34 protein-coding genes (1 of these 34 running past the window's edge) are annotated in these 41554 nt (G+C 36.8%); 12 read left to right on the top strand and 22 right to left on the bottom strand.

Translation table 11 applies throughout. From position 1 onward, the window contains the following. Positions 1 to 68: 68 nt before the first annotated feature. From GAB14E_RS23960 to GAB14E_RS23955, 3 genes are all read left to right on the top strand, one after another. A complete protein-coding gene (locus GAB14E_RS23960; RefSeq protein WP_052093542.1) occupies positions 69 to 1049 on the top strand; it encodes a porin in 981 nt (326 codons plus the stop codon). Between the two features lie 62 nt (positions 1050 to 1111). Beyond that, on the top strand, positions 1112 to 2152 hold the full coding sequence (locus GAB14E_RS15625; protein ID WP_033081536.1) for an ethylbenzene dehydrogenase-related protein: 1041 nt from the start codon (positions 1112 to 1114) through the stop codon (positions 2150 to 2152). 54 nt (positions 2153 to 2206) lie between these two features. Then, the gene (locus GAB14E_RS23955) at positions 2207 to 3985 is read left to right on the top strand and encodes a ferric reductase-like transmembrane domain-containing protein (RefSeq protein ID WP_052093541.1); all 1779 of its coding nucleotides are present in this window, start codon (positions 2207 to 2209) and stop codon (positions 3983 to 3985) included. Positions 3986 to 4086: 101 nt separating this feature from the next. On the opposite strand, the gene GAB14E_RS15630 is transcribed toward GAB14E_RS23955, so the two are convergent. The 5 genes from GAB14E_RS15630 to GAB14E_RS15645 form a co-directional block, all read right to left on the bottom strand. Continuing rightward, positions 4087 to 4836: a hypothetical protein gene (locus tag GAB14E_RS15630; RefSeq protein WP_033081535.1), complete on the bottom strand. Its 750-nt coding sequence runs from the start codon at positions 4834 to 4836 to the stop codon at positions 4087 to 4089. An 86-nt stretch (positions 4837 to 4922) separates the two neighbouring features. Then, on the bottom strand, positions 4923 to 5789 hold the full coding sequence (locus tag GAB14E_RS23950) for a sterol desaturase family protein (RefSeq protein WP_052093540.1): 867 nt from the start codon (positions 5787 to 5789) through the stop codon (positions 4923 to 4925). 107 nt (positions 5790 to 5896) lie between these two features. Further along, positions 5897 to 6265 (bottom strand): MerR family transcriptional regulator, encoded by a 369-nt coding sequence (locus GAB14E_RS15635; protein WP_052093539.1) that lies wholly within the window; start codon positions 6263 to 6265, stop codon positions 5897 to 5899. Positions 6266 to 6319: 54 nt separating this feature from the next. Further along, positions 6320 to 6664, bottom strand: a complete 345-nt coding sequence (locus GAB14E_RS15640; RefSeq protein ID WP_331386595.1) for a VOC family protein — start codon at positions 6662 to 6664, stop codon at positions 6320 to 6322. A 31-nt stretch (positions 6665 to 6695) separates the two neighbouring features. Then, complete coding sequence (locus tag GAB14E_RS15645) at positions 6696 to 7319, bottom strand: DUF998 domain-containing protein (RefSeq protein WP_033081547.1); 624 nt, start codon at positions 7317 to 7319, stop codon at positions 6696 to 6698. Positions 7320 to 7377: 58 nt separating this feature from the next. Here GAB14E_RS15645 and GAB14E_RS15650 point away from each other — a divergent pair, with 58 nt between their 5' ends. Beyond that, entirely contained in the window at positions 7378 to 7629 is a 252-nt protein-coding gene (locus GAB14E_RS15650) for a hypothetical protein (RefSeq protein WP_033081534.1), read from the top strand. Between the two features lie 320 nt (positions 7630 to 7949). Here GAB14E_RS15650 and GAB14E_RS15655 read toward each other — a convergent pair whose 3' ends face one another. The 3 genes from GAB14E_RS15655 to GAB14E_RS15665 are packed head-to-tail and all read right to left on the bottom strand — an operon-like array spanning position 7950 to position 9635. After that, positions 7950 to 8438, bottom strand: coding sequence for an anti-sigma factor family protein (locus GAB14E_RS15655; RefSeq protein WP_033081533.1), 489 nt, complete (start codon positions 8436 to 8438; stop codon positions 7950 to 7952). Then, positions 8428 to 9051, bottom strand: a complete 624-nt coding sequence (locus GAB14E_RS15660; protein ID WP_033081532.1) for an RNA polymerase sigma factor — start codon at positions 9049 to 9051, stop codon at positions 8428 to 8430. Before GAB14E_RS15660 ends, GAB14E_RS15655 begins: the two co-directional genes overlap by 11 nt. Continuing rightward, positions 9051 to 9635: a hypothetical protein gene (locus GAB14E_RS15665; protein ID WP_052093538.1), complete on the bottom strand. Its 585-nt coding sequence runs from the start codon at positions 9633 to 9635 to the stop codon at positions 9051 to 9053. The genes GAB14E_RS15660 and GAB14E_RS15665 overlap by 1 nt, the downstream gene beginning before the upstream one ends. A gap of 406 nt (positions 9636 to 10041) precedes the next feature. On the opposite strand from GAB14E_RS15665, the gene GAB14E_RS15670 reads away from it, so the two are divergent. Next, complete coding sequence (locus GAB14E_RS15670) at positions 10042 to 12141, top strand: S9 family peptidase (RefSeq protein ID WP_052093545.1); 2100 nt, start codon at positions 10042 to 10044, stop codon at positions 12139 to 12141. A gap of 125 nt (positions 12142 to 12266) precedes the next feature. Here GAB14E_RS15670 and GAB14E_RS15675 read toward each other — a convergent pair whose 3' ends face one another. From GAB14E_RS15675 to GAB14E_RS15715, 9 genes are all read right to left on the bottom strand, one after another. Then, positions 12267 to 13049 (bottom strand): substrate-binding periplasmic protein, encoded by a 783-nt coding sequence (locus GAB14E_RS15675; RefSeq protein WP_081967746.1) that lies wholly within the window; start codon positions 13047 to 13049, stop codon positions 12267 to 12269. Positions 13050 to 13209: 160 nt separating this feature from the next. Then, positions 13210 to 15111, bottom strand: coding sequence for a methyl-accepting chemotaxis protein (locus tag GAB14E_RS15680; RefSeq protein ID WP_033081530.1), 1902 nt, complete (start codon positions 15109 to 15111; stop codon positions 13210 to 13212). 332 nt (positions 15112 to 15443) lie between these two features. Beyond that, positions 15444 to 16400 (bottom strand): transcription termination factor Rho, encoded by a 957-nt coding sequence (gene rho, locus GAB14E_RS15685; RefSeq protein WP_052093537.1) that lies wholly within the window; start codon positions 16398 to 16400, stop codon positions 15444 to 15446. Between the two features lie 331 nt (positions 16401 to 16731). Further along, the gene (locus tag GAB14E_RS15690; RefSeq protein WP_033081529.1) at positions 16732 to 18390 is read right to left on the bottom strand and encodes an N-acyl-D-amino-acid deacylase family protein; all 1659 of its coding nucleotides are present in this window, start codon (positions 18388 to 18390) and stop codon (positions 16732 to 16734) included. An 8-nt stretch (positions 18391 to 18398) separates the two neighbouring features. Beyond that, a complete protein-coding gene (locus GAB14E_RS15695) occupies positions 18399 to 19688 on the bottom strand; it encodes a M14 family metallopeptidase (RefSeq protein WP_033081528.1) in 1290 nt (429 codons plus the stop codon). 127 nt (positions 19689 to 19815) lie between these two features. Next, positions 19816 to 22716: a TonB-dependent receptor domain-containing protein gene (locus tag GAB14E_RS15700; protein ID WP_033081527.1), complete on the bottom strand. Its 2901-nt coding sequence runs from the start codon at positions 22714 to 22716 to the stop codon at positions 19816 to 19818. Between the two features lie 363 nt (positions 22717 to 23079). After that, a complete protein-coding gene (locus tag GAB14E_RS15705) occupies positions 23080 to 27825 on the bottom strand; it encodes an NAD-glutamate dehydrogenase (protein ID WP_033081526.1) in 4746 nt (1581 codons plus the stop codon). Positions 27826 to 28303: 478 nt separating this feature from the next. After that, on the bottom strand, positions 28304 to 29758 hold the full coding sequence (locus tag GAB14E_RS15710; protein ID WP_033081525.1) for a sensor histidine kinase: 1455 nt from the start codon (positions 29756 to 29758) through the stop codon (positions 28304 to 28306). A 30-nt stretch (positions 29759 to 29788) separates the two neighbouring features. Further along, complete coding sequence (locus GAB14E_RS15715; RefSeq protein ID WP_033081524.1) at positions 29789 to 30460, bottom strand: response regulator transcription factor; 672 nt, start codon at positions 30458 to 30460, stop codon at positions 29789 to 29791. 190 nt (positions 30461 to 30650) lie between these two features. Here GAB14E_RS15715 and GAB14E_RS15720 point away from each other — a divergent pair, with 190 nt between their 5' ends. Then, positions 30651 to 32402 carry an amidohydrolase gene (locus tag GAB14E_RS15720; protein ID WP_081967745.1) on the top strand — a complete coding sequence of 584 codons (1752 nt, stop codon included), beginning with the start codon at positions 30651 to 30653 and terminating at the stop codon, positions 32400 to 32402. A gap of 126 nt (positions 32403 to 32528) precedes the next feature. Here GAB14E_RS15720 and GAB14E_RS15725 read toward each other — a convergent pair whose 3' ends face one another. Then, complete coding sequence (locus GAB14E_RS15725) at positions 32529 to 33389, bottom strand: LysR family transcriptional regulator (RefSeq protein WP_197061166.1); 861 nt, start codon at positions 33387 to 33389, stop codon at positions 32529 to 32531. A gap of 105 nt (positions 33390 to 33494) precedes the next feature. Between GAB14E_RS15725 and GAB14E_RS15730 the strand changes: the two genes are divergently transcribed. Then, the gene (locus GAB14E_RS15730; RefSeq protein ID WP_033081522.1) at positions 33495 to 34709 is read left to right on the top strand and encodes a multidrug effflux MFS transporter; all 1215 of its coding nucleotides are present in this window, start codon (positions 33495 to 33497) and stop codon (positions 34707 to 34709) included. A 548-nt stretch (positions 34710 to 35257) separates the two neighbouring features. Here GAB14E_RS15730 and GAB14E_RS15735 read toward each other — a convergent pair. The 3 genes from GAB14E_RS15735 to GAB14E_RS15745 all read right to left on the bottom strand — a co-directional run bounded on the left by GAB14E_RS15735 (position 35258) and on the right by GAB14E_RS15745 (position 37285). Continuing rightward, positions 35258 to 35485, bottom strand: coding sequence for a DUF350 domain-containing protein (locus GAB14E_RS15735; protein WP_033081521.1), 228 nt, complete (start codon positions 35483 to 35485; stop codon positions 35258 to 35260). A 2-nt stretch (positions 35486 to 35487) separates the two neighbouring features. Next, on the bottom strand, positions 35488 to 36558 hold the full coding sequence (locus GAB14E_RS15740) for a hypothetical protein (protein ID WP_033081520.1): 1071 nt from the start codon (positions 36556 to 36558) through the stop codon (positions 35488 to 35490). A 235-nt stretch (positions 36559 to 36793) separates the two neighbouring features. Beyond that, on the bottom strand, positions 36794 to 37285 hold the full coding sequence (locus tag GAB14E_RS15745) for an SEL1-like repeat protein (protein ID WP_156115684.1): 492 nt from the start codon (positions 37283 to 37285) through the stop codon (positions 36794 to 36796). Between the two features lie 450 nt (positions 37286 to 37735). Between GAB14E_RS15745 and GAB14E_RS24740 the strand changes: the two genes are divergently transcribed. The 4 genes from GAB14E_RS24740 (at position 37736) to GAB14E_RS15760 (ending at position 40191) form a co-directional block, all read left to right on the top strand. Further along, the gene (locus GAB14E_RS24740) at positions 37736 to 37903 is read left to right on the top strand and encodes a hypothetical protein (protein ID WP_156115683.1); all 168 of its coding nucleotides are present in this window, start codon (positions 37736 to 37738) and stop codon (positions 37901 to 37903) included. 119 nt (positions 37904 to 38022) lie between these two features. After that, positions 38023 to 38454 carry a DoxX family protein gene (locus tag GAB14E_RS15750; protein WP_033081517.1) on the top strand — a complete coding sequence of 144 codons (432 nt, stop codon included), beginning with the start codon at positions 38023 to 38025 and terminating at the stop codon, positions 38452 to 38454. A 68-nt stretch (positions 38455 to 38522) separates the two neighbouring features. Beyond that, entirely contained in the window at positions 38523 to 39452 is a 930-nt protein-coding gene (locus GAB14E_RS15755; RefSeq protein WP_033081516.1) for a LysR family transcriptional regulator, read from the top strand. Positions 39453 to 39582: 130 nt separating this feature from the next. Then, positions 39583 to 40191, top strand: coding sequence for a LysE family translocator (locus GAB14E_RS15760; protein WP_033081515.1), 609 nt, complete (start codon positions 39583 to 39585; stop codon positions 40189 to 40191). A gap of 103 nt (positions 40192 to 40294) precedes the next feature. Here the strand turns inward: GAB14E_RS15760 and GAB14E_RS15765 are convergent, their stop codons facing one another. Beyond that, positions 40295 to 40516: a hypothetical protein gene (locus GAB14E_RS15765; protein WP_033081514.1), complete on the bottom strand. Its 222-nt coding sequence runs from the start codon at positions 40514 to 40516 to the stop codon at positions 40295 to 40297. A 467-nt stretch (positions 40517 to 40983) separates the two neighbouring features. On the opposite strand from GAB14E_RS15765, the gene GAB14E_RS15770 reads away from it, so the two are divergent. Then, positions 40984 to 41554: the beginning of a type III PLP-dependent enzyme domain-containing protein gene (locus GAB14E_RS15770; RefSeq protein ID WP_081967744.1), read on the top strand. Its footprint extends 707 nt past the window's final position; 571 of the gene's 1278 nt are visible here — the first part of the coding sequence; the start codon lies at positions 40984 to 40986; the stop codon falls past the right edge of the window.

Below are 41554 nucleotides of genomic sequence, written 5' to 3'. Positions count from 1 at the left end.
TCGTTATTGTATACAATATAATTTGTGTTTAGACTATGCCACTTCTTTAATTTAGAAGTATAAAAATAATGCAAAAAAACATATATAAACTCGGAATTTTATTAACAAGTACTTGCCATATTTTGACGGTACAAGCTAATGAAACTGATTTATTCAATGTTGATGTTTATGGGAGATTAAATCTTTCTTACCAGCTAGAGAATAATAAACAAACAGGAAAAGTTTGGAAATTAGCCAATAATGCATCTCGCCTAGGTTTTAAAGGAGGAAGTGTTTTTGCGGAAAATATGTCAATCGTATACCAAATAGAATTTGGCGTTGAAGCTGACGATGGAGATAAAAAAGGTCGAACGTTATCACAACGAGATACTTTTTTAGGCGTGCAAGCCGACTGGGGTCGATTTATTGCCGGTAGAATCACCATTCCTTTTAAAGAGGCTAAAGGTAACTTTGATTACTTTAATGATTTACAAGGCGAATTAGGCAAAATAATTGACGGAGAGGAACGTTTAGATAACGTCTTGCAATACGACAGTCAAAAAATATTGGGTCCCATAAAAGCAACTATAGCTATTGTGCCCGGAGAAAACACCAATGATAGCAGTCAAGATGGTCCTGCCGATGGCATATCTTCATCTATTGAATACAAAAACAACGACCTGTTTTTTAGCGCGGCGATAAACTCCAATATTAAGCAGTTGGACCAATTACGTTTAGTGGCTACCTGGCCGGTTAGGAAATTGCGATTAGGGCTTTTATTCCAACATACTAAAACCAGTGAAAATACAGTGCTATTGGCTGATGGTAGTAATAGTGCCAACGCCTATGGAATAAGTACATCTTACGCTTTTAATAAAAACCGAATTAATGCCCAATTTATTCGTAGTGATAGCTCGATGAAATTATCTGACGCTACCCAGTTCTCTATCGCTTGGGAGCATAGCTTCAATTCACGTACCACATTTTTCACTTACTTTGCTGATCGCGATGCTGAGCAGGCTGATAAAACCGAAAGCTACTATGCATTAGGTCTTAAGTACAATTTTTAATATTCACATGTCATTAGATAACAACAATAACATCTCAAATATTTACTTTAGGTAATAACACCATGAAAAATTTATTATTATTCTCACTATTATTTTTATTGCTAAGTGAGCAAAGCTTTGCTGCTCGTATGGTTATTGAAGCCAAACATAGCCCAAATCCCATTAACATTGATGGAAAAAAAGATGCACACTGGAATTTGGTTAAGCCATTAACAGTGAAGCTTAATGAGCTGCCTTACGAACCAAATAATGGCTATCTAGGACTTAAAGAAACCTCAATAGAAATAAGTAGCTTATATGATAGCGAGTATGTCTATTTCCTGTTCCGTTGGTACGATCCGACAATCAGTTTAGCGCGTTTTCCTTGGGAAAAAAGCCAAAACGGCTCTTGGATTAAGCTGTCTAATTTAGACCATACCTTACATGAAAATACCTACTATGAAGATAAATTAGCTATTTATTGGGATATCAATGAGCGCGGTTTTATCAAAAAAGGTTGTGATAAATCCTGTCATATGCAGGAAGAAGGCATGTTAGAGGGTATCAAAGACACCTCTTCCGGTCGTCATTACACCAAAAATGATGGCGAAACTATCGATGAATGGCACTGGAAAGCTACCCGTACCAACTCGTTAAAGCAAATGGATGATGGTTACGTAGATAATGAACATGAAACTAATAATAAATGGGGTCGACATATAGACAACCCTCACTCAGGAGGTTATTACGCCAATAAAAATAAAACAAATATGCCTGCTTGGATGAATGGTCCTGAGGTAAAACCAAGTCCAGACTGGATATTGGACAGTAAAAAGGTGCCATTTGTCGATACCTTTAAAGCAGGAGATAGAATTGGTGGCATTGTCATTGCCCCATTTGAACAAGCCCGTGCAGACGTTACTGCCCGAGGCATTTGGTTTGATGATCACTGGCAGTTAGAGATCAAACGTAAACGTATTACTCATCACCAAGACAGTGCTACACAAGATGTACAATTTGATAATTTACATAAAGCTTATTACTTCGGAGTAACTGCTTTTGATAATAGCCAAATTAACCACCTTTATCATAAAAAGTCTATCAAACTCATATTTAAACAGTAACTGTGACAAATAATTATTGAACCAGCCTTTTAATAACTCGAGCCAGTATTAACCATGAAATCAACAGCCACAACATTTGAGCCACCTATTATTTCTAGGGGGTATGTTTTTTATCGCTGGCTCAAAAAACATTATTGTACTTGGCTAGCACTGCCATGGTTAATGTTATTAACCTTTGCTTTAGCAATGCAATTTTGGATTGGCTTTCAATATAACTCTAATGATACCACCACTATTTACCTGCAAGTAGCAAGAGCCTTTGCTTATGATCTTTTATTGATATTAAGCCTGCTCTGGTTACCCGTTATGCGCCACGGATTGGCCGCACTATGGCGTTCTCGCTGGACAAGCTGGTTACCTTTAACACATGCAAAAAATATACACCGTTGGTTAGGCCATGTATTGATCGTGGCCTCGCTTATTCATGGTAGTTGTTACCTGCTGTATTTTAACAGTTTAGAATCACCCTTCATGGCAACTTTATTAGGTGAGGAACCTGATTTAGTTCGCTCTATGAAAACCACCATGTATGAATTTGTTAGCGAAGATGAAAGTATTGAAGATGTCATCGATTGGATAGCGTTAGGCATGCCTGAATCGATGTATCACGATAAAATACGCCCTATCATGAAAGAAGATTGTACTAAATGTCATAGTTCCTCTTCCACCATGACTTATGCCATTCCGTCATTAGCCCTCAGTCATTATGATGAGGTAACTTCTCTGAGTCAGGCTGGGCTATGGTCTCGTCAATTTCGTATAAATATATGCGGCATTGTGATGTTACTGTTGGTGATTGCACTTTGGGTTACCTCCCTTGGGGTCATGCGTAAACGCTATCATCATGTTTTTCAACAGGTACATAAACTAGGCTATTTAATGATCTTATTAGCCTTACTTCATATCCCTCGTTACACTTGGTTGATCTTGCCTTGTATCATTTTAGCAATCGAATATGTCTTTTCGCACTATGTACGTATTTATTACAATCAAACAGCGACATTAATCAAAGTGAATGACTCTGTCATGACACTTACCTTACCTCGACCATCTAGGTTTAAAATACAGTCGGGACATTATTTACAATTACGCATCCCTGGAATAAAACGATACGAGTGGCACGATTTTTCTTTAACCGGGCAACGAAGTGATGAAGATGTAATCAGATTAAAAATCAAGGTTCAAGGCAATTGGACCCAAAAATTATATGACAGATTCGGTAGTGCAAAATATCCCTCCTCCACGCGTAATGATTTATACATGAATGAGTTACCTCAGACGGAAAGTCTGAATGAAGATCAGGCGAGACTTAAGGTTGATATCAGAGGACCTTTTGCCAGCCCTGCTGCTCATATGCCAAAAAATGATCGATGGGTTATGATAGCAGGAGGTATTGGCATCACCCCATTTATTGGTTTTATGCATGCATTTTTAAGTAACAAACATCAAGTTAAACAATTTCATTTAATATGGGTATTAAGAGATAGTGCATTACTCTCTTGGTTAAAACCTTTTATTACATCGCCAATTTTAGGTGGGCATATACATATTTATCTTACCCAGTCAGAAGAATCTTCTTTGCCTGATTGGTTGTATTTTAATAAACAAAAAAATATTTCAATTAATAAACAACGGCCTGATTGGTCAAAAATCTTCAGCCACTTAGATGAATTTAATCATAACAAAAATAGTACACAAAATAAGAGTCATAATAGATATTCACTAAAAATAAAGAAGCCGCACTGCTTTGTCTGTGGCCCATTAGGCCTAACTAAAGCAGTGACTAAACATTGCCAGAATATGGGATGGTCGGTCAGTGTTGAGCAGTTCTAAATTATCAAATTGATAGAATATGCTTGGGTTGTTTCTTAGTCATAGATGACCTTATTGTGAGTAGTAATCAAATTATAAAAGCTGCTATTTTCCCGTTATCCCTAGTTTAGAGTGATGTGATGAACGCCTTGATATAAATAATCTGAATAGCTATCTAGGGAGGTTTCGTTAATTTCGGTAAAGTAAGCAAAACTGCCTTTCATCTTCATGTCATTTTGCTTGAGTAGTACTGCGCCATTAATCTGTAGAAAAGTGATAGTTATGGTTAAGTCGGTAATACTGGCAGTGAACATAGGAGAAAATTCGGCGTTATTCCAAATAGTTATTTTTTCAATGAATTGTTGCTCTTTGTTATAGACTAACTTGCCTTGCAACTTACCTCTAGAATCTTTGCCAAGTTTATTGATATTAACGTTAAATGCCATAACAATATGTTTCTCATTTACGGATACTAAAGACAGACTTTCTGAGTTTATTAGCTTGCGTAACGGCAGTTGTATGCTCTTCTTTTCTTTTTTATCTGTGCTGCTTTGCTCCTGTTTCTTTTTAACAAATTTTTTAATTTGTTTTTTTGTTGGTGCTTGACCATTAATTTGATTAAGAGACCATGGTTCAATTGCTTGTGGGGAGTGTTGCTCAATACTACTTGATATGTCCCCTTCCTCGTTTTCATAACGAGAAATTTTATAAGACCAAAGCGCTTTGTTAGTATTTTCAACTTTTATAATCGCAAAATTTATTTTTTGTTTGAGCGATGCTAGCTCGGTTGTAGTATTTTCTGCTGCATTATCCACAGCACCAACGTTAAAAACTGCACATAAGCAGATCAGTGATAAGTAATACTTATTCATAATATTTTTGTCTTTTTGGAAAGTAAAATGAAAGTGTATTTATCTTTATGTGAAATAAAGGTGAAATAAGCGTGATTCAGGCGAAGTTAACAGGGTGGAACAAACATAGACTTGATTTGCTGCCAATAACTAGAATTTTCCGGGTAACATGAACGAGAAGAAAATAACCCCACGCGCTTTTCTTTGGTAAAGCCATCAGGAGCCCTGAACGTGCCAAATACATGATCCCAAATCAGCAGAGCATTGCCGTAATTGCTATTCGCTTCTGACGAAGTTATTGAGTGATGCCAACGATGTGCTTCATTGGTACTAAAAAGATAATTTGACCAGCCACTTTTCAAATCAATATTAGCGTGTTGAATTAAAACCAATGGCTGCGTCAAAACTAAATAACCAAGAATAGCATTCGGCGAAAACCCCATTAACATAACGGGAGTAAAGCCAATAACTGAGTTAATAAGGTAATTAACAGGATGGAATCTAAGGTTATTCATGAAGTACAATCGCTTGCTACTATGGTGCATTGCATGCAACCACCACAAAGAAGTCTGCAGGTGGTGTAATCGATGTGACCAATATTTTCCAAACTCAATAACTAAGGTCACAACAATGACCTGAATATAGAAAGGCAATGAGCTTTGTGTGTACTCTACATTCCAACATTTATACGCAGCAATAACCAACAATGGCAATAGTATTTTAATAATCGGGTCAACTAATATAACTAGTGTCGCCGCACTACTGAGATCCGTTTTTAGATCCCCTATATTTTTATTCCAAGCTTTACGAAAAGGTGTTTTTTTTTCTAAAAAAAAGGCTAAGCCTACCGTTATAACGGATATTAATACTAAAATAATTTCTAGATTAGATTCATGATTATTTGCGATAATAAGTACCACAGCACTTAAACTAACTAGCACTATTACAAAAAAACGTTGCACCAAATTTTCCATATTTACCTCCATGTTGTCTAGTTCCAAGTCTGCAATCAAACAAAGAACAGCGACAGTGTAAACTCTCCCCTATGGTGGAGAGTCAACAACAATCTTAAACAAGAGGTTTAGGAGCAATTGGGATCTTTGCTCAGGCAGTCTCTAATAACTGTAGCGTATTGTCTTAATCTGACTTGTTTTTCATTTAAGATAGAAATTTCTTTAGCAATTTGTACCTCTTTTAGGCGCATCATATTTTCTATTTCCCCCCATGCTATAGAGGCTTCTTTTGATAATAAAACGCTTTTAAGTTCGGCCAATTTAAAGCCGACTTCTTGAGCCTGCTTAATAAGCTTTATGATATTGATATCACGTTCAGTAAATACACGATAAGACCCAGCTCTGCCTAAATCAGGTAATAAGCCTAGACTCTCATAATGCCTAATAGCCTTAACTGAAGCGTTACTTAACGTAGATGCTTGCCCAATAAAAATCATAATAAAATACCTGAGGTAGAGTCACTATGACGTAATGCCACAATAACTGGCTTGTTATAGGACTCTTGATGCCATTGGGTGATTAGGCGCTAATTGAAGTAAATCCCATAAATTACCATACAGATCTTCAAATACGGCAACAGTGCCGTAATCCTGAACTTTTGGCTCTCTAATAAATTTTACACCTTCAGATAGCATTCGGTTATAATCTCGCCAAAAGTCATCTGTATTTACAAAAAGCAATACTCGACCACCAGCTTGATTTCCAACAAAATCAATTTGCTCCGGTTTTGATGCCCGAGCTAATAATAAAGTGACACCATTAGAACCCGGTGGTGAAACGACAACCCGATTTGTCTCAAAAATAGGGAATAACAACTTAAATCCTCCGTGAAATATAACGCCGCAATATGCACCTAAGTGATAGTTACTAAAATAGAGAGGCACCGACGGCCAACACTAATGAAAAAACACTTAGCCACATTAGCTGAAAACCATAGGAAATACGTTGATGGATGCCGGGGTTACTTTTAGATTTTACAGCTTTAGCCATAGCAAATAGATAGTAAACAGCAGCTATAACAGAAGCTACTGAAAAAACGCGGAAATATAGTGGGATAAGTTCAGTCGTTGGGCTTATTGCTATTAATATTGGTGCTACAACGAGTGAAAGCAACATGATAAAACCTGCCCAAGAATGTACCTTACAATTAAAAGTTGGAGTCTTTGTAAATGGATCAGCGTCCATTGGGAAATAACCTGCTACCCAAGTACCAATACCATGAGCTATGACTAACCAACCAGCAACATTAACTAAGATTGAAACATTTGACAGCTGCGTCAAATACCAACCGAAAAAGCAAAATAGAAAGCCTAGAGGGTAATTGTTAATCAAGGGCGACAATTTTTCGGTTGGGCTACCCGTGGCACCTAATTCACTACAAAATTGTTTAGAATGACTGTAACCAGCATAAAATCGACTTGCTACATAAACACCAATAAAGATCCAGATTGTTGCAATTAACCCTGAATAGATCGCAATACTTTCAAACACCACTAAAATCCTTTTTGTAATCTAACTAATCACTTCATTTTACAAGTATTTTCTTCACATGTCGCATTATAATAATGAGCACAAAGTGTTTAATGATACTTTTTCTAAACACCTTAGTGTTAAAGTTAGTCTTCAACCGGGCTCTACAAAGTCATTCGAAGTGAACAAGCTACAACAAGCAATGAAGTTAGCTAACATATTACCTTGCCCATATTTTATTATTGCAAGAAAGCAAAAATATTACTGGCGCATAAATAACAGACTTTTTGATTATGAAGGAAAATACCGAAAAGCCCATGAACTCAAATAAGCTCAATGGCTGAATAATCAATTATTAGCCTTAAAAATCATAGGCTTGCCAGAAACAAAATAAACGAATAAATTACCTCAGAATACTTTAAAGTATCCTGAGGTAATTTAAACCTTACTTTTGCCTTAGGTTGTTTAGCGGTAGCCATCAACCCTACCGTCGCCAATTTTGATGAAATAGGCACCCATGGGAGTAACTTTAACATTAAAGTTACCTGTACTAATGATTTAAGCCAGTTAAGCAAATGATAATAATGCTCCTGTAACGGTACTGAACTGTTACTGCAGACATAGTAAAAACACTATTGCTCGATTAGTTTTTTATACCCCTGGAACGTATGGTATCTCGACAAAGCAATCACTTCCTGCTGCTGAACCACTGCACGCCAACTTTTTATTAGAATCATCTAATTGCGTCCATTTATGAAATTGTTCATCATCACTTGATGTCGTTTTGCCTATATATTTAAGTTCGTGAATAGATCCATCGAGCATAGTAACCGCAGTCATAAATGCTAAATAATGAACTAAAGGTACAATCAGTATAATTGAAGCGGCAAGAGGTAAAAATTTATGAAATCTACTTTTATGATTAACTTTATTAATGCGCTGATGTAGCTTAAATTCAAAGTCACTACTTAATGATGATTCAAACCTCGCCAATTGATTTTTTAGAGTACTAAGATTATCAACTTCTCGAGAGCACTGCTCACACCCATCAATATGTTCTTTGATAGCGCTATGTTTGTTAAAGTTTAGTTCATTATCAACAAACTCACTTAAAGCAATTTTAATATCTTCACATTTCATGATTATCTTCTCTTAAGGAACTAATAACTTTCTTTCTGGCTGTGCTTAAACGAGATCGGACCGTGCCAACTTTAATGTTCAAAATTTCACTGATTTGCAAATAACTGAAATCTTCTTTGTCACAGAGATAAATTATTTGCCTTTCATCTACAGGTAGACGATTTAGAGCAAGTACAACCTGCTTTTGGTCAACCTCAAATAAATATTGTTCTTGAAGATTAATAGCTTTTTCTTCTTCTCCCTTATGAAAAATCTTATATAAAGAAAAGCGTCGAGAGCTTGATCGAAAGTAATTAAGTACAATGTTCTTTGCAATAGAAAATAAATATGTCGAAAATTTAGATTCATTACGAAAATGAGCTGCTTTTTTGTAAAGCTCAATAAATACTTCCTGAGTTAAATCTTCTGCATCATGTTTATGTTGTTTAACCTGAAAATAAATAAATCCAAAAATTCTTTCTTTATATCGTTGAACAATTTCTTCATAAGACCCCCTTGAACCATTCAAAAACTGATCAATGAGTATCTTATCTGATGGCTTACTCAAGTCCTGATTTTTAAATGGTTCAACTTTTATATTACTATCCAACTTACCTTTGAATACTGAGTTCATTAATCGTTCTCAAAACTCAAGTTATTAATTTTTTTATGACTTTTTTTTGCATACATATCAGTTAAAGGAGTGTTCCGATCTACAATTTCGAAGCTTAAATTATCAAACCACACTTTGCCATTTCCATATAGAAGTACACCGAAGGCCATTTCTGTAGCGTTAGAGGGTACATCTAAAACTATCGTATACTTTCCCCATTCCGTAGTTTCTTTAATTGGTCTATTTTCCATATTATCGAACGCTAATGGTTCCTTTTGACCACCATCAATTCTAAACCAACCACCTGTCCAGCCAGTAATATCTTGTGTTTTAATATAAAGAGTTAATTGAACACGCTCCCCTAAATAGCCTTCAACACTAGAAGTTTGCATTAATGTCCCAAACCCTTTTGATTTAGCAGTATTACTCTCAATAAAAGCAGATTTACTGCCATCAAAAGTAGAACTCTCATCTACGCCCATTTTGTAGGACGAGGAGGCGCTTCCAGCTTTAAACCAACCTTTGGGTAGAACATCTCCAGCTAAAACCGGTAATGAACTCATTGTCAAAATACTAACTAATATGGCTACATTATATTTTTTCATTTTAAACTCCTTTTGTTATTGTCCACCTTATGTAACCAGACAATAAAAATAGTTCATTTATTTCTAATAAAAAGTAAATGGGCTATTTCACTAACAGAATCAATATGCAGACGTCATATATTTTTTACACTCTGGTAACCCTGTTTAGCAATCCACGTCAATGATTGCCGAAAAATAATTGTTAGCAATAACTTGATTAATTTAGATCACTCAAGCGCCAACAAAATATTTTTATGTGTTGAGCCTCTATCTTTTTAAACAATTAACTAACTTAATTGTTAAAATATCGATAAACTTGCCCCTCAACATTTTTATCTTGTTATAACCTTAATAAAATATCACATCATTTACCTAGGAGCACTTAGTGCCAATATCTTCAAACACGCCCTCATCTGCAATCAAATCAATACCAAAACCTGTGTTAAAACAAAATATTGTCGCGCCAATAGCTAAAAAGATCCCCCATAAAATGGCAATGCATGATCATCAACGGGTTGATAATTATTATTGGATGCGTGATGACCAGCGTAGCGATGAAGCCATATTGACACACCTTAATGATGAAAACAGTTATGCAGATGCCATGTTGGCGGAGCAAAAACCGCTGCAAGAATTACTTTTTGAAGAGCTTAAAGCACGTATCGTCAAAGACGATAATACTGTGCCAGCTAAAGATGGAAAATATTGGTATCACAGTGAAATTAATGGTGAGCAAGAGTATTCAAATTATTACCGCGCCACCAGTTTTTCTGGTGATAACAAAACGTTATTATTAGATGTTAATGACCGCGCTAAAGATCACGAGTTTTATGACTTAGGTGATTTATCAATAAGCCCTAATGATGAGTTAATGTCAATATCGGAAGATACTGATAGTCGCCGCATTTACACCATCAATTTTAAAGACTTAAATAAGATAAGCACAGCACAAGATGCTTATTTATCAGATGTTCTCATTGAAACTGAGGGACAAATTGTTTGGGCTAATGACAATCAAACGGTATTTTATGTAAAAAAAGATCTAGAAACCTTATTAGGTACACAAGTTTATCGTCATAAATTAGGTACGCCACAAGCTGATGATGTTTTGGTTTATGAAGAAGACGACCATAGCTTTTATATGAGTTTAGATAAAAGCAGAGATGACTCACAAATTTATATTTGTTTACACGCCACTGAATCCACACATTATTTTTTCCTTAGTGCCGATGAGCCAAATGGCGAGTTTGTCGAGCTTTTACCTTATCAAGAAGAACACGAATATCACGCTGATAAAATGGGCGAACACTTTTATATTGTCAGCAACTATCAAGCTAAAAACTTTCGCTTAATGAAAGTTGCCGTTGATAAAGTTGATGATATCAATAACTGGCAAGAATTGGTCCCTCACAGAAAAGATGTGTTATTAGAGGGTATTGAATTATTTCATAACTTTATTGTGATTACTGAACGTGAACATGGTCAGATTCGTTTTATTGTTCATACCACTCAAGGTGACAATGCAGGTCAACAATACCCATTGTCTTTTGATGATCCTTGCTATTTTGCTTGCCTTGGTGATAATCCTGAGCCAAAAAGTACCACCGCAAGATTATATTATTCAAGTTTAACCACACCGGGCTCTTTATTTGAGTTTGACTTAGCTACCGGTGAGCGCAAGTTGCTTAAAGAGCAACAAGTATTAGGTGACTTTAGCAAAGACGACTATCAATCAGAGCGCTTATTTATTACCGCACGTGATGGCGTAGAAGTTCCGGTATCTATTGTTTATCGCAGCGATACTTTTAAAAAAGATGGCACTAACCCACTACTGCAATACGGTTATGGCGCTTATGGCATTACTATTGATCCAGATTTTTCGAGTACAACATTAAGCCTACTCAACCGGGGTTTTGTTTACGTTATCGCCCATATTCGTGGTTCAGAAATGTTAGGCAGACAATGGTACGAAAGCGGTAAAAAAGCCCATAAACAAAATACATTTAATGACTTCGTTGATGTAACTAAGGCATTAATAAACCAAGGTTACGGTGCTAAAGATAAAATATTCGCCTCGGGCGGTAGCGCCGGTGGTTTATTAATGGGTGCCGTGGTAAACCAAGCACCTGAGCTGTATTTAGGTATTGGCGCGCATGTGCCCTTCTTAGATGTATTGACCACTATGCTCGATGAAACCATTCCGTTAACGACTAACGAGTATGATGAATGGGGCAATCCAAACGAAGAGCAAGCCTATCAAGATATTTTAGCTTATTCACCCATTGATAATATTATTGCTCAGAGTTACCCCAATATACTTGTAACTACAGGGCTCCATGATTCACAAGTACAATATTTTGAACCAATGAAATGGGTAGCAAAAATGCGGGAATTTAAAACTGATGATAACTTATTGTTATTTAAAACTGATATGGAAGCGGGCCATGGCGGCGCTTCAGGGCGCTTTAAAAGCTTAAAAGAAAAAGCTTTGGAGATGAGCTTTTTTATCTCCTTATTACCTAGATAAGTGTTCATAACTAATTTTGCTTAAATAAACATTCTGCATGTGTTATTCGCTAGTTAGGTTTGGTTAATTTGCGAATAACCATTTTAGCCATGTTTATTATTTAAATATGGTAGTTTTTTATGCTGTTAACGCTTGTTTTTATAATAAAGCAGCCGCATTTGAATGAAGTCTTGCTGTTGAATAGCTTTTTCAATAACAGCTGTTAGTTGCCGTTGTTTAGCAGCTAATGGTGACTTCTTTGAAATAGCGATATAGTGCTCGTTACTATGTGTAGGCTGATAAGTAGTTTTTGTTATTTTGTCACTAACTCCTAACGCCATGAGCATGGCCGAAGTGCTTTCTTCGTAGTGAATAAATATATCTATTCGGCCATGGAGTAACATCTTAATACAACTATCAAGGCTTCTTAATTCATATTTGTTCAGTAAATTATCTTGTTCAAAAATTGCATGATGTTTTGCACTTCTAATCACTCCAATGACTTTTCCTGTCAAGTCTGCATAACTCTGGATTTCATCGGCATTGTCATTAAGGGTAAAAAATCGAAAAGATAATTTTTCATAAGCTGGGTAAATATATATTAGCTGCGCCGCGCGAGCTTCGCTGAAATCTAAACCAACAATAATATCAGCATTACCTTTTTTAACCTCCTGTATACGACGAGCTAATGGCATGGTTGTTATGTCTATTTTCATCGCTAATTGCTTAGCAATATAGTTCAAATATTGACTGTGCAAGCCATCTTTGAACTCTTCTGCAACTGCAGCTTTAATGGTTATCTCATTAGCCAAAACTTGCTGGCTTTGACAAAATAAACACAACACCAGCACACACAGTGCACTGGTTATTGACAAATACTTAGGTGAATTGATTTTAAACAGCGCCATTAATAGCTTAATTAGTTTCATCCACTAGTAATATTAGATGAAAACATTGAATTAACTATTCTTAAGTGCAGTTAATATCCGTTAAGTTAGACTAAATCTACTACCTTTGTCGTTAACTTGCTTTAATAAGCTGTAACCTAGCTAGCATTACCAACGGCTTAACGGATTGATTTTTAATAAACTAACTTGACAGAGTAAACTTTAATACACGATGACCTAGTTGATCAGACAAGTGTTGTAATTGTTCACTAGATGCGGATATTGTCTCAGACAAGTTAGCGGTATCTCTTGCTATTTCAGCAATTGACATCAAGCTACAATTAATTTCTTGTACAACCGTGGATTGTTGCTCAGCGGCAGAGGCTATTTGCCTATTCATGTTATTAACAGCTTCGCTAGATTTTTTTATGTCACTTAATGCAAGCTCGACATTATTGGTATTTTCAACACTTATTTCTGCTTGATTTTTGCCTAATTGCATTGCGCTAACAGCTTCTGCTGCTAAAGATTGCAGGCGAGTTACCACGTTTTCTATTTCCAGTGTTGATTCAGCAGAGCGTTGCGCAAGCGTTCTTACCTCATCAGCGACAACCGCAAAACCACGCCCTTGCTCTCCTGCTCTAGCCGCTTCAATGGCAGCATTAAGCGCAAGTAAGTTTGTTTGATCAGCAATGCTACGAATATCATTGAGCATGGCCTCAATATTATTACTTTCTTTACTTAGCTTTTGAATTATCTCGCCAGAACTTTCTATGTCTGCAACTAATTTTATAAAGCTCTTTCTATTCTCAGTAACTAGTTGATGTCCGCTATTTGAACCTTTTTCAGCTGAAGAAGATGCTGTAGCAGCCTCGAGGGCATTAAAAGCAACCTCAGCCACTGAATCACTGACTTGGGTCATGGCCGTAACAACCAGTTCGCTGTCACCTAACTGACGATTAACACCTGCTATGGTATGTTCACTTGATACTTTTAAGTCTTTCGATGCTTGTGCTAGCTCTAGTGATGAGTTTTTTACTTCCATCATCAAGCCATCAAATTCTGCCATCATGTCATTGTAAATATTTGCCATGGCACTAATTTCATCGCTACCAGAAATATTCGCCCGTAAGCTTAAGTCTTTAGTACTTGCAGCTAACGTCATCAAGGTTGATAAATCAGTGATACGTCGTGAAATACCGTTGGCGATAATAGTTAATGCCAACAGGACCAGTAGGATTAAACAAAGCCCAACAACTATGTCATTCCTCTGTTTTTTGTTTATGTGCTGTTCAATGTTTTCAATGGCAAATTCGCTAAAGGCATTTAACAAGGTTTCACTTTGATGGATAATTCCCCTCATTTCACCAAATATGCCTTGTTTACTCGTTAAACCAAGCTTTTGTTCGCCCTGCACTAGCTTGTTAAATTGTTGTTGATAATTATCTAACGCTACATTTGTTTTTTGCTTAAAATTCTGATTGATTTCACTGTTATTCAATTTATTACGCATAACTTCTATACGTTTATTAAATTTGTCACTATATTTTACCTCGCGTCTTAACATGAAGTCTTTTTCATGTCGGCGCAACATCAACATCGTTCGCATCAGACTGTGAATATCCAAAGTTGAACCTGATAACTGTTCACGTTCTGTCAGCAAGTTTTCAATTTGGTGTACTTCATTTCTTAATGAACCATACAAACCATCTTTGGCATGAAGACCTACACTTTGTTGCTGTTTAGCAAGGGTGATAAATTTGTTTCGGTAACCTGTTAACACCCTTTTCAGCTCGGTGATCTGGTTATTAGTAATATCAACGGATAAGAGCTGCTGATCTACTTGCGTTAAGGTAAGTGTTATCTCCCTGAATGTCTGCTCAAATTTAGCTAAATATTTAAGATCTTTTCTGGCGATAAAGTCTTTTTCATGTCGCCTCAACATTAGCATTTCAGCTTCAAGTTGAACGGTATGACGAGAGATATTATTGAACTTTACTAAGGTATCTGTAGCTAAATAATTATAAGTTATCAATATTAGAAAACCTATGGCAGCTAATATAGCTAATAAACCTAATTTCCATTTTATATTCAAACGATCCACTGCTAATTCCTTGATGATCCTGCACTCGTTACAGAGTTGTTACATTTATGTTTCAATATTATGACAGCTTTATTACATCGTAACTACAAGATAAATAAAAAGTTATGCTGTTGTATGAAATATCATCATTGTTTATTAAGGCTTGGGAATTAACTAACTAGCACTAACAAACATTAGTGCAAAAAACTGAATCGATTGAAATTCACGGTTTACCGTCATTGCTAACATTAAGTGAATTGAATCTTACTGAAAAATCTAATTAAGTAAGATATAGTTTTGATGGCATAACCGATGGCGTAATTTCAATTAGGCTTGCAGTGGAAGCGGATTGTTTAACGATTTAACAATTCGACATTGGTTGGATATTGCTCAAGTAACTCAACAAGCTTCCTCGCCCCTTCTGCAGGTTTAAGACCAGTAAGTGCCCGTCGTAAAATTCTTACCTTATCGAGCTCCTTGGCATTTAAGAGAAGCTCCTCACGGCGTGTGCTACTTTTAGCGATATCCAGTGCGGGAAAAATTCGCTGGTTTGCTGCTTCACGAGATAAAACAACTTCCATATTACCAGTGCCCTTAAACTCCTCAAATATCACTTGGTCCATTCTGCTGCCAGTATCAACAAGCACGGTAGCTAGAATAGTAAGCGAGCCACCATTTTCAATTTTTCTCGCAGCGCCAAATAATTTTCGCGGTATTTCCATAGCACGAGCGTCAATGCCTCCAGACATTGTACGACCGCTACTCTTTTGGCTGGCATTATGTACTCTTGTCAGCCTTGTTAGAGAATCAACAACAATCATTACATCAAGGCCTTGGCCTGCTTCTTTTCGTGCGATTTTTAGAAGATCATTGGCAACACGCACATGTTGTTCATAAGTTTCATCCGTAGAAGATGCATAGACTTTGGCTGGTACACTGCGCTTAAAGTCAGTGACTTCCTCTGGGCGCTCATCAATAAGTAAGGCATAAAGCTTTACCTTTGGATAAGCGGTACCTACTGACTGGCATATATGTTTTAACAAGGTGGTTTTTCCTGAGCCTGGGGGAGCTACAATTAAGCCCCGCTGCCCTAAACCGACAGGCGTAAATAAATCCATTGATCGAGTAGATAATTGCTCAGAGCCAAGCTCTAGGCGAAGACACTGATGAGGGTTAATAGCAATGCCATTTAAAAAACGCTTTGTTGGGTCCTCATGAGGAACATCTTTCACCATGTCATCGGCTTGTTTGCAGACCTGTTTGACGACTTTTTTTCTTTTTACATTCAAAGTTAATGTTTTTCTGGTCATGGTATCGTTTTTCGCTCTAGAGAATGAAGATGCTTACAGATGTCTGGCGCAACAGGAATATTGACAGTGTAACTTAGAAGTAGTTATAGAGAGATGATAACGTATTAGAAAAGCTATGGGTAAGGCATTTGGAAATAGCGGGGATTATATTTTAGCGACGCTGTGATTTTTTCGATACAAATGATGTGAGTTTTTACTGATTTACGATCAGCTATAACAGTCAGCTAGCAAAAACCTGGTAATAGGCTTTAAGTTGTCTTAGTATTAACAAAAAAATTGACGGCAGCCTTAAAAAGGCGGCCGTAACTGATAGCAATTTAGATCATTATGCTTACTGAATAAATTCTCCCGCTAAAACATTTATAAACTTCTCATTTTCTATTACCAAGGTACCGTTAACAATCACCTGCTCTACGCCGACAGAATATTTATTCCACTGGTTAAAGTTTGCTTTCGGCGCAAATTCTTGTTGATCAAAAACAATAATATCAGCTTTATAACCTTCTTTTAAAATACCACGCTCGGTTAGACCAAGAATTTTGGCGGTTTTCGCTGAGCTTCGATTAATAAAGTCAGCTATGGTGAGCAATTTTTTCTCGACTACATAAGTTTGATACTTTCTTGGGAAACTGGCGTATTTTCGTGGATGGCCATCAGTACCATCGGAAGAAGTAACCACCCAAGGCTGTACCATAAAGCGCTCAACGTCTTTCGGTGACATATTAAAAGATGCCACTCTTACATCACCTTCCAGTATTAACGCAATAGCGGTATCAACAATAGACAAGTTTTTTAGCTCCGCGACTTGTAGCAAATTCAAACTGACCAAAGTGGTATCGATAAATTCAGTAATATACAGCGAGTCTGGTCCACCCCTTCGACGAATATTCTCGGTAACTTCTTTTGCCAGTTTTTCAGCTAAACTCGCTTGTTTCAACCGTTGATGAAAAGCTGTAGTAGAGTCAGCCATTACCCATTTTGGCATAACCGCACTACGCAACTTGGTACCAGAGGCTAACCATGGATATTGATCTGCTGATATTGAAGTGCCATTCTTCTGAGCTTGTTCAATTTTATCAATTGCTTGTTCACTTTGTCCCCAAACATCAACGCCAAGTGCTTTGATATGGGCTAAATGCAAGTGAATATCGGCCTTATCAGCAATATTAATTGCTTCATCAAGCGCGGCAGTAAAACCTATGTTGAAGGTACTTTCATCACGTAAGTGGGTGTCATAAATGCCGCCGTAATGACTGGCTATTTTGGCTAGGCTGATTACTTCATCGGTATTAGCATAACTACCGGGCACATAATATAAGCCGGTTGATAAACCAATAGCGCCAGCTTTCATCGCTGTGGTGAGTATTGCCGACATTTCACTAAGCTCTTCTGGCGTTGAATAACGCTCAGCTCGACCCATAACCTGCTCTCTTAAACTACCATGACCAACTAATAACGCGGTATTTGTGCCTATACCGTTGCTTGTTAACTTTGCCGACATAGCGGCGATATCAACGGGGCCGCCGCCATCATTACCGTTAATAACCGTGGTAACACCTTGGGTTAAGTAATTTAAGTTATGGTTTTTATCGTTACTTAACAGCTCAGACAAAGAATGAGTATGTGGGTCAATAAAACCAGGGCTAACAATTTTACCTGTGGCATCGATTGTTTTTGTCGCTTTAATAATGTGCTCACCACTAGGGTATAAACCACAAATTATTTTCTGGCAAATAGCGACATCAAGTTGTTGAGCTTGATTATTTTCGCCGGTGTAAACTGAGCCATTAGTAATTAGCAGATCAACTTTACTTGCCCATTGTCCCGGTAATTCACTTGCCGTTTTACTTAACATTTCATCTTGAACGGCACTTTCATCAGAGCAAGCTGCTAAGAGCGCTAAACTTACTGCCATTGCGATTGTTTTTTTATTAAGTGACTTTTTAGCAATCACTTTCATAGTAAGCAATTTTACATCAAATATACTCATAGCGTGTCCTATTGTTTGTCATGATCAACGTTTGATAACATATTAATCATCAGTATGTTAGCTGACTTAAAGGCAATTCTCTTTATCTTAGTGCGATCGGTATTGTCGCCCATTTCATAGGTAATAGCATGCACACCAAATTTATCAGAAAAGTACTGTTTCGAAACCCCTAAATCAGGGTTGTTACCTGGTCTCAACACTACATCAAAATTAGGCATTTGACGGTCAAGTTCACCTAACCAATTTATTACAAAATAAGCTTTTTCTACACCGTAATCAACGGGCATGGTGTAAAAAATATCACTTTTAGTGGAGTGAAAATCTACCGCGAAACGTATTTTTTGTCCCTGGCTAACCAGTTGCTGTAAATAGTCATTGATCAGACTCGTTTCTACTTGTGTAAAATCTACCCAGTCACGATTTAAATCGAAGCCATTAGCATTGCTGCGCCAATTACCAGCCTCAACACCATCAGGGTTGATATTGGGAATAACTAAGACGTTGTATTTTCTTAAGAAATAATTACTAAGTTCGCTGCTTGATAACAGTGTTTCGACAAATGGAAACAGTGCTAATGCACCTGTTACTTCTGGCGGATGTTGACGACCGAGAATAACCACCCACTCGTTAGCATTTTTATTTCGACTCTCTATTTTATAGATAGGACGCCCTTGTGTTGATTGTCCTAAAATGCTGTGGGTAAAAGTATTTTCTTTCGTTATTTGTTTTGCCCAATCTACATAGTATTCATTATTTATAATTTCTTGGGCAGCGATAGTAACCGGCTTAGCTGATGCTGTCATTTCCATGATCAAACGCTTACCACGTAGTTTATACTCTTGCAGCTGCCATGTTTTACCGTCTCGACTAATTTTTGGAGGATAACGGTGTTCATCACCACTAACTCTCATGGTGATTTTAATATCTGTATTTTGCTCAGCCTGTACTTTAAATGCATACCAAGGGCTTGAGTTGATCGGGGTATTTTCAGGCACTAAAATGATTTCAAATTCATTTTCTGCCACTTTTTTACATTCATCCATGCGAGCAGCAGCAAAGTCAGCGGTTAATGTTACCTTACCGATAGCGCAAGACGGGTTAATAAAATTTTCTGTATTACTAGGCTTTTCCGCATTAGCTTGAGCGGCTTGATCAGAAGATTTGAACTTTGTTTGTACTAACTGCTCTTTAGCAGTATTTGCAACAGCAGAACTTTCTTTTTCAATGACATGAGGTGATGAACATGAAAACAAGAATAATGGTAATAACAACGGAGAAGTTTTCAATAATTTAATCATAATTTTCAAACTATTAGTTGGTTAAAAATAATATGGCTCGATTAGCTTTCACTAACCGAGCCATAGGATTTATCGCTTACTTTAAATACTACGAGTAATCGATGTTTTTAAACGAGCTAGGCTGCGATTAAAAAGTTTTGCTTAAGTTCATGTACATGTAACGACCACGGTTTGAATGATAATCACCTGAATAACCATGCCAGTAATTATCGGCTACTGGTGGCTCTTCATCACCGATGTTTCGAATACCTACTCTGATATAAGAACCATCTAGAAGTGTATCATTTGATACCTTATATGAGCCATACACATCAACAGTGGTAAAACTATCTATAGGTAAAAATACTTTTTCATCGTCAATTGTCGCGTTTGTACTCGTATCGATAAACTCACTAACATAATTTAAGCTAACACCAGCGCCCCAACCATTGAGTCTCCAGTTAAGTGAACTTTTAGCTCGCCATTCAGGATTACCATCTTGTTTGATTAGATCGCCAACACCGGCAACTTCTACTTCTTCAAGGTTTGGATATTTAACTAAATCTTTTTGCGCTTCAAGTACTGTCGCAGATAGAGTATCAACTGATGTTTCATATTTAGTTAAATAGGCGGCATTTACGTTAAATTCAAAGTCGCCAATTGACGTTTCAAAGTCATACACTACACCAAAATCAAGACCAGACAACTCTTGGCTTGAGGCATTGATATATCGATTATTTACTTGGCTAGCGACTAATTCTTCATCACGAATAACGTTAGGATTACCAGTACCACCATCTACACGTAAAACATAATCGTGTGCTAAAACGGTTTCATAAGGAGCAAGGAAAACCAAATTTTCTTGCTCTATATTCCAATAATCTACAGTAAATGTTAAATTTTCAAGTGGCTCAAAAATAACTCCAAAAGAGGTGTTAACACTGTCTTCTGGTGCTAGATTAGAGTTACCTTGACGATTATCAATCACAGCATAAGTGTCATCTAATACCGGGTCATACTTAGAGCTACGACGTGGCATACTTGCTTCTTCAGAACTTTGTTGTAGGCCTGGTACTTTAAAACCACCCGCATACGATGCTCTCATGCTAAGCCAATTTGTAGGTTTGTAAAACAATGCGACTTTAGGTTTTAATGCATCACCACCGTCAGAAAAATTTTCATAACGTGCAGCAAGTTGCACTTCTGCATACTGATCACCACTGTCGATTAATGGCAAGATAAGCTCAGCAAATGCTGAAGTAACACTACGGCTAGCACTGGCGTCCGTCGTTGCACTACTGCCATATAATGAACTTTCATTAACTACACCTTTATAGTCGGTAAAAGGTAAACTACCGTCTACATACTTAGAGCGGTCACTGGTGTAATCTTCATAGCGGTATTCAACACCTAGCGCAAGGCCAGCGTCGCCAGCAGGCATTTCGAAGATCTCGCTATTCGAAGCCTTGAAATCGATTGATGCTAAACTCGTTGTTGAATCAGTGTGAGCTTGAATTAAAAACTGGTCAGTAATGGATGTCGAAACTAATGGTCTATTTCCAATTGTATTTGGATTGTTAATATCACCACCACCAAAGACATTGTATGCTGTACTTTCATCGGTACTGTTCACCGCTTTTTCAAAAGCATTTATATCAATACGGGTACTGGCATCGTTGGTTTCAGCTGCACTATAAAATGCTGCACTTTCCCAATCCCATTCGCCCATGTAACCTTTAAAACCTGCTAGTACTCTGTAACTAGTATCATCAACGGTAACGGTTCTTGGCCCAATATCAGTAGGACGATATTTTTTTAAAGTGACTTGTTCATCAAAAGGGTTATAAAAGGCATCTGCTGCGATATTAAATCGATGTTTACTACCGTTGTGATTTTGCTCTGACTGATTGGTAAGTTCCGCTTGGTAATAAATACCTTCAGCAAAAAATTCAACATCATCATTAACTTGATGGGTGAAATGTGTGTAAAAGTTAACTCTTTGTGCATCTGAAGATAATGGACGTGTAGTACCACGATCAAATTTCACATCTCCACCTGGTTTAGAGCCAGCTGAACCGGAAACACTTTCTCCAACAACACAAACACCATCTAAACCAAGCGCAGCAGAAGCTCCACCTGCACCACCGGCATCACAATCCCCCATACTTTCTGGTTGAAGGTGAAATGTTCCGTAAGAAGAACTACTAAACTCACCCCAAGGGGTATCACTGCTGCGGTTATCTAATTGACTATCACCAACAAATTCTTCAGGTAAACCAGGATATTGACGTCTATCATGACTTGCTGAATATGGACGTTCTGTTGCCATCATGCCATTTCGGTTATAGATAGTAACTGAGCCAACTAAATTGGAACGGCCATCATTTAACTCTAAACCACCTAAATAACTAAAGGTTGTTTCATTTAATGGTGTGCCTTGTGATTGACCATATCTAAGACTTACCTTACTACCAACATATTCACTGTCAAGGGCATAGTTAACTACACCTGCAATAGCGTCAGAGCCATAAATTGCAGCAGCGCCATCACGTAAAACTTCTAATGAACGCAAACCTGAAACAGGTAAAGTATTTGAGTTAACTGTATTGACTGGTACTTTATTAGCACCTGACTTAGATTGAGTGCCTGGGTGGTTAACCATGCGACGACCATTAAGCAATACCAAAGTATTACCAGCGCCTAAACCTCGAAGGTTAAATGAGCCAACATCACCCCGGGCATCATTTACATTAGAAGAACCAGTGGTTTCACCAAAATTAACTGAGCCCATTTGTGGGATAGAGCGAAGTAATTCATCACCTGACACAGCAGCGGAGTTTTCAATATCAGATGCCGTCATTAGTGTTACAGGTAAAGCACTGACATCAGCAGCACGTTTAATATTTGAACCGACGACAGAAATCCTTTCGACTTCTTCCTCTTTTATTTCTGCTTTTTCAGCAGCAAAGGCAACTTGAGAACTTAATGCAGTTAGTACACATAAACTCAAATGTGATAGTTTCGACTTAAATATTGATCTATCTTTCATGACATCCACCATTGTAATTTAACTTGTTTTATAATTGTCAGGTTATTAGCTACCTGATCATTTAGTTACGTTTCATTCACCTTAACCATGAACTTAAATTACAAGGTTAACAATTAACGCTTTATTGCTGCCCTATAACCTTGGGTTATAGCATCGATTTTATCTAGGATTATTAAGGATTTTTTTAGATGAAAAAGTTGCTAAAACATCATAGATTATTGAGGATTGAGCAAATAGAAGTAAATCTATTTGATGACTTTCGAATTAAACGGTAATCGCGTAGAGGAAACCATAGCAGAGTAGACGGTATCTATCACTGCTTAAAGTAAGCAAGTGATAGATACCGATTGATAAAGAGGTTAATTAAGCAATTAAAGTCCTTAGTTGACGGTTAGCAAAATAGAGTTTGTCGATATGTACATTGCCAGAAATTTTAAGATCTTCGAGTACACTGTTTATTCTATTTAACTCGTTGCTCTTATCATTTGACCAAAGTTCAACGGCAGTATCTGTCGGTTTATCTCGATAACTATTAATCACATTTACCACCAGTTTTTCGCGGATTTCCAGTAAATCGAGTAGTAAGCTAAACCGAGCTAACCTCGACCAGTGATTTTTCGCTGGTACCTTTTCTGTTTGTTCTATTAACCAGGAAAGTCCAAGTAACTTACTCACTTGACTATAACAAGGCAAAATTTCAGTCACAGGTAAATCAAGTTCAAAGGCTGTTTTTACAATGTCACAAAAAACCACGCTAGAGACTTTTAATTGGTGAATTTTATCAACCAGTGCCTGCCCTTGGGCTTCATTTTCAAGTTGATAAAGTGATTCATCCACGGGTGAAAACGGTAAAGTAATATCGTCGCCATTAAGCTGCTGTAAGGTACTTAAGCCTGGAGTGTATCGCTGTACAATAGTAGCGATGCTCTCTTGTGCATTAACATGATTAATAAACCAAATTGCCATCAGTCGATAAAAACGCTGTACTTCTATCATCATCTTAATTTGAATCTGCGCTGAAACACTTCCCTGCAGTGCTTCTATTTGTTGCCAAATATCATCAAGGGCAAACACTTCTTTGGCGATGATAAATGCTTTAACAATTTCGGCAATGGTCGCTCCGGTTTGCTCCCTCACTGCATGTATACCACCTCGGTTAAAGATTTCATTAGCGACACTGGTAGCAATAATTTGTTTTGCTAACGGGTGGTCAATAATGGCTTGGTTATAGTCTTTCGCCAAGACTGCAGGAAAGGCCGATAATAAGTATTTTTCAAAATAACTGTCAGTGATTAATTGCGACTCCTTTAATAAAGCATCATGAACATCCATTTTTGAATAGGCCATTAACACGGCCAACTCAGGCCGTGTTAATCCTTGTTGGGCAATATTCCTCGCCTGCAGCTCTTCATCATCGGGTAAGTATTCTAGTTCTCGATTCAAGCCAGCACTATTCACTAGGTATTGGCTTAGACGGGTGAAACTATCAAAGTGAGATTGGCTATTCGCCTCATCAATACTTAATGCTTGTGCTTGATAATAATTATTGCGCAATACCATAAGACCAACTTCATCTGTCATAGATGCCAGCAAGGAATCACGCTGCGCTTTAGTCATGACTTTTTTAGCTACTATGCCATTGAGTAATATTTTAATATTCACTTCTGCATCAGAGCAATTTACCCCTGCGGAGTTATCAACAGCATCGGTGTTAATTTTACCGCCAGCTTTTGAAAATTCTATTCGGGCAAGTTGGCTACAACCTAAGTTACCACCCTCGCCGATCACTTTACACTGTAACTCATTGCCATTTACGCGTAGTAAATCGTTAGCTTTATCCCCTATTTCAGTATTAATTTCACTGCTGGCTTTTACATAGGTTCCTATACCGCCAAACCATAATAAATCAGCCTGGGCGAGTAAAATATGGCGAATCAAATCATTGGGTGACAGCTGTTTCACTTTACTATTTATATTAAGCAGCTGTTTTATTTGTGTTGTTAATTGAATATGTTTCACTGAGCGGCTAAACACCCCACCACCCTTTGAGATCAATATTTTGTCGTAATCCTGCCATGAAGAGCGATCAAGCTGATACAACCGGCTACGTTCTAAATAACTCAAGGCACTATTAGGATTTGGATCAATAAAAATATCGCGATGGTCAAAGGCCGCCACCAGTCTTATAGTTTTGGAAGATAACATGCCATTACCAAAGACATCGCCTGACATATCACCAATGCCAATAACACTGATTTCGTCTTGTTGAACATCAATATCCATTTCGCTGAAATGTCGCTGTACAGACACCCACGCGCCTCTAGCTGTAATACCCATTTTTTTATGGTCATAACCAACACTACCACCCGAGGCAAACGCATCACCTAACCAAAAGCCATAGTCTTGGGCAATTTCGTTAGCAATATCAGAAAAGGTCGCTGTTCCTTTATCTGCGGCAACAACTAGATAGCTATCATCGCCGTCAAAACAAATAACTTCTTTGGGTTTAACGATGCCATTAGCGGTATTATTGTCTGTTATATCTAATAAGGCAGAGATAAATACCTTATAACAACTAATAGCCTCAGAAATAACCTGTTCACGAGAGCCGTTAGCTGGCAATTTTTTAGGAACAAAACCACCCTTAGCACCTTGCGGCACTATGACAACATTTTTAACTTGCTGGGCTTTAACTAAACCTAGTACTTCAGTTCTGAAATCTTCCTGTCTGTCAGACCAACGTAAACCGCCGCGAGATACAGGACCAAACCTTAAATGCACCCCTTCAACCTGTGGCGAATAAACAAAGGTTTCTACATAGGGTCTAGGTTGTGGAGCATCATCAATTTCACCACTACGTATTTTAAAGGAGCAATAAGCTTTATGCTGACCCAGTGATGATGTTTGATAAAAGTTTGTTCTAACGGTGGCAGAAATAGCAGCAATAAAATTACGTAAAATTCTATCGTGGTCAATTTTTGCAACGGTTGTTAAACTTTGCAGCAGATCAGCTTTAATAACATCTGTAGCTTCTTTACGCTCGCTGATACTTTGATCTGTTAAAGCGAAGCGTTTTTCAAATAAGTTTATTAAACCATGAACAATATCAGGGTAAGTAATCAAGGCCTGCTGAAAGTAGTCTTCAGAGTAACCAAGGCCTAATTGACGTAAATATTTACCATAGGCTCGAATAACAACAATTTGTCTAATATTAAGGTTGGCAGCAAGCAATAATTTGTTATAACCATCGCTTTCAATATTACCTGCCCAAACCTGCGCTAATGCCTGTTCTAGGTTTATTTTTAAGGTATCAATATCTGCCCCTTCATTGGGATATTCAAGGGTGTAGCTATAAACTTTGCTACTAGTACCATTATTTGAGCAGCTGACATGAAAACTAAATTCATCTACAGGCCTGAAACCAAACTGCTCTAAAATAGGAATAGAATCACTTAACGCAATGGTTTGCTCTAGAGTATATATATTTAGGGTTAACTCACTTTTACTTACTGCTGAGCGATAAATTTGAAATTGATAAGCATTGTCAGTATTTAAACACTCAATATTTTTTATTGCTCTGATGGCTTGTTTAGGTGAAAAATGTTCTCGATAGCTTTTAGAAAAAGCATTGTTATATTTCTTAACTAACAAACTTGCTTGCTGGCCCCGCCATAATTGCGAGATCAAGGTGGTTAAGTTTTCGTTCCAGCTTTGCGTTTTAGACTCAATACTTGCTATCAACGCACTAATATCGACTTCATCTTTAAGGCATTCGCCTTTTTTAACAATAAAATGCCATTGCGCTAGGTAATTATCATTGAGCATAGACCGGCGTGATAAAATTTCGCCTTGATAAACCTCTGCCAACTCATCTTCAACCTCATCACGTAAATCAGTACAAAAGGCATCTTTAGAGACAAATACCAGTACCGATACTTGTTCATTAAAATCATTATCCCTGATAAATACGCCTGATTTACTTCTAACATTTAGATTATGTATGTTCTTTGCTAGGCCCAAAAGCTGCTCATCGCTACTTTCATATAATTCCCTTTTCGGTAACACCGCGAGAATATGCATGAAATTACGGTAATCGTGACTCTCTACCTTCAAACAAAGCTGTTGCAGAATTTGTGCTAATTTAGCATTTAAATAAGGGATTTTATTTGGGTGTAGATTATTAGCAACTTGGGTAAATAGGCCAATAAATTGATGAACGCCAATGAGCTGCCCTTGTTTTGAAAACTCCTTTACACTGACTAAATCAAGGTAATCATGGCGGTGAATAGTTGACTTTACTAATGACTTACTTACCTTGAGTGAGCTGTCTTTGGCAATAAACTGGCTGAACTCTGCGCAGGTAAGCGCTAACGACTCATTACTGACATTAACCTCATCATTGAAGATGCCTAAACAATCACTTTTTGGTATCGCGTTACCAATATCATTTATACCGATATAATTATAACCAAGAAAAACAAAGTGTTCCTGACAAAGCCATGATAAAAATCCTTTGGTATCAAAACCATTACTACTAGTTGATTGATGATTTATTTCTTTACTTTTAACCATCATTAACGGCCAATCTTGGGTAACTCTAGCAATATCAGCCAATAATTGCTGGATAGTTTCGACCAGTTCACCAATCACTATTGGCTCTAATTGGTTAGCAAGCTCTATGTATAAAATCGACTCGTCTTGAACTGCATCTACCGCTTTGTTAGTGCCTTCTAAAATTTGACTTCGATTAACAACAGGATGTAAAAATACATTTATTTTATAGCCCTGTGACATTAATAACGCAGAAATAGAATCAACAATAAAAGCTTTATCATCGGTAATAATATGTATTACTGAGCCATCAACTAACACACCATGTTGAGTGCCATTCTCAATGACAACTTTATTTTCATGGGCACTACGACAAGAAAAAGATTGCCATAATAACAAGGCTGTTTGATAACGCTGTAAAGTTGATAACATTTGTAAATCAACACTGAGTAAGCTGTTAAACATTTGCTGAGAAAAACGCTCAAAAGCAGAGGTATCTGCCTCTTGATAGTTTTCATTAATTAAACAAGATAATTCTAGATCAGTAGCGACAGTCACGATAGTTTGCCTTAGTTGTTATTATAAAAGCTCTTTCCTTATGGAAAAAGGGGCTACGCCAAGTAGTCAATAACTGAACCTACTTGGTATATAAATAAAATCGTAGCTAGTGGGGCTTTTACAGGCAAATTCATTTGTTTTACTAAGGTATAACCAAACGTTGTATTCTACTTACAGACAGCTCTTCTTGATGACTTTATTTAGCCAATTACATTTAACCAGCAGACAAATAACGACTCGTGGAAATGCTTAGTTATACTCCTAAAACCTCGTGATAAGCAGGTAAATACTTAGGCTATATCATGTGGTGAACATTGCGTTTCATGTGTAAATATATTGTTAGCTATGGGAGGTAGAGAGGTGGGTTAGTCTGACACTAGCTTACTAACTTTCTATTGATGTCAGGTTAATTGGATTAAGCCAAATTCAGCAGCTATAGCTATTATTTGTTGGTAAGTTGTATATTTGATTGTTCTACTTAACCTGAGCTAGGCTCATCTTGAGCATCATGAAAAGTTACTTGTACCGAAAACAGTGATGTTTTTGAGGTTGTTTTTAATTGCCAGCCCTGTTGTTGGCAAATTGTTTCAGCCAAAAACAGCCCTATTCCATAACCATAATTATCATCTGTAGCCTCTGCTTTAATCGTTTTATCAAGCATATCTAAATCGTTACCTACATCTAATTCCAGTTCTAAGTCCTCATCAACTGAAATGGCATTTTCCACTAACAAACAATGGTTATTAATATCTAGTCTTACCTTATCATCTATGCTGTATTGGCAAGCATTTCGTAACAAATTATTAATTAATATATCAGCCAGTTCAAGTTGGCCAAAAAGCTTGGTATTGCCCTGCATATTTACCGAGAAGGTAATGTTTCTTCTGGTAAATTGTTGCTGACAAACAGCCACTGAATTTTCAACCAGCTCATCTAATAGAAAGACCTTATTTTGCAATTCATTGGCTCTCTGACTCTGAGCTGCATGGTTATATGAGTGTTTAGATGCGCTTTTAGACAAGTGTTGTTGTCCGCGCCAAAGTTGTAATAAGGTAGTGGTCAACTGTTTCATATTTAGATGAGCTTTATGCAACTTTGCTAGTTTCTCTCTATCTTTCGCTATTATCTGATCGCTTTTATTCAACAGCGTCAGCGCTGCTGCTGTAATTGCCATCGGGGTTCTTAGCTCGTGACTTAAACTGCTCAGAAAATGTTTTTCTCTTGTTAATAATACTTGCTCTTTTTGTTGTAAGTCATATTGGGTTAATAAACTCGATTGCAAATAATTAGCGCTGCTGACAAGTTCGTCAAAACTTAAGGATTCAGGTGGTTTTTTCTGTTGTAAATCTTCATAACGTAGATTACTCATCGATTGAACCCAATCGGTAAAATCGGCCATTTGCCGAGTTATCTGCCTATTGGTATACAAACTATAAAAAATAACCAACAATAAAAGTAAAGTCACTAACAAGATAAAGGCGCTCTGCCATGACTGATAAAACATTGCCTCATTGTGTAAATCAAACATATGCAGCACAAAAAATATGTCTTCTCTTTCAAGTGAGTAATAAGGCAAAATATAAACAAATTTATCAGCCATTTGAAATATTTGTGTTTCATTTAAAATAAACTTGCTGGGATCATCATTAACCTTCAACAATAGGCGATATTGTTCAGGCAAGTTTTTGATGCCCCAATAATATTCTTTACGGCCTTGATCGAACTCGGCAACATCATCAGTTTTCTGGTAATACTCACTTAGCACCTGCGCATCATAGTGCATGTAATAATCAGTAGTATCATCCATTGCACTAGAGCGCATAAATAAAATGAGTGCGCTAAATAACGTAATTAGCAACACTAATATCATTAAATAACGTTTATTTAAATATTGGTGTAATGAGTTTTTTGAATGACTTAATATAGGTTTCACCCACTATTTTCCTTAATGGCTTTTTATTATTTACAGCTCTTTTAACGATATACCTGCACCACGAACAGTATGAACTAATTTAGGCTCATCAGGACTGTCTACTAAATTTCGCAATCTAAATATTAAGGTTTTCAACATGTCTTTACTGGGCAGCTGATCAGGCCAGATCTCATTTTCTATGGTAATACGGTCAACAGTAGTAGGACTCTTTTTAGCCAACAAGACTAATAATTGCCATTGTGTTGGCGACAGTGCTATTAATCGTCCCGAACGTATTACGCTGCGCTGTTGGTAATCTATCGATAAGGTATTTAAGGTGAAAATATTCTTTTGAAATGGTTTATTCTCGCGATTCGCCTGTACTTGAATTCTTACCGCTAACTCTTCTAGTTCAAAAGGTTTAGTTAGATAATCATCAGCGCCGAGGGAAAAGCCATTGAGTTTATCTGCGAGATTATCGTGAGCGGTTAGAAAAATAATGGGCGTAGGGTTACCACCTGCCCTAACCTTTTCACAAACAGAAAATCCGTTCATTCTTGGCATATTCACATCAAGTACAATAACATCGTAATGATTTGTATCTATTAACGTTAACGCATTAGCGCCATCAAAAGCATAGTCGCATTCAATGTTTAGTGATTCAAGGTAATCAATAGTCAATTCAGCCAAGTCAGACTCATCTTCAACTAACAATATCAACATAACTCAACCTTGTGATGGAATTTAAAATGAATGATCTGTAGTGCTCGTCTTAGTTTAGCTGAGTGTTAATGAGCACTGTAGAGTCTAAGATTAACACATGGCAATGCTTGTCCCGTTACCTTTTGGTTACCTAACATCGATTAAAGTGATTAATAGAAAATGAATTACAATTATTGTGGGGAATACCTAGATGAAAAACTTAAATAAAAATAGAGCGTCAATCATAACCTTGATGCTTTCAAGTTTACTACTTGGGGGTTGTGGTAGCTCAAATACTGATAATACCACTACACCGCCAAAAACAACTGATCCAACGACTCCAACGACTCCAACGACAGATATAGCAACACAAATATTTAAGAATGGTAAAGTTTATACGGTAAACGATCAACAAGAATGGGCTGATGCGGTCGCGATAAAAGATAATAAAATTATTTTTGTCGGTAGTAATGATGACGTTCAAGCTTATGTGGACTCTTCCACTAAAGTGACCGACTTATCTGGAAAAATGTTGATGCCAGGTTTTCATGATGTTCACATGCACCCTATTGAATCGGCTTCAGAAAATACCCAGTTTGCTATCAGTGTTGAAGAGACAAACCCTGAAAACTTTATCCAAAGCATCAAAAGTGCATCACAAGCAAATCCAGGCACTGGTTGGTTAATAGGTTACGGCCATTCAATTTTTACTTTACTTGAATCTGCCCGTTCACCCTTAGCAATTATTGATGAAGCCGTATCTGATCGCCCTGTTATCATTATGGAACAAACATCACATTCTATGTGGGTAAATTCCGCCGCCCTCGCCTTAGCTGGTTTTACCAAAGACACACCACACCCTACAGGTGGTAGGATTTTACGCGATGAGAATACCGGAGAGTTAAACGGTATTTTAATTGATAATGCTGGCAATATTGTTATGGATATAGCAATGGCGCCCACGACCCAAAGCTTAAAAAATGACTATGATGGATTAATTGAATATACCTTACCTGAGCTAGCTAAACATGGCATTACCTCAATAAGTGATGCAAGAAGCTTTTGGAAAAGAGATGATCACACCACCTGGCTTAAAGCACAAAAAAATGATGCCTTAACTGCCCGTGTTTCCGTAGGTCTTTGGGCATATCCAACTGCTGACGATGCTACACAACTAGCCAGTTTGAAAGCGCTATACACTAATGACGCTGACAGTTTATTAAAATTTAATCAAATTAAGTTATATTCTGATGGCATCATTATTAACGCCACGTCAGCAATGTTGGCTAAGTACAATATTGACTTAATTGGACTGCCTGAAAATAAGGGCCTGAACTACTTTTCTCAACAGCGTATTGAACAATATATAACCGCATTAGAGCCAGCAGGTTTTGACTTTCACATGCATGCCATTGGGGATCGCGGCATTAGAGAAGCACTTAATGCGGTAGAAAATTCAGCAACTACCAAAGGCCGTCATAGAATTACCCATGTAGAAATAATTGACCCTGCAGATATTCCACGGTTTGCACAATTAAATGTTACAGCTGATGCACAAGTTGCTGGCAACTTTACTAACCCTGAACATTGGCATGAAAATGATGAATTAATTGGTGCGGTAAGATCTGATAACGCTGTACCAATTAAATCTTTAGACGCCGCAGGAGCAAGAATAACGTTAAGCAGTGATTGGAATGTTAGCCCGTTCAACCCATTCCTAGGTTTACAAAATGCGGTAACTAGAGCACCACAAGAACTAAGCTTAACGAAAGCTATTAAAGCTTATACCCTAAATAGCGCTTACGTTATGAGACAAGAAGACAAAGTCGGTAGCATTGAAGTGGGTAAATTAGCAGATTTTGTTGTATTAGATAGAAACATATTTGATATTGCACCAAATACTATCAATCAAACAAAAATATTTATGACAGTGTTTGATGGAGAAACGATTTACCAAAGATAACGCACTACCTTAATACTGAAATTAACCATCGCGAATTGATGAATTTTTTTAATTAAACCAATGCAATTTTTCTAATTGTATTGGTTTTCTTATTTTGGCAGACTGAAAATACAGTATTGATCTGTTTTACCTGCAAAATTCATTAATGATTGCTTCAATTATATGCTCAGCTGCAGCAGACGTTAGCTGCTGTTTTCGTCTCACTAAATAACACCGGTCAAGATAAACTGGCGATCCTTTGACCGCTTCAATTGAGTCACTATAGTGACTGTCTGCCACCAGTTTCGGCAAAATGCCATAACCAATACCTGCCGTAACTAATGAAGCAATAACATGTAATTCATCAACATGTAATATTCGGTTATCCGTAAATAGCTTTTGGCTCTGAGCCTGTTCCATTAAGCGCTCACATTGATACATTCTGGCATCATAAACCACAATGCCTTTGTCGGTATCGATTTCAGGGCCTTTTGACTGATAAAACGCCACCTGATCCTCAAACAACTTGTCATAACTTAACCTAGGATGATTGATAGGGTTGATGATGATGCCAAAATCCAGTTCATAATTAATTATTTTCTCGGTGATCAAATGTGAACTGCCATGAAAAAACGTAAAGGTCAGTAGTGGGTGTTCTTGCATCAGCTTGGGTAAAAATTTGGGCAAAGTAACCGTGGACAATGCTGGGTGAATGCCCATGGAATATCGGCCACTTATTTGACTATTATCACAAGCAATAGCACTCGTTATCCTTTCCCAGTTTCTTAATAGCGAATCGCTTTGGTTAAGTAATATATTCCCTGCTCTGGTCAGCGATACCCCCTTCTTAGAACGATGAAATAGTTCCGCCTTAAGCTGATGTTCTAATTTCCGTATTGATGAGCTTAAAGCCGGTTGTGTTAGCCCTACATGATTAGCTGCTTGAGAAATATTGCCGCATCGTGCTACTTCTTTAAAGTTACGCAGTAGTTCAATAGAAATACTCACTTTTCCATCCATAAATTTTACTTATACATAAGGAAGATAATATCAATTATATTTTTAGTATCAAGCTGGTTAAGCTAAATAATTATTTACTTGAGAGTTTAACCAATGAAAAAACAATACTTGATACTCATGTTAGTAGCCATGGGATGTTTAGCCGCTTTATCGACTGATATCTATTTGCCAGCCATGCCAGCTATTGCCGATGAGTTGGATACGAACATGGCAATGGTGCAAATCACCTTGGCACTGTTCTTTGCCACATTTGCACTGGGTCAACTTGTTTATGGACCACTGTCAGACAACTTTGGCCGACGAAAAGTGTTATTAGTCGGGATTGGCCTTTTTGGATGTGCTGCATTGTTGTGCGCAAATTCAACATCGGTAGAAATGTTAATGCTGGGGCGATTTTTACTCGGTATGGGGGCCTGTGCAGGTGCAGTCAGCTCGTTTGCAATATGCCGAGATGTTTATGATAAAACCGAACTGACGAAAACCATTGCCATCATTTCCGCCACCATCGGGATAGCACCGCTAGTAGCCCCTCCTATAGGCGCTATGTTAAATGAATTTTATGGCTGGCAGAGTATTTTTTATTTTCTGGCTATTTATGCTTTCATGCTATTTGTTTGGGTATTGAGCTCATTACCCGAAACCAACAAAACAAACTTAAGATCGACTCAGCAGGTTGATAATATGGGTTATCTACAGATGTTGACGAATGTTAATTATTTTCCCTATATAGTAGTCAATGCCTCTGCTTTTGTTGCATTATTCGCTTTTATCGCAAGTTCTCCAGTGATATTTATGGGCCATTGGCAACTAACAGAATATCAATTTTCACTGCTTTTTGCGTTTAATGCTGTATGGATGATAGTTGCAAACTCGTTGTTATCCGTAGCTTTGAATAAATACAGCACAGATACCATGCTTAAGTGGGGTTATCTGGTGATCATTGGTGCAGCTACAGTTATGTTGTTGTCGGGAGATGCTGCAGAATTTATTGCCGCACTTATCAACGTTGATGTATCGATTGTTGCCATCGTATTATTTTCGGGACTTATGGGCACTGTGACTATGGGCATTGCCATTGTATTATCAAGCTCAATGAGCCTATTGTTACAAGGGGTTAAGCACCAATATGGTAAGGTGGTTGCACTAGCAGGTTTTGTTCGATTTGGTTGCGGTTTTGCAATAACTTTTGCCGTTAGTCAAATGACGATAATCAATGTTACTGTTCTGGCTAGTATTATGATTATGTGTGGCGCTATTTGTTTATTAGTCATGGTTTTTCGTAACAAAAGTAAAGCTATATTGGCATGATTTCAGTAAGTATTGTGGAAGTGAGGATCGTCACTATGAAGGTCTACTTACCTTGTTAAAATAGATATTCCTCGGTAACAACAAAACTCAGTTGAACAGTGTTGACTTTGAAGTCGTTTGAATAATTCCAACTTTGTCTTGGATTGTTGTAAATGGGCATGAGACACCTCATATTTAGTTAGGTTCGGTGTCCGTTTTATCGAGGGAAGATCATCTAATCATCCACCTAGTGCCCCATTAACACGCTTTTAATAATTGGCTAAAATGTGAAGCAAGCGGAACCTAGCTAACTATTCAAAGTCCTGCTTAAATGGCTTAGGTGTAATTTACGCCATGCAAGCCATTTCACTATAATCGTAATTGCCCGAATTATTTAATTTAAACTCTTCATAGTACCCATAGCAATAATTTTTTAACTCGGCACAAGCAAAGTAATCACAAGGCGAAGGTTTAAATTAGCTATTTCTAGTACGTGATAGTCAATATAGTGAGCATAAATGTTAGTAACCTCTGATTTATACTCGCTTATATTAAGTTCGGCAGATATTCTATGTCATCGCGGCAGAAACAACTATGCCGATAAACAATAAAATCATTGATTGAAAAATTGCAACTGCGATGTTCCCTTTTTTGATTTCTTCAATAAAATCAATTTGTTTAAAAATCACTTTATCAATAATAACCAATGCAATTACACTAACAAATAAACTGATCACGGCGTAACCTAAGTTAATTAGCATAAATATGGTGTTTTGTTCTATTGACGTTATTTCCATTATTAATCCTTTTTTTTATTTACAACAAATGGGGTTTTGGGTAGTTCATTCCAGCCTATTGACCAAGCTGTTAATGGTGAAATAGAAGCATATCTCAATTCTTTACTGTAATAATTCATAACATCTGTTACTGCATAGTTCTTCGCACCTTCAATGTTATATAAATCAGCAGCCCCAAATAAGTGAAGTATTTCATGCGACTGTGTTTGTGTTGTTGCCCAACTGCTTGCAGAATTATTCATTTTTTCAGTTAACATCACGTATTCAAATTTACAATTACTGTTTGTAGTTTTAGGACAAGAAGCAGCAAACGAACGTGCTTGAGCATTACTATGAAATACAATTGCTACTGCGTCATCTGGATTTTCACGTCGCATACTATCAACAAAATCATGGAGAGAACGAAAACCCAATTGGTTAGCTAATAATTTTGACGCATAATCAAAAAACTCTCTTTTTCTGATCCATTCTTTCCCAAGACCTTTAGGGCTCCGTAAAAAAAAATAACGTGTATTAAAAGTTAATCCATCAATGTCATAATTTTTAGCTTGTTGTTTATACCAAGTAAGCACTTGTTTTAAATTATTAGAATTCGTTATTCTGGCTTTATTTGACCACTTACTCCAACGATTATCATCAAGATAAAAATAAGCAATTGTCACTTTGTTTTTTAGGGATTTAGCAATACCTGTATTACGTGCATCGCGATAAGTTTTATGGAGTTTTCGCTCTGTTTGATTCTTTTCAATTAAATTTGTTAGATGAATTATCTTTTGTTGATATTTGCTATTTTGTTGATTTATTATTTTTGCTTTTTTTAATGAGTCTATAGCGAAATGAAAGTGATATTGATCAGTGTGTATTTGTGCCTGTGTTTCATACATCCATATTAAAGTTTGCTGATTCAATTTTTCATTCTGCTTAATTAAAGCCTCTAATTTAATTAATGACTCATTATATTTATTTTGAGATAAATCAGCATTTAATAGTTTAAAATCATCAATAAACTCATCTGGGATATTAGATAAGTTTGATGAATTATTACCAATAATACTTAAAGCGAAAACGAGCAATATAAGCAGTAAAGTAAAGAATATTTTGATTGCTGAAATGTATTTCTCCTAAAGAGGTAAACCTAGTAAGACTTATCTTTTTTGTTTAACTCTTTTAGTGTACTCGTGACGTGTTAGCATAATTCCATTTACACCTAACGCCCTTGTTAATGGGATAATAATTGTTGGCTAAAATGTTGAACGGAAAACAGCCAACTGTATTTTTTTCGTTTGAAGTTCTTGTTAGGCAACAAAATTACTCAACTAGATCAATATCATATAAGACACCAATCCCTTCATAATGATAACATTCTATACGAACTCTTCTAGATTTTCCTGAAAGTGATTTTCTGCAAGTAACATCTTGTGCGATAAGGCCATACTTCTTGATGTAGACTTCTTTTATTTTATCAAATTCCAATTTTTGCCCTTTGGTAGCTGAAGAATAAAAAGCATCGTATTGTTTAGACCAGTCTTTAACATTTGCTTCTTTTGCTACTCCGAGCCATCCCATACCTAATAAAGTCGATTGTTGAAGATATTGTCCTTTTAGAAACATAAAAGCAATTGCATATTGTGAGCCTTTATATCCCCATGCTGCTGGTTCTTTTAATAAATTAAATGCTTCTTCATAATTACCGTTTTTATAATGTTTTATACCATTGAATTCTTTGACTTCTAATGAATAAGTCGTTTTCCTAATGAGTTCTGGAGATGCACAAGATGAAACTATAAAAGGTAAAATCAAAACTAAAAAAATATATTGTTTCTAATATTGCAATATTCCACTGACTATCCTTGATGCCTAACGCCCTAACAAGGGCGTTATAGTAAAACATAAAGACATAGATTACAATAACTTAGAAACCCCATGTTACCCATTGTTTTTTGTGTAGGATCATCTATTAGTATAAATGTAGTCTGTGCATATTTACGATTCAATGAAAGAAAAAAGGCAAGAGTTAACGCCGCTACTTGACCACTACTCATAGATAGCACTGCGTCATATGAAGAACCATCAGCAGTAAAGAAATGGAAATTATTAGTTAAAATATTATCTTGTCCTATCACACTTAACGCTTTAGTTAGCCTTTTAGGTAATACAATATGCTCTTGTTTAGATACATTTCCGACAGAAGGTTTAGAGGAGGAAGTAAACCCTAAATTATTTTATAACCGACTACAAAGTAGCATAGGTATGGATGTATATATCTACGATAAAAGCTCAAAGAATAATGTCATTGCAAAAGGTTATTTATTGCAATTAGTTAGTTCTAACGCCGAAGTACAAATCAGTAAGCGAATTAACTTAAGAGCAATAAAACTAATTCAATCTATTCCAACACAACAAGTAGCGTTACTTTAGCTACAAGAATAGCCACTAATGCCATGAATTTATTTCATACAAAGAAGTATTAAAAAGTATTTCAATTCATAGCCAATATTAAATAGAATAATGAGGGATATTTAACTTTAGGTAGAATAATGAATAATATTTTAAAAAAATCACTCTGTAGTAATAACCATGCGCTTGCTCCGTTTATTTTGAGGCTCACTTTAGGCATTATATTTATTGGTCATGGTTGGGGTAAATTATTCGCAGAAGGAAACCCGGCCGGGTTTGCTGGTTGGCTAGGTAGTATGGGATTAGAGCCTAGTTATTTACTCGCTATTGCCGCTGGTTTAGCTGAAACTGTAGGTGGCTTATTGCTTATCACGGGTTTTTTTACACGTGCTGCGGCAAGTAGTTTAGTAATTGTTATGTTAGTTGCCATTTACTTTGTACATATAGATGCAGGCATGTTTGGTAAAGGTGGTTACGAATTCCAACTACTACTTTTAGCTGGAGTTGTAAGCTTATTAATTCAGGGTGGTGGAAAATACTCTATTGATGAAATAATTTATAAAAAACTGTAATCTTATATATCCCAGTTAACCGTGAAAAAGATTAGCTGGGTTTACCGCCACAAAATAAGGTGCTACTTTTGAATAACTACAAGTTGTTACCTGCACTGTTGTCATTATTACATACTCGTAATCTTACGGAATCTGCAAAAGCGCTTAATGTGACACAATCTGCGATGAGTAAAACATTAACGCAAATACGTGATGCCTTTCATGATCCTATCTTAGTAAGGGAAGCCAATTATTTTGTCCTTACCCAAAGGGGCGAAGCATTAAAAAAGCAACTTCCGAGTTTGATACAAGCTTTAGATAATTTATATTTACCTAAAGAATTAGAAATAGCATCATGTCAACGTAGATTTACATTAGCTTCAAGTGATTATGTTTCACAATTTATATTACCCGATATATGCGCTCAAATGGTTAAAAGTGCACCACAAGTGAGTATTGAATACCAGTTGTGGCAAAAAAATTGGTTACATGAATTATCTCAAAGACCTGTAGATTTAGTCTCTACCATAGCGGATGCAATTCCAGAAAACCTGTACGGTAAAAAAATGGCTGAGGACCATTTAGTCATGGTTATGCGTAAATCCCACCCTAAAGCCTCAGGTTCATTTTCTATTTCAGATTATATAAATGCGCAACACATTGTAATAAGTGGCGGTGGAGATAAAGATAGCCCAATTAAAGAAGCATTATCAGCACTTAATAAAGAGAGAAAAGTCTTTGCTTCCGTGCCCTTTTTTACCTCCGCGATAGAGCTTTTACTGCAAACAGATACCATTTTAACAACACCATTACACATTGCCGCTGATTTTTCACAGTTACATGACCTAGAAATTAAGCCTTTACCGTTAGATATTAAACCCCATCAGTATTACATCTTGTGGCATGCAAAAAACAACTTAGACCCAGAACATAAATGGTTTAGAGAGTTATGCTACCAATTATTTAAAGCGCACCTAAATAAAACAATAAGCTACGGAATGAAACTTCTTAAGAAATAGTTCATGAGTATTTCATCCTTAATACTCATGAACTATGACTTTTTGGAATAGTTTAAAGTAAGTAATGTGATTTTTATTTATAGTTTAAGCAAGTTAATATTCAAACATAATTTATCAGTGTGAGAAGTATATGGATTTATCAGCGTGGCTGTCTTTAGCCACCATCTGCCTGTTAGGTGCAATGACACCAGGACCAAGTTTAGCTATTGTTTTAAAACATACCTTATCTGGTGGGCGAGTGAATGGTTTTTTTGTCAGTATCTTTCATGGAGCAGGTATTGCGCTTTATGCGGTATTAACCGTATTAGGCATGGCGCTTATTATTAAAGAAACGCCTTGGTTATTTAATCTCATTAAATATGCAGGTGCCGCTTTTTTACTTTGGCTTGCATTTAAGGCATTCACTTCAAAATCGGTGTTAGGTAAGTTAAACCACGAAACTATATCGGTAACTTTAATACAAAGTGCCTGGGAAGGCTTTATGATTGCGTTTTTAAACCCTAAAATAGCCCTGTTTTTCATTGCTTTATTTAGCCAATTTATCGATGCTAATGCAAACTTAGAACAACAAATCATTATGGTATCGACTGTAGGAGGTATCGATGCGATATGGTATTGCTTGGTTTCTCTGCTTTTCTCTCAGTCCTATATCTTAGAAAAGTTACGTAATAATGTTCATATAGTCGACAAAATTACAGGCGTTATTTTATTAGCAATTAGTGCAAGAATATTAATGTAAATAGCTAAGTTCATGGCAGCTAAAATAAACTTGTTATACTGTAGCCCCAACCTTGTAATAGGAACACCGTTCTTAGTCTTTTGAAGGAAATATAGCTTTAAGTTCAATTACAGAACTTAAAGCTAATATCTAGACTAATGCTAATGTCATTTATTTTATTGCCTTTTACCGCAATGGCTTGAGCTATAGAGTCTTGCGAATCGACTGTATAAACCTTTGCATTATGAATGACCATGTCAGCTTTTACCGCAGCTAAACTATAAAAGCTTGTCACACTTGCAACTACCACTGTTGTTAAATTTCGTACATTATGTTGTAACTTCATCAACTTATCCTATTAATTTGTATTTTATAATTGTGTCTTAATGGATTTACCCATGCGCATGGATAATTAACAAAATAGCAGTGGCTGATTTTGCAAACAATTGACGGTAATTAATTAGAATATTTAATGGTTATCATCCTATAGGTATAAAAAGATGTCATCGGATAGCTTCAATTCAATTGAAGCTATCCGATGATATTCGAGAAAAGAAACACAATGATGAGTGATATATAGAAACTTACGGCACAGAACGTAAAACCTATAATGAAAAATATATTAGCCAAGTTAACTGTTCCATCATAAAGGCAGTGATAGCAAAGGCTGCAAGAACACATAACCCTAAGTTATCACCTAACAAAGATTAACTAATACCCATTTTCATATTGTTACATTATCTTAAATGTATCGAAAAGAATCATCTGTTATACCAACAGTGTCATATTTCCTTAATTCAAAAAGATACCAATATGAACAGAAAACAAAACATAATAAAAACAGCTATCAACGAACGCGCTATCGACCAAAATACTACGGCAATTGGTGTAATGGATTTAGACGGTTTGAAAAAAACAGTTAGTGATGCTTATGACGCTTTTCCGGCTAACTTTTTTCATACTTTTGCGGTAAAAGCCAACGCCTTAGTTAAGGTATTAGAGCCCCTACGTGAATATGGTATGGGTGCAGAAGTTGCTAGCCCGGGAGAGCTATTAATCGCCCTCACCGCTGGCTTTACTGAGCAAAACATTATCTTTGATTCGCCTGCAAAAACCTTGCGGGATCTACGTACCTGTATAACAAATGACATCGCACTTAATATTGATAACTTACAAGAGCTGGAACGTATTGATGCACTAATGCAGGAGTTTCCTAACAGTAAATCTGTTATCGGCTTTCGCGTTAATCCCCAAATTGGTGCAGGTAAAATAGGTTCAACAAGTACAGCGACAGCCACTTCAAAGTTTGGTTATGCTTTAGTAGATAATGATAATCGTAATGACCTTATTGAGATTTATAAGGCACGTCCGTGGTTAACCAGTA

The sequence above is a fragment of the Colwellia psychrerythraea genome (genome assembly GCF_000764185.1).
GTDB classification, from domain to species: domain Bacteria; phylum Pseudomonadota; class Gammaproteobacteria; order Enterobacterales; family Alteromonadaceae; genus Colwellia; species Colwellia psychrerythraea_B.
This window is presented reverse-complemented; position numbering and strand designations above follow the sequence as displayed.

Bases quoted from the DNA above. Each gene is read 5' to 3' on its own strand.
- GAB14E_RS15730 (WP_033081522.1), top strand. From the start codon at position 33,495: ATGAAAAAACAATACTTGATACTCATGTTAGTAGCCATGGGATGTTTA.
- GAB14E_RS15695 (WP_033081528.1), bottom strand. From the start codon at position 19,688: ATGATTAAATTATTGAAAACTTCTCCGTTGTTATTACCATTATTCTTG.
- GAB14E_RS15665 (WP_052093538.1), bottom strand. From the start codon at position 9,635: ATGAAAAAATATAATGTAGCCATATTAGTTAGTATTTTGACAATGAGT.
- GAB14E_RS15635 (WP_052093539.1), bottom strand. From the start codon at position 6,265: ATGATTTTTATTGGGCAAGCATCTACGTTAAGTAACGCTTCAGTTAAG.
- GAB14E_RS15655 (WP_033081533.1), bottom strand. From the start codon at position 8,438: ATGAAATGTGAAGATATTAAAATTGCTTTAAGTGAGTTTGTTGATAAT.
- GAB14E_RS15625 (WP_033081536.1), top strand. From the start codon at position 1,112: ATGAAAAATTTATTATTATTCTCACTATTATTTTTATTGCTAAGTGAG.
- GAB14E_RS15660 (WP_033081532.1), bottom strand. From the start codon at position 9,051: ATGAACTCAGTATTCAAAGGTAAGTTGGATAGTAATATAAAAGTTGAA.
- GAB14E_RS23955 (WP_052093541.1), top strand. From the start codon at position 2,207: ATGAAATCAACAGCCACAACATTTGAGCCACCTATTATTTCTAGGGGG.
- GAB14E_RS24740 (WP_156115683.1), top strand. From the start codon at position 37,736: ATGGATGTATATATCTACGATAAAAGCTCAAAGAATAATGTCATTGCA.
- GAB14E_RS15735 (WP_033081521.1), bottom strand. From the start codon at position 35,485: ATGGAAATAACGTCAATAGAACAAAACACCATATTTATGCTAATTAAC.
- rho (WP_052093537.1), bottom strand. From the start codon at position 16,400: ATGACCAGAAAAACATTAACTTTGAATGTAAAAAGAAAAAAAGTCGTC.
- GAB14E_RS15760 (WP_033081515.1), top strand. From the start codon at position 39,583: ATGGATTTATCAGCGTGGCTGTCTTTAGCCACCATCTGCCTGTTAGGT.
- GAB14E_RS15715 (WP_033081524.1), bottom strand. From the start codon at position 30,460: ATGTTGATATTGTTAGTTGAAGATGAGTCTGACTTGGCTGAATTGACT.
- GAB14E_RS15765 (WP_033081514.1), bottom strand. From the start codon at position 40,516: ATGAAGTTACAACATAATGTACGAAATTTAACAACAGTGGTAGTTGCA.
- GAB14E_RS23950 (WP_052093540.1), bottom strand. From the start codon at position 5,789: ATGGAAAATTTGGTGCAACGTTTTTTTGTAATAGTGCTAGTTAGTTTA.
- GAB14E_RS15700 (WP_033081527.1), bottom strand. From the start codon at position 22,716: ATGAAAGATAGATCAATATTTAAGTCGAAACTATCACATTTGAGTTTA.
- GAB14E_RS15720 (WP_081967745.1), top strand. From the start codon at position 30,651: ATGAAAAACTTAAATAAAAATAGAGCGTCAATCATAACCTTGATGCTT.
- GAB14E_RS15690 (WP_033081529.1), bottom strand. From the start codon at position 18,390: ATGAGTATATTTGATGTAAAATTGCTTACTATGAAAGTGATTGCTAAA.
- GAB14E_RS15630 (WP_033081535.1), bottom strand. From the start codon at position 4,836: ATGAATAAGTATTACTTATCACTGATCTGCTTATGTGCAGTTTTTAAC.
- GAB14E_RS15750 (WP_033081517.1), top strand. From the start codon at position 38,023: ATGAATAATATTTTAAAAAAATCACTCTGTAGTAATAACCATGCGCTT.
- GAB14E_RS15650 (WP_033081534.1), top strand. From the start codon at position 7,378: ATGTCGCATTATAATAATGAGCACAAAGTGTTTAATGATACTTTTTCT.
- GAB14E_RS15675 (WP_081967746.1), bottom strand. From the start codon at position 13,049: ATGAAACTAATTAAGCTATTAATGGCGCTGTTTAAAATCAATTCACCT.
- GAB14E_RS23960 (WP_052093542.1), top strand. From the start codon at position 69: ATGCAAAAAAACATATATAAACTCGGAATTTTATTAACAAGTACTTGC.